Annotated in this window: 55 protein-coding genes and 1 pseudogene (1 of these 56 cut by a window edge); 29 read left to right on the top strand and 27 right to left on the bottom strand. The window is 61.0% G+C overall.

Features of this window, described 5'->3' with window-relative positions:
• On the top strand, window positions 1–742 hold the 3' portion of the coding sequence (locus EKH80_RS09500; protein WP_230473573.1) for a glycosyltransferase family 39 protein. 725 nt of this gene lie to the left of the window's left edge; the window shows 742 of its 1467 coding nt (coding positions 726–1467); its start codon lies off the left edge, out of view; the stop codon is at window positions 740–742.
• A gap of 63 nt (window positions 743–805) precedes the next feature.
• Here the strand turns inward: EKH80_RS09500 and EKH80_RS09495 are convergent, their stop codons facing one another.
• The 3 genes from EKH80_RS09495 to EKH80_RS09485 all read right to left on the bottom strand — a co-directional run bounded on the left by EKH80_RS09495 (window position 806) and on the right by EKH80_RS09485 (window position 3323).
• Window positions 806–1330 carry a hypothetical protein gene (locus tag EKH80_RS09495; RefSeq protein WP_425481140.1) on the bottom strand — a complete coding sequence of 175 codons (525 nt, stop codon included), beginning with the start codon at window positions 1328–1330 and terminating at the stop codon, window positions 806–808.
• Between the two features lie 269 nt (window positions 1331–1599).
• The gene (locus EKH80_RS09490; protein WP_126684514.1) at window positions 1600–2241 is read right to left on the bottom strand and encodes a DUF6348 family protein; all 642 of its coding nucleotides are present in this window, start codon (window positions 2239–2241) and stop codon (window positions 1600–1602) included.
• A 194-nt stretch (window positions 2242–2435) separates the two neighbouring features.
• On the bottom strand, window positions 2436–3323 hold the full coding sequence (locus EKH80_RS09485; RefSeq protein ID WP_126684513.1) for a LysR family transcriptional regulator: 888 nt from the start codon (window positions 3321–3323) through the stop codon (window positions 2436–2438).
• 197 nt (window positions 3324–3520) lie between these two features.
• Here EKH80_RS09485 and EKH80_RS09480 point away from each other — a divergent pair, with 197 nt between their 5' ends.
• Entirely contained in the window at window positions 3521–3916 is a 396-nt protein-coding gene (locus EKH80_RS09480) for a DOPA 4,5-dioxygenase family protein (RefSeq protein WP_126684512.1), read from the top strand.
• A 113-nt stretch (window positions 3917–4029) separates the two neighbouring features.
• On the opposite strand, the gene EKH80_RS09475 is transcribed toward EKH80_RS09480, so the two are convergent.
• The 3 genes from EKH80_RS09475 to EKH80_RS09465 form a co-directional block, all read right to left on the bottom strand.
• Window positions 4030–5388, bottom strand: coding sequence for a hypothetical protein (locus EKH80_RS09475; protein ID WP_126684511.1), 1359 nt, complete (start codon window positions 5386–5388; stop codon window positions 4030–4032).
• Between the two features lie 183 nt (window positions 5389–5571).
• Window positions 5572–6651: a hypothetical protein gene (locus tag EKH80_RS09470; protein WP_126684510.1), complete on the bottom strand. Its 1080-nt coding sequence runs from the start codon at window positions 6649–6651 to the stop codon at window positions 5572–5574.
• A gap of 152 nt (window positions 6652–6803) precedes the next feature.
• Entirely contained in the window at window positions 6804–7070 is a 267-nt protein-coding gene (locus tag EKH80_RS09465; protein ID WP_126684509.1) for a hypothetical protein, read from the bottom strand.
• Window positions 7071–7403: 333 nt separating this feature from the next.
• Between EKH80_RS09465 and EKH80_RS09460 the strand changes: the two genes are divergently transcribed.
• A complete protein-coding gene (locus tag EKH80_RS09460) occupies window positions 7404–8948 on the top strand; it encodes a glycoside hydrolase family 30 protein (protein WP_126684508.1) in 1545 nt (514 codons plus the stop codon).
• 153 nt (window positions 8949–9101) lie between these two features.
• Window positions 9102–10049, top strand: coding sequence for a CPBP family intramembrane glutamic endopeptidase (locus EKH80_RS09455; protein WP_126684507.1), 948 nt, complete (start codon window positions 9102–9104; stop codon window positions 10047–10049).
• Between the two features lie 191 nt (window positions 10050–10240).
• Here EKH80_RS09455 and EKH80_RS09450 read toward each other — a convergent pair whose 3' ends face one another.
• Window positions 10241–10429, bottom strand: a complete 189-nt coding sequence (locus EKH80_RS09450; RefSeq protein WP_126684506.1) for a hypothetical protein — start codon at window positions 10427–10429, stop codon at window positions 10241–10243.
• 254 nt (window positions 10430–10683) lie between these two features.
• On the opposite strand from EKH80_RS09450, the gene EKH80_RS09445 reads away from it, so the two are divergent.
• From EKH80_RS09445 to dbpA, 5 genes are all read left to right on the top strand, one after another.
• Window positions 10684–11037, top strand: a complete 354-nt coding sequence (locus tag EKH80_RS09445; protein ID WP_126684505.1) for a YkgJ family cysteine cluster protein — start codon at window positions 10684–10686, stop codon at window positions 11035–11037.
• A 12-nt stretch (window positions 11038–11049) separates the two neighbouring features.
• Complete coding sequence (locus EKH80_RS09440) at window positions 11050–11280, top strand: hypothetical protein (protein WP_126684504.1); 231 nt, start codon at window positions 11050–11052, stop codon at window positions 11278–11280.
• A gap of 71 nt (window positions 11281–11351) precedes the next feature.
• The gene (locus EKH80_RS23975; protein ID WP_196240362.1) at window positions 11352–11501 is read left to right on the top strand and encodes a hypothetical protein; all 150 of its coding nucleotides are present in this window, start codon (window positions 11352–11354) and stop codon (window positions 11499–11501) included.
• Entirely contained in the window at window positions 11498–11992 is a 495-nt protein-coding gene (locus EKH80_RS09435; protein ID WP_230473571.1) for a YaiI/YqxD family protein, read from the top strand. Before EKH80_RS23975 ends, EKH80_RS09435 begins: the two co-directional genes overlap by 4 nt.
• A gap of 46 nt (window positions 11993–12038) precedes the next feature.
• Entirely contained in the window at window positions 12039–13418 is a 1380-nt protein-coding gene (dbpA, locus tag EKH80_RS09430; protein ID WP_126684503.1) for an ATP-dependent RNA helicase DbpA, read from the top strand.
• A gap of 458 nt (window positions 13419–13876) precedes the next feature.
• Here the strand turns inward: dbpA and EKH80_RS09425 are convergent, their stop codons facing one another.
• Together EKH80_RS09425 and EKH80_RS09420 are read right to left on the bottom strand one after the other, a co-directional pair.
• Complete coding sequence (locus EKH80_RS09425; RefSeq protein ID WP_230473612.1) at window positions 13877–14626, bottom strand: hypothetical protein; 750 nt, start codon at window positions 14624–14626, stop codon at window positions 13877–13879.
• A 115-nt stretch (window positions 14627–14741) separates the two neighbouring features.
• Window positions 14742–15950 (bottom strand): FAD-dependent oxidoreductase, encoded by a 1209-nt coding sequence (locus EKH80_RS09420; RefSeq protein ID WP_126684501.1) that lies wholly within the window; start codon window positions 15948–15950, stop codon window positions 14742–14744.
• Between the two features lie 99 nt (window positions 15951–16049).
• Here EKH80_RS09420 and EKH80_RS09415 point away from each other — a divergent pair, with 99 nt between their 5' ends.
• Complete coding sequence (locus EKH80_RS09415; protein ID WP_230473569.1) at window positions 16050–16673, top strand: PadR family transcriptional regulator; 624 nt, start codon at window positions 16050–16052, stop codon at window positions 16671–16673.
• Window positions 16674–16704: 31 nt separating this feature from the next.
• Here the strand turns inward: EKH80_RS09415 and EKH80_RS09410 are convergent, their stop codons facing one another.
• Window positions 16705–17226, bottom strand: coding sequence for a hypothetical protein (locus tag EKH80_RS09410; protein ID WP_126684500.1), 522 nt, complete (start codon window positions 17224–17226; stop codon window positions 16705–16707).
• Between the two features lie 141 nt (window positions 17227–17367).
• Between EKH80_RS09410 and EKH80_RS09405 the strand changes: the two genes are divergently transcribed.
• The gene (locus EKH80_RS09405; RefSeq protein ID WP_126684499.1) at window positions 17368–18309 is read left to right on the top strand and encodes a helix-turn-helix transcriptional regulator; all 942 of its coding nucleotides are present in this window, start codon (window positions 17368–17370) and stop codon (window positions 18307–18309) included.
• Window positions 18310–18381: 72 nt separating this feature from the next.
• Here EKH80_RS09405 and EKH80_RS09400 read toward each other — a convergent pair whose 3' ends face one another.
• The 3 genes from EKH80_RS09400 to EKH80_RS09390 all read right to left on the bottom strand — a co-directional run bounded on the left by EKH80_RS09400 (window position 18382) and on the right by EKH80_RS09390 (window position 20315).
• A complete protein-coding gene (locus tag EKH80_RS09400) occupies window positions 18382–18840 on the bottom strand; it encodes a hypothetical protein (RefSeq protein ID WP_126684498.1) in 459 nt (152 codons plus the stop codon).
• A 174-nt stretch (window positions 18841–19014) separates the two neighbouring features.
• Window positions 19015–19530: a hypothetical protein gene (locus EKH80_RS09395; RefSeq protein WP_126684497.1), complete on the bottom strand. Its 516-nt coding sequence runs from the start codon at window positions 19528–19530 to the stop codon at window positions 19015–19017.
• Window positions 19531–19979: 449 nt separating this feature from the next.
• A complete protein-coding gene (locus EKH80_RS09390; protein ID WP_126684496.1) occupies window positions 19980–20315 on the bottom strand; it encodes a hypothetical protein in 336 nt (111 codons plus the stop codon).
• Window positions 20316–21037: 722 nt separating this feature from the next.
• On the opposite strand from EKH80_RS09390, the gene EKH80_RS09385 reads away from it, so the two are divergent.
• A complete protein-coding gene (locus EKH80_RS09385; protein WP_126684495.1) occupies window positions 21038–22642 on the top strand; it encodes an MFS transporter in 1605 nt (534 codons plus the stop codon).
• An 82-nt stretch (window positions 22643–22724) separates the two neighbouring features.
• Here EKH80_RS09385 and EKH80_RS09380 read toward each other — a convergent pair whose 3' ends face one another.
• The 5 genes from EKH80_RS09380 to EKH80_RS09360 all read right to left on the bottom strand — a co-directional run bounded on the left by EKH80_RS09380 (window position 22725) and on the right by EKH80_RS09360 (window position 26982).
• Window positions 22725–23285 carry a hypothetical protein gene (locus tag EKH80_RS09380; RefSeq protein WP_126684494.1) on the bottom strand — a complete coding sequence of 187 codons (561 nt, stop codon included), beginning with the start codon at window positions 23283–23285 and terminating at the stop codon, window positions 22725–22727.
• Window positions 23286–23404: 119 nt separating this feature from the next.
• Window positions 23405–24592 carry a CapA family protein gene (locus tag EKH80_RS09375; RefSeq protein ID WP_126684493.1) on the bottom strand — a complete coding sequence of 396 codons (1188 nt, stop codon included), beginning with the start codon at window positions 24590–24592 and terminating at the stop codon, window positions 23405–23407.
• A gap of 166 nt (window positions 24593–24758) precedes the next feature.
• Window positions 24759–25502, bottom strand: a complete 744-nt coding sequence (locus EKH80_RS09370; protein WP_230473568.1) for an alpha/beta hydrolase family protein — start codon at window positions 25500–25502, stop codon at window positions 24759–24761.
• Between the two features lie 587 nt (window positions 25503–26089).
• Window positions 26090–26638: a GNAT family N-acetyltransferase gene (locus EKH80_RS09365; RefSeq protein ID WP_126684491.1), complete on the bottom strand. Its 549-nt coding sequence runs from the start codon at window positions 26636–26638 to the stop codon at window positions 26090–26092.
• Window positions 26639–26709: 71 nt separating this feature from the next.
• The gene (locus EKH80_RS09360; protein WP_126684490.1) at window positions 26710–26982 is read right to left on the bottom strand and encodes a hypothetical protein; all 273 of its coding nucleotides are present in this window, start codon (window positions 26980–26982) and stop codon (window positions 26710–26712) included.
• Between the two features lie 745 nt (window positions 26983–27727).
• Between EKH80_RS09360 and folE the strand changes: the two genes are divergently transcribed.
• Window positions 27728–28360, top strand: coding sequence for a GTP cyclohydrolase I FolE (gene folE / locus EKH80_RS09355; protein ID WP_126684489.1), 633 nt, complete (start codon window positions 27728–27730; stop codon window positions 28358–28360).
• Window positions 28361–28873: 513 nt separating this feature from the next.
• Window positions 28874–29674 carry an AIM24 family protein gene (locus tag EKH80_RS09350; RefSeq protein ID WP_126684488.1) on the top strand — a complete coding sequence of 267 codons (801 nt, stop codon included), beginning with the start codon at window positions 28874–28876 and terminating at the stop codon, window positions 29672–29674.
• 76 nt (window positions 29675–29750) lie between these two features.
• Here the strand turns inward: EKH80_RS09350 and rtcA are convergent, their stop codons facing one another.
• Both rtcA and EKH80_RS09340 read right to left on the bottom strand, forming a co-directional pair.
• Complete coding sequence (gene rtcA, locus EKH80_RS09345; protein WP_126684487.1) at window positions 29751–30764, bottom strand: RNA 3'-terminal phosphate cyclase; 1014 nt, start codon at window positions 30762–30764, stop codon at window positions 29751–29753.
• A gap of 30 nt (window positions 30765–30794) precedes the next feature.
• Window positions 30795–31065, bottom strand: a pseudogene (locus EKH80_RS09340) (RtcB family protein); the annotation flags it as partial.
• A gap of 70 nt (window positions 31066–31135) precedes the next feature.
• Between EKH80_RS09340 and EKH80_RS09335 the strand changes: the two are divergent.
• The 3 genes from EKH80_RS09335 (at window position 31136) to fic (ending at window position 34266) form a co-directional block, all read left to right on the top strand.
• Entirely contained in the window at window positions 31136–32236 is a 1101-nt protein-coding gene (locus tag EKH80_RS09335) for a DNA polymerase beta superfamily protein (RefSeq protein ID WP_126684486.1), read from the top strand.
• On the top strand, window positions 32233–32997 hold the full coding sequence (locus EKH80_RS09330; RefSeq protein ID WP_126684485.1) for a nucleotidyltransferase domain-containing protein: 765 nt from the start codon (window positions 32233–32235) through the stop codon (window positions 32995–32997). The genes EKH80_RS09335 and EKH80_RS09330 overlap by 4 nt, the downstream gene beginning before the upstream one ends.
• A gap of 162 nt (window positions 32998–33159) precedes the next feature.
• Window positions 33160–34266 (top strand): protein adenylyltransferase Fic, encoded by a 1107-nt coding sequence (gene fic, locus EKH80_RS09325; protein WP_126684484.1) that lies wholly within the window; start codon window positions 33160–33162, stop codon window positions 34264–34266.
• Between the two features lie 33 nt (window positions 34267–34299).
• Here fic and EKH80_RS09320 read toward each other — a convergent pair whose 3' ends face one another.
• A complete protein-coding gene (locus EKH80_RS09320) occupies window positions 34300–34590 on the bottom strand; it encodes a hypothetical protein (protein WP_126684483.1) in 291 nt (96 codons plus the stop codon).
• 163 nt (window positions 34591–34753) lie between these two features.
• Here EKH80_RS09320 and EKH80_RS09315 point away from each other — a divergent pair, with 163 nt between their 5' ends.
• The 8 genes from EKH80_RS09315 (at window position 34754) to EKH80_RS09280 (ending at window position 45499) form a co-directional block, all read left to right on the top strand.
• Window positions 34754–35596 (top strand): SAM-dependent methyltransferase, encoded by an 843-nt coding sequence (locus EKH80_RS09315; protein WP_126684482.1) that lies wholly within the window; start codon window positions 34754–34756, stop codon window positions 35594–35596.
• A 188-nt stretch (window positions 35597–35784) separates the two neighbouring features.
• Window positions 35785–36069, top strand: coding sequence for a hypothetical protein (locus EKH80_RS09310; protein ID WP_126684481.1), 285 nt, complete (start codon window positions 35785–35787; stop codon window positions 36067–36069).
• A gap of 11 nt (window positions 36070–36080) precedes the next feature.
• Entirely contained in the window at window positions 36081–37886 is a 1806-nt protein-coding gene (locus EKH80_RS09305) for a tetratricopeptide repeat-containing diguanylate cyclase (protein WP_230473560.1), read from the top strand.
• Window positions 37887–38021: 135 nt separating this feature from the next.
• A complete protein-coding gene (locus tag EKH80_RS09300) occupies window positions 38022–39374 on the top strand; it encodes an SWIM zinc finger family protein (RefSeq protein WP_126684480.1) in 1353 nt (450 codons plus the stop codon).
• The gene (locus EKH80_RS09295) at window positions 39371–40876 is read left to right on the top strand and encodes a DUF5691 domain-containing protein (protein WP_126684479.1); all 1506 of its coding nucleotides are present in this window, start codon (window positions 39371–39373) and stop codon (window positions 40874–40876) included. Before EKH80_RS09300 ends, EKH80_RS09295 begins: the two co-directional genes overlap by 4 nt.
• A gap of 22 nt (window positions 40877–40898) precedes the next feature.
• The gene (locus EKH80_RS09290; protein ID WP_126684478.1) at window positions 40899–41981 is read left to right on the top strand and encodes an ATP-binding protein; all 1083 of its coding nucleotides are present in this window, start codon (window positions 40899–40901) and stop codon (window positions 41979–41981) included.
• A gap of 10 nt (window positions 41982–41991) precedes the next feature.
• Window positions 41992–44319 carry a DUF5682 family protein gene (locus tag EKH80_RS09285; RefSeq protein ID WP_126684477.1) on the top strand — a complete coding sequence of 776 codons (2328 nt, stop codon included), beginning with the start codon at window positions 41992–41994 and terminating at the stop codon, window positions 44317–44319.
• Complete coding sequence (locus tag EKH80_RS09280; protein ID WP_126684476.1) at window positions 44306–45499, top strand: vWA domain-containing protein; 1194 nt, start codon at window positions 44306–44308, stop codon at window positions 45497–45499. Before EKH80_RS09285 ends, EKH80_RS09280 begins: the two co-directional genes overlap by 14 nt.
• Window positions 45500–45586: 87 nt before the next feature.
• Here the strand turns inward: EKH80_RS09280 and EKH80_RS09275 are convergent, their stop codons facing one another.
• A complete protein-coding gene (locus tag EKH80_RS09275; protein WP_126684475.1) occupies window positions 45587–47686 on the bottom strand; it encodes a choice-of-anchor D domain-containing protein in 2100 nt (699 codons plus the stop codon).
• Window positions 47687–48086: 400 nt separating this feature from the next.
• Here EKH80_RS09275 and EKH80_RS09270 point away from each other — a divergent pair, with 400 nt between their 5' ends.
• Both EKH80_RS09270 and EKH80_RS09265 read left to right on the top strand, forming a co-directional pair.
• On the top strand, window positions 48087–48680 hold the full coding sequence (locus tag EKH80_RS09270; protein ID WP_126684474.1) for a GNAT family N-acetyltransferase: 594 nt from the start codon (window positions 48087–48089) through the stop codon (window positions 48678–48680).
• 112 nt (window positions 48681–48792) lie between these two features.
• Window positions 48793–49683 carry a carbon-nitrogen hydrolase family protein gene (locus tag EKH80_RS09265; RefSeq protein ID WP_196240370.1) on the top strand — a complete coding sequence of 297 codons (891 nt, stop codon included), beginning with the start codon at window positions 48793–48795 and terminating at the stop codon, window positions 49681–49683.
• Window positions 49684–49892: 209 nt separating this feature from the next.
• Here the strand turns inward: EKH80_RS09265 and EKH80_RS09260 are convergent, their stop codons facing one another.
• The 3 genes from EKH80_RS09260 to EKH80_RS09250 all read right to left on the bottom strand — a co-directional run bounded on the left by EKH80_RS09260 (window position 49893) and on the right by EKH80_RS09250 (window position 51124).
• On the bottom strand, window positions 49893–50084 hold the full coding sequence (locus tag EKH80_RS09260; protein WP_126684472.1) for a DUF1737 domain-containing protein: 192 nt from the start codon (window positions 50082–50084) through the stop codon (window positions 49893–49895).
• Window positions 50085–50154: 70 nt separating this feature from the next.
• Window positions 50155–50514 carry a hypothetical protein gene (locus tag EKH80_RS09255; RefSeq protein WP_126684471.1) on the bottom strand — a complete coding sequence of 120 codons (360 nt, stop codon included), beginning with the start codon at window positions 50512–50514 and terminating at the stop codon, window positions 50155–50157.
• 319 nt (window positions 50515–50833) lie between these two features.
• On the bottom strand, window positions 50834–51124 hold the full coding sequence (locus EKH80_RS09250) for a hypothetical protein (RefSeq protein ID WP_126684470.1): 291 nt from the start codon (window positions 51122–51124) through the stop codon (window positions 50834–50836).
• A 235-nt stretch (window positions 51125–51359) separates the two neighbouring features.
• Here EKH80_RS09250 and EKH80_RS23795 point away from each other — a divergent pair, with 235 nt between their 5' ends.
• Window positions 51360–51506 carry a hypothetical protein gene (locus EKH80_RS23795; protein WP_158628798.1) on the top strand — a complete coding sequence of 49 codons (147 nt, stop codon included), beginning with the start codon at window positions 51360–51362 and terminating at the stop codon, window positions 51504–51506.
• A 71-nt stretch (window positions 51507–51577) separates the two neighbouring features.
• Here EKH80_RS23795 and EKH80_RS09245 read toward each other — a convergent pair whose 3' ends face one another.
• Window positions 51578–53593: an SPFH domain-containing protein gene (locus tag EKH80_RS09245; RefSeq protein ID WP_126684469.1), complete on the bottom strand. Its 2016-nt coding sequence runs from the start codon at window positions 53591–53593 to the stop codon at window positions 51578–51580.
• A gap of 471 nt (window positions 53594–54064) precedes the next feature.
• Complete coding sequence (locus tag EKH80_RS09240; protein ID WP_230473559.1) at window positions 54065–54880, bottom strand: M15 family metallopeptidase; 816 nt, start codon at window positions 54878–54880, stop codon at window positions 54065–54067.
• 97 nt (window positions 54881–54977) lie between these two features.
• Here EKH80_RS09240 and EKH80_RS09235 point away from each other — a divergent pair, with 97 nt between their 5' ends.
• Window positions 54978–55871, top strand: coding sequence for a LysR family transcriptional regulator (locus EKH80_RS09235; protein ID WP_126684468.1), 894 nt, complete (start codon window positions 54978–54980; stop codon window positions 55869–55871).
• Window positions 55872–56104: the final 233 nt, after the last annotated feature.

Genomic DNA, 56104 nt, shown 5'->3' with positions numbered 1-56104 from the left:
GTTCGCCGCGCCTGTGTGGCTGGCGGGGTTGTTCGCCTATTTCAAGAACCGCCGCTATCGCATGCTTGCCTGGATGTATGTGGTGCCGCTGCTGCTGTTCCTGTTTGCCAAGGGGCGCGGCTATTACACCTGCGGCGCTTACCCTATGCTTTTGGCCATGGGATCCGTGGTGGGCGAGCAATGGTTGCGCAGCTTGCGTCCCGCATGGCGTGTTGGGATAGCCACCCTGGTATTTGCCGGTGTCTTCGCCATCGGCTTCTATGCAACGCTTCGCATCGTACCCATCGCGTCAAGCGGTCCGTTGCGGGATTTCGTGCTCCAAAACAACGGCGATCTCCGCGAAGAAATCGGCTGGAACGAACTCGTCGCGCAAGTGGCCGCCATCCGTGACGCCTTGCCTGCCGAACAACAAGCCAACCTTCGCATCGCCGTGGGCAACTATGGCGAATACGGCGCTATCGCCTTGCTCGGCCAGCAGTATCACCTGCCTGCACCCATCACCACTGTCAACTCAGGGTGGCTGCGCGGCTATCCACAAACGCCACCCACCACCTATATCGTGCTGGGAAATTCGCACGAGGCCGCCGACGAGCTTTTCACCGACTGCCGCCTTGCCGGCCACACGGCCAACGCTTTGGGTGTGGTCAATGAGGAAAGCCAGTATCACCCCGATATCTTTGTGTGCGGCCCTACGCGCAAGTCATTGAGCGAGCTCTGGAAGCACGGCCCGGATTTTGGGTGAGTGGTTGCACGAACTGGCGGATGCCCCGAAGGGACGGCGCCAGCGTATTTATCGGGTATCAAATCAACCGGTGGATTGGGCTGCTGACGCCCAATTCAGTTCTCTACGTGTAGCAAGCACAGAGGCCACCCACAGTCCGGCCCCAGCAATAAGACCTGAGAGTGCCGCGCCGATTGGCTGAGGGAGCATCATGCCGATGATCGATCCCGCCACCAGGACCGCACCGAGTGCGTAGAACGCCTTGAATGGGATGGCAAAAGCCATCGGGATGAAATGCAGGCCGACGACCAAGGCAATGGCAGGAAGCACCCACTCTGGATGGCCGAAGTTTTTAACCACGTTTATCGCTACCGGGATGCCGACCCCTTCTCCAATGGTGCTCCACATAACTACTTTGCCAGCCTGTTCGGTGCGTTGACGGATCGCAGACAGGCTGCGGCGAACTCGAAAAAGATTGGCAAGAAATGCAGCTAGTACCAAGACCGGCAGAATAAGGAGAGCGCTGTGTGAAGTTGTCAGCAAACCGACGGCAACCATCATGAAGATGGTCCCGAAAATACTCATGATAATCGCGCCCCGGTAACCCATTTTCCCGTCCCCGTCTTTAGGTAAGAGCAAACAATGCACATATCGTGCTTGCGGTGACACCCCGACACCGATCGCAATTATGAATGCAGGCATTTCTGTAGCTAGTGACAGGTGTCAGACCTTTTGGGTGCCAGGCTCTGACCCTCAGGTAACCCCAATTTTTTTGGCTTGTGTCCCGCAAAAAATCGGCATTTCAGGCATGCCATTTCAGAACGAATCGTCATTCCGGCCTTCGCCGAAATGACGAGCAAATGCGTAGTTGCCTTACGTCAATAATCGCGAATATCCAACGCGATAAAGCAACGCGCGCTATACCCCTTCTCCGTCGACGGCCAGGCCAACTGGCCCAGCAGGCGATCGCCAGCCGGCCATGGCTGGTTGTCCAGCAGCGCCTCATTGACCACGGAGCCGTCATCGGCACGGCGATGGAACAGGCGTATCCAGTGCAATTCGCCACTGAGCGATTCGCTCTGCAGCGCAGAGTGCAGCCCCGGCAACAAGCCTTCGGGCGCAGCCACATCGTCACGGGTGAAGCTTAGCGGGCTGGCAAATACGTCCCAGCTGCGCATGCCCAGCTCCCAGCTTTGCAGTTGAATGCGCCGATCGTCGGTGACATACCAGCATGCCGCCAACAGCACATGCAAGACGTCACGTTCAAACGCCTTCAATGCATCCCGTGCACTGGCGTCACCCCGGCCATGGCCGGCGAAGCTCTCCTCGATGTGGCGCTCTTCGCTGATTACCACATCCACGTCCAACCGACCCGGCGAGCCTTCTGCGCCCTCATGCCAGCTGCCGCGCACGGCGGGGAAATCCCCATCCGTGGTGAGCCATTCTTCGTCCCGTTCCAGCTCCACGCCGTGGCGCTCAAAGAGTCGAAGCAATTCAGTTTGCACGGCGTTGTCGTTCATCGAAGATTCCTGGGCTGTCAGCCGCGACAGCCTCTCATAAATACGTAGCTGCTCCCAGCCTGCCTGCTGTCGGCCGCCTTCCATCGAAAACAACGTAGGCTGGGATGCTAATCCCAGCTTTGCACGCGGCATCCCGGTGCTGGGATTGCCATCCCAGCCTACGCGCTACGCGCCATCGAAAATATTGGCGGACGCTAGGCGTCCAATCGGGCCAGCAGAAAATCGATCGCGCTGCGGAGCTTGGCCGTTGGGCGTGCATCTTGCGCGTAGATCAGATACATCGGCGAGGGTAACAGCGACCATTCGGGCAGTACGGGGAGCAGCCGGCCAGCGTCGAGATCATCAGCCAGTACGGCTTCGGGTTGCAGCACGATGCCGGCACCACTCAATGCAGCGATGCGCAGCGCGTTGCCCTGATTGGCGGTGAAGCGACTTCGCACCGTGACCTGACAGGTGGCGCCATTCGGCCCAACGAACAGCCATTGGTCAAATCGTCGCCAATACGAGGGACCAAGACAGTCATGGGCACTCAATTGCTGCGGGTGCTCGGGCTGGCCATGACGATCCAGATAGCTGGCCGATGCTGCGAGCAGGCGACGATAAGGGCGCAACGGGCGCGCGACAATCCCGGGCTCGTTGATTTCACCGATGTGGATGCCCAGCTCAAAGCCCCCGTCGACGAACTGGGGGCGGCGATTGTCCAGGGTGAGTTCGATGCTGATGTCCGGATATTGGGCCATGTAGTCACTCAGCACCGGCACGAGGATGTGACTGCCGAAGCTGACCGGAGCAATCACGCGCAGTTGGCCGCGCGGGGTCGCATGCAGTTCCAATGCACTGGCTTCGGCGAGTTCAACGTCCGCAAGCACTTGCTTGCAGCGCTCGTAGTACAGCCGCCCCACGTCCGAAAGCTGCTGGCGTCGCGTGGTGCGATGGAGCAGCCGCGCTCCCAGCCTTTGCTCGATGTCGTTGATATGCTTGGCGACCATCGTTGCCGAGACCCGGCTTGCCTCCGCGGCAGCGGCGAAACTGCCGCTTTCGACCACGCGGACGAACATTTCCATGCCGGCCAGCTTGTTCATGATTACCAACCCATAGGTTCGGAATGGGTCAAGTTATCTCATGTTTATCAACCAGGCCAAGTCGCGCACCATCGTGCGCTGCCCTCCCCCGGGCGCGCCTATCCCAGGGACTCACTGTGCCAAGCTTTCATCTCGATCTACCCTGCGTTGATCTCGGGAAGTTCTACAAGCGGCAAAGCCACAGAGGAGCAAAAGCCATGAGCGACGACAGCGCGCCGTACCACGCGCATATCTATTACGAACCGTCGCAACGGGACCTGGCCGCTACGGCGCAGACGCTCCTGCGCGATTTCATGGCGTCGAAAAAAATTCCTGCGCTGCTGTTCGTCGGCCAGCTTACGGACCGCAAGGCGGGACCGCATCCCATCCCGCAGTTTGAAATTCATTTCCTGAAAGCGGCGCTGCCAGCCATTCTCGACTTCATCAAGGCATCGGGATTCAGGGCGCTGGTTCATCCGCTTACCGATGACGACCTCGCTGATCACACGACCTTGGGTCATTGGATTGGAGAACCGCTGGAACTCGACCTGACAACGCTGGACCCGCCAGGTAAGAACCAGGGCATTGCGCGCTTCGGGAAAGCGGATTTCTGACGCTTGAAGTGCGCGCGTATTCAAGTCGTCGCGTTGATGAATGAAGAGAAGCAGGCACCCAGGCTTTCTATCCGGGTGCCTCGTGATGTCAACGCGCCCCTGTTTGCTCAGGGCTAACTCGCGTGCCCGCCGAGATTTACGTTGAGGCTCTGCTGCAGGTTGAGCAATTCGGCCGAGTAGGCGGAGTCGAAGGCCATCCTTGGGTCCTCGCTGTGGACCTGATTGCTCAGGGATTCGGCTTGCGCGGCGCCATAGTCGTAGAGCGTGCGAGCCATTGCGATACTGGGGCGATCGGGATTCTGGGTCAGGGCGTCGTACAGTGCCCCGGCCAGATTTTGGACCAGCTGATCGCCTTCGCCCAGGGGAATCTTGCCGACGATCGGTCCGAGCGGAGTTATGCCGACAATCTTGCTGACCATGTCGGTAAAGTCTTTCTTGGAGGCCTGGCTGGCGTTGATCTCAGCGTCGTATTGGGTCAATGCCATGGCGGTAGCGCCGGAGACGGCTGAGGTGAAGCGGCCGAGCTGCTGCATGGCGCGCTCCTGGTCCTGCGTACTGACTCCAGGTTGTTGCGCACGATCAGTAAAGGTTTGCTCGGCACGGTTCATGGTGGTGCGGATAGCTGGCACAAGGTCGCGCGAGCGGTCGAGCCAGAGTCCCTTGGCGTCTGGATTGAGCACTGTCTGACTCATGAATTTGGCCAACACATCGGTGTGCATCGGCGTGCCGTCGGCACCGACACCCGTGTATCGATCAACCAGTTCCTGTCCATAGCCGGTAAACAATCTACCCTCGGCGACCAGGGCCTGGTCGCGCCACGCCGTAGCGGTCGGAGTGTCCGGCAGCTTGCTGTAGGGGTTTTTGTCGCTGAGGCTGACCAGGGCCTCGAACGCCTGGGCACGCGCATCGGGCGTAGCCAGATTGCGTGACATCATGCTGGGATCGGAAGTAAAGAACATCGCTGCGCTCGCCCGATCCATGCCGCTGTTGCCATTGCGCGCCCACAATTCGTCGGCCAGCACTTCGCACACTCCGTTGGGCTCACGCGTGCTGGTGCCCCACTGCAGAATGGCCATGAAGCGCTGCCCGCCGTTTCCCGCGCCATTGGCATCGGCGATGTGCAGCAAATCGTCCTTATCGATCGCACCATCGCTGTACGCCTGTTGCACGGCATCGGCAATGGTCTGCTGGTCGGTCTCAAGCGAGGCTTGATCGCCGGCAGCGGAGCGCACCGCGTCATTGGCAAAGAAACGGACCTGCTGGCCGTTCTCTCGCGCCAGGGTCTGGATGATCTGGTCGCGCTCGGCCTGGTTCAGGTTCGGATTGCGCATGAAATTGGCCAGCTGCGACTGGTTGATCGGCATATCCGGGCGGATCATGCGCAGCGCGGTATCAACCTTGGTTTGATCGACCTGGTTGTCGGTCGCCGAAACTTCGTAGCGCGGGGCGATGGAATCGACAGGGTAAGACATGGCGTCAAAACCTCCTTCAATCTTCGCGATCAAGAAGGTAGGCCGACGAAGCAGGGGGTGAAACTAGGGCTTTCCCCAGGGGCCTTCGGCAAGGATAAATAGCGTGTAGGCTGGGATGATAATCCCAGCTTCCAGTTGGTATCCTGGTGCTGGGATGGCCATCCCAGCCTACGCCTTTGAAAATCAGCGCCCCCCGAACACTTGCATCGCGCATTTGCGCCGTTCATCGTCCTCTAGGTCGCCGGAATGCAGCGTGTGCTCAAGCAACCTCGCTTTGAGCTGGGTCGGAATCAATTTGAAGTCTTGCGGATGGTGTCGACTGAAATTCCACCCGCAGAGGTACCGCGCGGCGCCTTCAAGCAATGCGTCGTTTGCGTCCGGCGCCTGCGCGACCGCAACGATGTCTTCAGTTGCATAGTCCTGTAACAGGTCGTCTGAGATCAGCTCATAGGCGCCAAATCCGCTCCATGGCCCCTCGCCCGAACCGTACAAGACCAGAAGCCGCCGAATCCGCTCACGGCGATCAGGTATTTCGGCTTTCAGTGCGTCGTTCAGATCGCTCAACGCTTTGCCATACGGATTCATGCCCATGCGAAACTGCGCGTTGACGTCCCAGACGTGACGGATCGACGCAGGCATCTGGGGGAGCCATCGCTTCAGCGCCTCTGCCGTTTTTTTCTGTTCCTCCCGTTCACTGGCCTGCAGGGCTTCCAGCGAATGCGATAGCGGGATGTGGAGGCTGGCCAGAAGCTCGTTGAGCTTCTTCGGCGAACCGGCGGCGCCCGCCCCTCCCAGTGCTTTGTCGTCGCGGTACACCTCGAGCTGGTGACAGGAATAGCAGAGCAGGAAATCATAAGTGTGCCCGTTCGCCTGAATCCGAATCGCATGGCGAGGGTCGAAACACGCTGCTATCACATTGTCGAAGCCCCTAATCGCGACGTCAAAGGCAGCGACAGCCGAGGATGCCTGCGCCGGATTAAGTGTCGCCTGGCCCAGTATCTCGAAGCCATGCAATCGCGGTACTTTCTTCTCGGGATCATCCCAGGGCTCAAGCGAATAGATGACAGCCTGTCCTCCCGAATGGAGGGCCAGTTGCGCCTCGGGTGGCAATGCATTGGAGGCAGCGTGCGCGCATGAGGCCGTAAGGGCCAGAATCAACATTCGGGTAACCCAAGACAGCTTATTCGTCGCATTAGAAAAGTAGCTCCCGCCGAGTCCCCATGCGCGGATCGCTTGCCATCGATCTTTGTAGGTAACGGTCATAGCTTCCCCTGCCAGACTGACCTGGACGACATGGCCAGCTTACTCCGGACCGTGCGTAGGCTGGGATGATAATCCCAGCTTCCACTCGGCTTCCTGATGCTGGGATTGCCATCCCAGCCTACGCGCTAACGCAGGTTTGGGGACAGCGCCGACTACGCTTCCTCCGGAGGCGGCTGCAGCGTCGCCGCCAGTTTCTCAAGCTCGGCGATTTCCTTGTCCAGCGCGTCGTGCAACTCGCCTTGACGTGTCATCAACGTCTCGATCGATCCGCTCTGCTTGAGCTTCTTCAGCTCGCCGTCGAACAGCAGCCACTGCGCCGTCAGGGTTTCGACGTTGTTCTTCGCGTAGTGGCGCATCTCTTTGAGTTGCGCAAGGGCGTCGTTGACGTGTTCGAGCGGAGTCTTCGTGTTCTCGGACATGGCGGCATCTCCAGTCTCGTCCGCTTTTGAGGATAGTCGCGCCAAGCTGGCTGGCGCCGAAACGGGGAACGCATGGTCAGATTCCCCTGCCGCTCGCCTCGTTCGTCCACTGAGTCCAGCCCGTCGTGCGCCTCGCCGCTTGTGACAGCGAGCGTGAACGCCACCGACCTCCTTACCTCCCCTTAAAAAAGATAAGGCGCTGCCGGCTTTTCAATTTTTGACCAACGGGAAACCCTTTGCGTGTACGATCCTTCCACGCCAAGTCAGCCCGTCGTGACATTCGAAGGATCGGCACGGCTTTCAGACCAACGTGAGCACGAGTGATTTGCGTACATGAATGAGCGCGGACCGGATTCCCATCGTACCGTCATCGCCCTCATCGCTTCGCTCATTCTGCTCACGCTGGCGGCTGTTTATGCGCCACGCTTCGAGCAGCCCAGGGCAAAACTCAAAGCCGTCCCTTCGGCGCGGCCGGTCATCCCGACTGTCCAGCTGTGGCTGAGCACGGCGGATCGCCGGCTCAAGCTGCAGCAACGGCCCGATATTGCCATGAGCGCGCGCGGTTCGTTGCCCGCCGATATCGTCATCGACGTGCAGAAGAAATATCAAACCATCGTCGGTTTCGGCGCGGCGATGACGGACTCGTCGGCGTGGCTGCTGCGGAACAAGCTGAATTTCTTCCAGCGCAGGGCCTTGCTGCGCGAGCTGTATGGCCCGCCACCCGCTCTTGGCCTGAACATGATGCGCCTGACCATTGGCGCCTCGGATTTCTCGTTGAAGCCGTATACCCTGGATGATGTTCCCTTCGGCCAGGTCGATCCGCAGCTGCAGCATTTCAATATCACGCCCAATCTGCACGACGTCATACCGACGGTACGCCAGATCCTGGCTATTGATCCGGGATTGCAAATCATCGCATCGCCATGGAGCGCGCCGGCGTGGATGAAAACCAGCGCAAACCTCATCGGCGGGGAGCTGCTGGAGCAGTACGAAAGCACCTATACGGACTACCTCGTCAAATATCTCGACGCCTACCTCGGCTACGGCATCCCCATCTTCGCCCTGACCTTGCAGAATGAGCCCGGCTTCGTGCCCATTACGTATCCGGGTATGGAAATGCCTGCGGCCACGCGAGCACGCATCGTCGCGCAATATCTCGGCCCGAAGCTGGCCAGCCGCAAGCAAAAAACCCAGATCCTGGAATGGGATCACAACTGGAGCCAGCCGGATCAGGTGCTGAGCGTGCTGGCAAACCCCGATGCCGCGCGCTATATCGATGGCGTTGCCTGGCATTGCTACGAGGGCAGCCAGTATGCGCAAGGCCGCGTCCATCGTGCGTATCCCCAAAAGGACACCTACATCACCGAGTGCTCCGGAGGCGATTGGGCATCGAGCAAGAACGGTGAGCTGCTCTGGTTTACCCAGGAGCTGCTGGTCGCCGGCACCAGGCAGTGGGCTCGTGGCGTCGTGTACTGGAACCTGGTGCTCGACAAGCAGCACGGTCCCCATTTCGGCGGTTGTGACGCCTGCAAGGGTGTGGTCACGATCGACTCAGGCACAGGCGATGTGAGCCGCAACGACGAATACTACGCATTGGCCCACTTCAGCAAATTCGTCCTGCCCGGTGCCGTTAGAGTGGATTCCACGCTGACCGACAAGGGCTTCGTCAATGTGGCATTCCAGAACGTTACCGACGGGTCGATCGTGCTGGTGATGGTGAACAGCAACGCGGCTGCGCGTCCCGTCTCGGTCGCACAGGGCCCGACTCGCTTCGAATACACGATGCCGCCGCAAAGCGTGGCGACCTTCGTATGGAACCCGGGCCGGGCCGAAGCATGGATGCGACGCGCCCTGGATTGGTTGAAGAGCGCCCGGTGAGGCGTCGGCATGGCACGATCCAGGCGCACCGCAGTCCTTCGCAAGCGCCGATTCGTCATCCTACAATGACCTCCGGCAGGGGATTACCAACGTCACTGGGTGCGCCCTTGCGTTAGCCGCCAGACTTCAATCACGTCTATAGGGGAATCAGCGATGTTCGTTTCTGGCCAGAGGGTTGCATTTGCCGTGCCTGTCGGAGTGCCGACTTGGCAGCGTTGGTTGTTGTATTCGTCGATCGCCCGGCTGGTGATATTTGTCGCCATCTTCATGCCAAGCGTCATGGTGGTGTCCAAAGCGTTACATGCTTTGGGATGGACACATACCGCCCCTCCGCTGCAGCACGGGCTGGGTGAATTTTTCGGACGCACGATACCGGAATTGACGGCCTTCCTGCTGTTGGCTCGTTTCATCGAACGTCGCACGCCCACCGAACTGCTGTCGCGCACGATGTTTTCCCGGGCGTTGATCGGGCTGGCGATAGGCACGGCGTTGTTCAGCGCCGTGGTAGGCGTGATGTGGCTACTCGGTAGCTACCAAGTTGTAGGTTTCAATCCGCATGCCAACTGGGTGACTCCGCTGCTGATGGTGGGCCTCGGCGCTGGCATTGGCGAAGAGATCCTGTTCCGCGGCGCGCTTTTTCGCATCGTGGAGGAAGGCTTGGGCAGTTGGGCGGCTTTGCTCGTCTCGGCGGCGTTCTTTGGCTTGGCGCACCATGGCAACCCGGGCGCCACGCTATGGAGTTCGGCCGCCATCGCGATCGAGGCCGGCTTCCTGTTCGGCCTGCTCTATATGGTCACGCGCTCCTTGCCAATATGCATGGGCCTGCACCTCGCGTGGAATTTCTGCCAAGGTACGGTCTATGGCATTCCGGTATCGGGCACGGCGGCGGACGGTTGGCTGGTATCCACCCGCACCGGCCCGGATTGGCTCACTGGCGCCTCATTCGGCGCCGAGGCATCGGTGGTCGCCCTGACTACGTGCACGCTGCTGTCGCTGGTGCTGCTCATCATCGCGCTGAAACGCGGCTGCATCGTTTCGCCTGCATGGATACGCCGCAAGCAAGTCGTTGCACCGGTGGATGGTGCGGAAGCGGCAGCGTAACGGCCGGGCATTGGAAGCGTCGTCTTCGGCCATCCATTCCATCAGGGCGCGCTTGCATCGTTGATGGCAAGCGCGAGGATCATCCTGGCCGAGCTCGTTTACTTTTTTTCTTTGACGTCGGTGCACGTTAGCCTGGAGCATGCCCGGTCAAGGCACGCTCCAATCGTCTGATGCGGCAAAACCCGCGAACCTCACGGGCGCTCGGGCCGTTTCTTTTCCACCTTGGCTTTTTCGGGGGCCTGACCCGAATGGGAAGCATCGCGCGCAAAGCTGTTGGTCGACTTGAAATTTTTTGCCTGCTCGACGACCGAAGTGATCTTTGCGCCGGAATAAACCGAATGAATGGTCGCTACCGACAGGGGTTTGGGTGTGTCGTTCATTCGGGCACCTGAATGGAGGGCGGCGGGACCATCCACCATACTCCTAAACGCCAGTCGGCGCAGACCCCTTGTTTTCCATATTGATTAGGCGCCGGCAGTACACAAATTCAGCCGGCCGGCATGGTGTACTATGCTTTAGCAGGTATTTCCTGCCTTTTTGCGGCCCGCGCTGCCATTCAGCAGCGGCGCGCTTCGCTCCCCCAGCCCACGCGTGAACCACCTCGATTGGGAGGTGACGCCCCACGGGAGCACCCATGCCAGACCATTCCAATCGCCGCGCGGACCGGACCCCGTCCGGAAAGAAAGCGAAAAGCACCGCAAATTGCGCGACTTGCGCTGCGGTTTGCTGTCGCCTGATCGTTGTCCTGGCGCCCGAAGACAACGTCCCCACCCACCTCACCAGTTATCTTCCCAATGGCGTCCACGTGATGGCCCACGGCGAAGACGGGTGGTGTGTGGCACTGGATCGCACCCACATGAACTGCGGAATTTATGCCGATCGCCCAAGCACCTGCCGGCGATTCGTGATGGGCGGCCCGTACTGCCGCGCCGTTCGCTCCGACTATGCAAAACAACCTTCCCGCAGCATCGATATCACCCTGAAATGAGAGGACTTCGTCATGTCCAACCCCCGCCAAGCCGGTCCCCACGGCCCGTCCACCGGTTCCGCCTCCCCCAAAACCCTGACCAGCGAACGCATTGCTGCAGATATCGCAGCCTTCAACAAGGCCGGCGGCCGGATTGAAGTGTTGGGCAACACCCCGCTTCATCACAAATCCGCGGAGGCTGAAACTCCCGCCAAGGCAAACAGCGCTGCCAAGGCTGGCGCGCGGCCTTCCGGCCAGGAATAAGCTTCCCTGTGCGGTCATGCCAAATGGCACGGACCGACGTCACTTCCATTACATCGAACGAGGCACCTCCCTTGGCCAAGACCAACTACTCTTTTGAAAAGCGTCAGCGCGAACTGGCCAAGAAGAAGCAACAGGACGCCAAGCAGGCCAAGAAGAAGGCAGAGCGCGAAAACCCGAAGTCAAACGATACGGGAAGAGATCCCTCCGGGGGCGTTGCGTGAATGCGCCTGAAGCCGACGGGCCGCAGATATGGGTGGATGGCGACGCTTGTCCTGGCGTGATCAAGGAGATCCTGTTCCGCGCCGCCGAACGAGCCAAGATTCACGTGACATTGATCGCCAATCACGCGCTGTCGCGCCCTCCATCGCGTTATATCCGTGCAGTCACGGTAAGCGGTGGGTTTGACGAGGCCGACAACGAAATCGTCAGGCGCTTGCAGGCCGACGACCTTGTGGTCACGCAAGACATTCCGCTTGCCGCGCGCGTCATCGAGAAGGGCGGTGTGGCCGTCCATCCGCGTGGAGAACGCTACACGCCCGACAACATGGCTGAACGCTTGTCGATGCGCAACTTCATGGAGGAACTACGGGGAGCCGGCGTTCAAACCGGCGGTCCGCCCGCCTTTCATATGCGTGACCGGCAGGCCTTTGCCAATCAGCTTGATCGCTGGTTGGCGCAGCACACCCAACACAACGCATCTACGAAGGGTTAGCCGAAGCTTTCAGCGGGCAAAAGGCCCGATTGTGCGATCATGTCGCATGACTGCCTTTAGTACGCTTCCCCTCAAACCTGCCTTGCTCGCCAGTGTCGAAACACTGGGCTACAGCGAGATGACGCCCATCCAGGCGCAAAGCCTTCCGGCCATGCTGGAAGGTCGCGACGTGATCGCCCAGGCCCAGACTGGCAGCGGCAAGACCGCGGCATTCGGGCTAAGCCTGCTGCAATCGCTGCGCGTGGAAACGATCCGCTTGCAGGCGCTGGTGCTGTGTCCGACGCGCGAGCTGGCCGACCAGGTGAGCAAGGCCCTTCGCAAGCTCGCAGCGAACATCCCCAACGTCAAGCTGCTGACCCTGTGCGGCGGCATGCCTTTGGGCCCGCAGCTGGCCTCGCTGACCCACGATCCGCATATCGTGGTTGGCACGCCTGGCCGCGTGCAAGAGCACCTCAAGCGCGGCAGCCTGCATGGCGGCGGCATCAAGGTGCTGGTGCTGGACGAGGCGGATCGCATGCTGGACATGGGCTTCAGCGAAGCGATCGACGACATAGTCGGGCGTATCGCCAAGCATCACCAGACCCTGCTGTTCTCGGCCACTTATCCGGACGATATCCGCGAGGTGAGCCGGCGCGTGCAGCGCAACCCCGTCGAGGTCATCGTAGAAGCACCTGCCGACGGCAAACCCGCGATCGAGCAGCAGTTCATTGACGTTGAACCTGCTCGCAAGCTCGACGCGCTGGCCCAACTGCTTACCGGCGAACGTGGCCAGCATGCGCTGGTGTTCTGCAATATGCGACGCGACGTGGATGCCGTGGCGGAAGAGTTGGATGCCCGTGGGTATTCCGCGCTGGCCTTGCATGGCGACATGGAACAACGCGATCGCGACGAAGTGCTGGTGCAGTTCGCCAATCGCAGCTGCGCCGTGCTGATAGCCACCGATGTCGCGGCGCGCGGGCTCGACATCACTGCACTGCCGCTGGTAATCAGCTACGACGTCGCCCACGATCCCGATACGCATACCCATCGCATCGGTCGCACCGGTCGCGCCGGGCAAACAGGCCTGGCGATAACCCTTTGTACGCCGCGCGAACTGCCCAAGGCCGAAAACATCGAGCAGGTGCTCGGCCGACCGCTGCCCTGGCGTCCACTGAAGCTTTCGCCGCCGCGCGGCAAGACACTGAATCTGGCGCCGATGAAGACCCTGGTCATCGACGCCGGACGCCAGGACAAGCTACGCCCCGGCGACATCCTCGGCGCACTGACCGGCGACGCAGGGCTCAAGGCGGACGACGTCGGCAAGATCGATGTTTTCGCCACGCGCGCTTACGTAGCAATCACTCGATCGCTGGCGAACAGGGCATTGGAACGCTTGCGTGCCGGCAAGATCAAAGGGCGCAATCTACGAGTCCGGACTCTGGCTTGACGCCCGTGGTGGGCGACCGGCGTGTCGAGGGCCCGGATCCACACTGATGTTGGTTCAGAGCAATCGGTCATTCCGGGCAAAGCCCACTGCTGTCCGGGGCAAAATCGCATGGCTCAATCCGTGCCTGAAGCAGGCTCTTCCCCTGCTTGCATCTGATTAGCGCCATGTCTCTGCTGGCGGGCATCGGCTCCCTCCCCTACGTGTAGTAGGGGAGGGCTGGGGTGGGGTGAAGCAAGCTCGCGATGAAGTCAAACAGTGCGGCAAGCTCGTACAACCCCACCCCAACCCTCCCCTGCATACAGGGGAGGGAGCCGTTTCCGGTTAACTCTTCCATCGCGCCTTGAACTTACTATTGAGTCGCTTGTTACCTGGATGCACGCGAAGGCATCGAAAAACCCTCAGGGTCAGATTCACATCCGAGCAGGGAGTGAATCTGATCCTGTTCTATGCGAGTTTTCTTACTTGCCGGCCGTGTACGTCAATTCGGCGCTGTAGCTATCTACATGCGACGACACGCTTTGCAAAGCATCATTGACGGATTTGCGAATCGCCTGGCCGCTTTCTTTCCCATACACGTTTTCGACCATCTTCCATACCGTGGGATCGGGCTCCTTGCCAAGCTCCGCCCAGCTTTTGGCTGGCTCCACCAGGATGAAGTCAGGCGCGCCTTCATCGCCCTCGCGAACTCTGCCGATCATGTAATTGACGGCCCAATTGGATTTTTCGGCGGCCGCCGCGATTTTCTTTGCCGCAGCCATGAACGCTTCCGCGTTTTCATGACCGGGCTTGAGCTTGAAGAAGGTAACTTCAATCAGGGCCGATGCAGGATCGGAGTTCTTGGGCATATGACTCCATTCCGGCATCATTTCGACAAATGCGCTGGTCTCGCTTTTCAGATGAGGATTTACCGCCGATCTGAGGGTTGCGTCGCATGCCTTGCCCGCCGTGTCCATGGCATCGAAACTTTCCCATGGAACCGGGTCCGAGACGTACGAATAGGCATAGGTGTTTCCCGTCTCGTGCACCCACGCCTTCCACGTGAACTTGAAACCATGTTGATGCAGGCATTGATTGAAGTTCTTGACGCCCGTTTCATAAGCCTGCTGATCGGCAGGAGCCACGATATCGGTGTAGTCCCGAATGATGGTTGAAGTGCTCTTGTCCGCCGCTTGAACGGCGGCGGCGGATAACAGCGTGAACGACAACACTAGCCAGGATGGGATGGTGTTCATGAGAACCTCGCTTGGGGCTGTTGCCCCGCATGGATGAGTTGAGGCCCCTGATCACTTCGGGCGGACGAAGTGCATCCAGTATGCGCGCAATTCATGGCGCCGCGGCAAGCACAGGGGCGTCCCAATCGATGCGGTAGCCATGCTGCGCCCCGAACAGCTTGGCCGGATTGAAGAACGTCTTCAGCGCGATCGGCATGATGATATGCATCAGAGCCTTGGCCAACGGCCCCGAGGCTTTTTGGCCATTGGTCCTGGCGGCATGAGCTGTCACTTCTTCCACACGTCCTCGACGCAGCTGCTCATAAGCGGTAAACGCCGCAGAGGGCTTCGGCAGGTCGCGCACACAGCGTGCGAGCTCAACCGCGCTTTCTATCGCCAGCGATGCACCCTGCCCCGAGCTGGATGAGGGCGCATGCACGGCGTCGCCGACCAACACCATTCTTTCACTGTGCCAGCGAGGAACCGGCGGCATCCACTCGCTTGCGCCCGTGGCGAGGAGCTGCTCCGGATCAGTGTGCCTCAGGAAGGTTTGCGCAGGCTGGTCGTCGCGATAAAGCTCGCGCAAGCGACTGATCCAATGCGATGCAGGTATCTTGCGCACGTCCGTCATCGATATTGGTACATCGTGTGGAAGGCTGCCGAACCAGCAGACTCCCCGGTCCGCATCCGGCCAGTAGCCGAGAAAGGCGTGTTTGCCGAAGACAAAGGTCATGCTATCGGGAGCTACGTTGACCGTCCCATGCGGCACGCAGCCGCCAAACCCCAAATGCCCCGCATACTGCGGCGATGGCGCGTTCGGATCGATCAGTTCGCGCACGGTCGAGCGGATACCGTCCGCTCCGATCAGGATGTCGCCCTTGGCATGGCTGCCATCGGCAAACTGCGCACGTACGTCGTGAGACGTCTCGCTCGCCGCAATCAGCCGCTTCCCGTACACCACCGGTATGCCGGCATCCTTCACCGCCTGGTTGAGTACCTTGTAGAGATCGGCGCGCTCTATCACACGACTGGCTTGCATCCCTTTCAGTCCATGGAAACGGATGAGTACCTTTCCGCGGCTGTTCGCCAGGACCATCTGCGCCATAGGCCGGCTGGCTACCCTTAGCTCAGCGTCAACGCCGATGACTTTCAGTGCCTCCAGCCCGTTGGGAGCCAGCATCAGGCTGGCTCCCACGCCGTCCGCCGCAGCCGGATGGGACTCGTAAATCGTTGCACGGATGCCGGCCTTGGCCAGCGCCAGCGCTACCGCGGAACCGGCGATACCACCCCCGATGATGAGTGCGTGTCTTACGGCGGCCATGCGTTTACCCTCGGTTTCATAAGTCATAATATGACTATATAGACATATTATGACTATAAACGCAAGATAGCCCCTATTCCCGTCCTTGAGGATGCACTCGTGAAAACCCGCCCCCGGCAACGGTCGCCGCTGGCGATGGTGATCCTCTCCTTTGTCGTGGAGGCCCCCTCGCACGCCTATCGCATGCATGAGTTGATCAAGCAGCGCGGCAAGGACAACGTCGTCAACGTGGCACAACGCAACAGCGTCTATCAGACCATCGCGCAGCTGCAGGCGGCCGAACTGATACGCGTGCGCGAAACGCAACAGGAAGAGGGCCGGCCGGAGCGGGTGATCTACGAGATCACGCCCCTGGGCAAGAAGACCTTCCATGCCTGGCTGGAAGGCATGCTGGGCGAGCCGCGGCGCGAGTTCAATGAATTCCCCGCAGCGCTCGCCACGGTGATGGCGCTTTCGCCGGACGTGGTGCTCGCGCAATTGCTGCGGCGACGTGAAGCGCAAAAGCAGCAGTTGACCCATTCGTCCGCCATCATGAAGGAGCTGCAGGGCAAAGGGCTGCCACGGCTATGCATGCTGGACGACGAATACAAGCAGGTGCTGCTGAAAGCCGAGATCAAATGGCTGGACGGCCTGATCGCGCAGCTCGAATCAGGCGAGATCAGCTGGAACGAGAAGTGGCTGCGCAAGCTGGCCGCCCAGTTTGAAGGCGGCCAGCACGATTGATGCGAATGGGCAAGGCGCGACGCGCACTTCCTCAGCGCGGTGCTTTGGCCGGCCGCAGATAGCCGTCATAGTTGACGATCCAGGTCTGGCCCCCGTCGAGCGAGTAGTCCCAGACTTGATGCACGCCGTCCGGCATGGGCGTCCAGATATTGCGATGCAGGGCGACGCGTCCATCTTCCTCCACGTGCGTGCCGATCATCACCATCTGCTGCCCTCGCATGCCGCCTTCCATGGTCAGCAGCGTGCCGTGACTACTTGCCCAGGTCTCGTTCCAGACCTTGCGGTTCGCGTCATAGATGTTGAGGCTGGTGCCGCTCTCCCCTTCCACCCCGCTCCAGTGCTCGATCAGCACGCAGCCGTCATGCGCCTTTTCAACGCGGTTGTGGCCAAGCAGCTTGCCTGCGCTGTCATAAGCGTCCCAGTTGCCGGCAAAGAAATCGAATTGCCGATGGGCGGCGTCGGTGCAATGCGGACCGTCGACGGAAGCCATGGCGGCCGGGGAAGCCAGGCTGCAGGCCAACAATGCTGCATAGACATAAGCGATCGTTTTCACAGGGCGTTCCTTCCATTGGCGTAAGACGAAAGTGGCCACCAGCGCTCACTGCACTGCTCGCTTGCGGTACCCACGGGACGCCTGCATGCTAGGCAACCATTAGGACAGTTTGCGTCCTAATTCCTTCCCCAGGGGCTCTTCATGTACCACCCAACCAGCCGGGCATTGGCCGTCCTGGAGTTGCTGCAGGCGCACCGCCGAATCAGCGGCAGCGAACTGGCGCGCCGGCTGGCTATCCACCCGCGCACCCTGCGTCGGTATATCACCATTCTTGAGGAAATCGGCATTCCGATCACGGCCGAGCGCGGGCGCCACGGCGCCTACATGCTGGTGCCCGGCTTCAAGCTACCGCCCATGATGTTCAGCGATGACGAAGCGCTGGCGCTTTCGGTAGGCCTGCTGGCCGCCCAGCGGTTGGGCATGACCCATGCCGGCGCGGTGGCGGCCAGCGCGCAAGCCAAGCTGGAGCGCGTGATGCCGGAGCGACTGCAACAGCAAGTGCGCGCATTGACCGAGACCGTCAGCCTGGAGAGTGGGCGCCCTGCTCCCAACGTGAACGGCGCCCTGCTCATGCAGCTGAGCAAGGCTGCCCAGGAACGGCAGCAGATACGCTTGAGTTATCGCTCGCCTCAGGATGAGCACACCGAGCGAGCGGTCGATCCGTTCGGACTCGGTTACCGCAATAGCTATTGGTACCTCGTGGGCCGTTGCCATCTCCGTCAGGACCTGCGTTCGTTCCGACTGGATCGCATCACCGCTGCACAGCCGCTTGGCACCGGCTTTGAACGACCCGCCCACTTCGACACCCTGGCTCATCTCGCCGACAGCCTCGCCACCCAACCACGCACTTATCTAGCCGAGGTGGAACTGTTTACCGACTTGCCGCACGCCATGAACAACCTTGGCAATGCCATCGGCGTGTTTGAACCCATTGAGCGCGGCGTATTGATGCGCAGCCAGGTGGATGATCTGGATTGGCTCGCACGCGAGCTGGCTCGCTTGCCGTTCGGATTTCGCGTAAACAGCCCCGCGCTGCTGCGCCACGCCCTGCAAAACCTGGCTAACCGCCTGGCTATGGCTTGAGCGTAGGCTGGGATGACAATCCCAGCTTCCATACGTCATCCCGGCGCTGGGATTGCCATCCCAGCCTACACTCTAAGCAGATGAATTCGATCCGGCTCCTGGCGGGCACTCACGTCGCGGATTGCTCTTTATCGCCTCGACCAACGACGTGACGCCATACGCAAATGCGCTGCCGTAAGCCAGATACGCGCCATATCGTATTGATGCACCGAAATTCAAATGCCAGGTCAGGACGAGCCAGGAAATTCCCGCAAAGCTTAGTACGCTCAGGCCGACTTCCGTCCAAGATGCTTTTCGACTTGGCGGATGCAACCCTTTCATCATTCGCCAAAGCTCAATCGCCAAAGGCCAGAAGAAAAGAAGCAAAGCGACGGTTGAGAATAGGCCAGGCCAGTCGAAAGCATTGCTTGCCGATAGAGTCGCCGGCGGCGATGAATCTCCCTGTTTCTGTGAGCACTGGGTCAAAGGCAAGAAGAAGCTTGCGGCGAGCACCCATGCGGAAATGCGCTTGATCAGCAGCGTCATGTTCATCCGATTGAGAATCCTGGTTTGCGGGCTCGGCGTCGGAAGCGACGGTGGTTAACTTGGCTGACCGCTTCGGCTCGGGAGAAACAGCTCATCGCGGCCATGTGCTTCTTTGCTCGTCATTCCGATTTTTGCTCGAATCAAGGGAAAAACTCGGCCTTGGCCACGCCCCAAACACCTTCAACCGCGCGGCGGTTCGCAGTACACGATCACGTAGTAGAAGAGGCGGCCCTGCACGTTCTGACGCCGGAAGCTAGCAAACACAAATTTGTCCGAGGGTTGCTTGATGGGCGCCATTTGCGACCGCCCTGCGACATCTACATTGGCTCCGCCGGCGGCAGCGACGGCATCCGGTGCCAGCTCGCTACTGCTGCCGGAAACATGGATATCCGGCAACTCGATCCGGCCATACATCGATTTCAAGCTGGCGTAGGCCCGGCCCCAAGTGGCAGCCGCGGCCTTGATGTCCTGACCCTCATAGAGATAGATGCCGATTCGCGCCAGCTTCCCCTCCTTGAAGAAAAACTGCACGTTCTCCTTGTGGCCATTGAATACCCCGGCATAGGTTTCCAAGTCGCCATTGCTGAAGGATTTATACGGACCATAATCCTGAAACGCGACAACTTCCTGCGGGGTCATTTCAAAACGCCAAGGCGCAAGCCCGCCGGCGTTCGTTTGCGCGGCGGCCGATGCCACGCCGGAAACCGCAGCAAGAACAAGCCCAACCAGCCAAGAAGTACGACGCATCCATCTCTCCCTATAAATGGTTTACCACGGGTCGAAAGTGAGCATTCACGGTCATTCCTCTGCATCGCGTTTAAGACCACAGTGCACACATGTCTTGCGCGGTACGCGTTCACCACCGTAAAAGCTGGAGGCGCACCTTGGACACTTGAAGGTGCCAAGCCAAACCCTCAGTAGCAAAGCGCCACTCCCCCAAAGACCGAAGTAGATATATCCAACCGCGTCGTGGACTGCTGCCCTTCGAAAATTAATCAGCTGCGGCAACGCAAGCGTTACAGCGAGAAGTAATGCTGGACAAACACAAATCCAACCGAAGAAGCACCATTCAAGGCGCCTCAAGGTCTTCCATTGCTCTGTATATGAAGTCATGTTCCTTCGCGCTCAGTTGAAAGCAGTAAGCGTCACCTTTCCCGGGTGCTTTCGCGTCTTCCAAGGAACCATCGCACCGCCATTCCCACGGCCATCACCGCTGCAAAGGCACCGTAGCCGTAGAGGGCCGGCATGACCTGTTTCCAGATACCTCCGCTCTCTCGCCCAAAGCTGCCCACGTTTTGAATGGCGATATCGTCAAACGCCACCAGTGCACCCCCGTAGGCAACGCCAAGGGCAATCAAAATGACCGTGATGTCATAGAGCTTGAGCTGCCAAGTACGGCGAAAACGCTTTCCCACTGCCCAATAGGCCCAGGCGAGGATGACGAGCCATGGACCAAGCAGCAGCAGAGGCAGGTAGCGCATAGGGTTCCGTACTGGGCAGGTCTGTGGACGACTTCAAGCCGTGGTGTCGACAAACATCCCGCGCAGGCCGGTGATGCCGCTTTCACTGAAGTGGCGCGCCAACGTCTCAAGAAAGGATGGCAAGCTTGGCATTGCTTCGGCTGAAGCGGCGATTGCCCCATCGGGTGACGAGCCAAGTGATGTCCAGAGGCTTTGAAACACGGGCGTCAAACTGCCAGCTCCGCTTGAAGTTGATGGGGTACTGCTCGGGCCGGCACTTAATGCCTGAGCCAAACTGGAGTACGTCGACGCGACGTTTCTATATTGCCGTATCGGCGCCGACACTCTCTGCTGCGACGAAGCGGACGTGAGCGGGACGCCGCTGGTTGCGGTCGTGCTATCGGAGCGGGATGCGTTGGCCCCTGAGGTAAGCCCTAGTTGTGCCAATGCGGCGGCAATAGCGGCGGCCAGCCGTTCCGCGGCCGCGACCTGGGAGTCCGTCGATACGGCGGATATCGGCCGAAGCGAATGATTGGGTTCTGCCTTGTAACGCGTGTAGTGAACGGCAAAACGACCACTCACCGATGGCGGCTGCGTACTGCTGATGCTTGGCGTACTCATATCAGGCAGCCCCTTTTAACAGCGCGGTTTTAACATACTGTTTCGCCCGTGCCTATCGGGGAGTCGAACGCTGCAGCCGATAGCGGAGTAAGCTCCGCCAGGTCTCGATGTCGGCAGCGGACATGAGCCAGATAGGCAAGCCTCCTTGTGAAGAAGGTGTCATCCTTGGCGGTGCACAGGCATTGCCTTGCTCCGCGCCGTCGCGGCACTGGACGCTGGTGGCGGCGATACTTGGGTCCAGTCTTGCCTTCATCGACGGCACGGTGGTCAACGTGGCGCTGCCGGCCATCCAGCGGGAGCTGGGCGCCTCCACTTCAGACGCCCAATGGGTGATGGAGTCTTATGCGCTGTTTCTCGCTTCGCTGCTGCTGGTAGGCGGAACACTCGGAGATCGGTTCGGACGCAAGCGCATTTTCATGCTTGGCGCGGGCCTGTTCATGCTGGCCTCCATCGGCTGCTCCCTGTCCTCGGGCGTGCTGCAGCTGATTGCCGCTCGCGCCTTCCAGGGCATCGGCGCCGCGCTGCTGGTGCCGGGCAGCCTGGCGTTGATCAGCGCGACATTTCCGCAGTCGGAACGAGGCGCCGCCATCGGCACGTGGTCCGCATTCAGTGGCATCACGGCTGCCATAGGGCCGGTCATCGGAGGCTTTCTCGTAGAACACTATTCGTGGACCTGGGCCTTCCTGATCAATGCGCCAGTGGGCGTCGTGTTGTTGGCCATTTGTGCGGCGAAAGTGCCTGAGAGCAAGGGGCGCATGGAGGGTCCCGTCGATGTGCTTGGCGCCAGTCTGGTGACGATCGGCTTGGCAGGGCTGGTGTTCGCCTTCATCGAAGCCCCTGCTCGCGGCTGGACGGCGGCGCCGATCTGGTTGGCCGCGGTTATCGGCATCCTCGCGCTTCTGCTATTCGTACGCGTCGAGGCGCACGCAGCATCGCCCATGCTGCCGTTGGCGCTTTTTCGCGAGCGCAACTTTGCCGGCGCCAATCTGCTGACCTTGCTGCTCTATGCGGCGCTGGGCGGCAGCCTGTTCTTTCTGCCATTGAACCTGATCCAGGTGCAGGGTTATGGCGCGACGGCAGCCGGTGCCGCCTTGCTGCCGTTCATTGCGATCATGTTCCTGTTGTCGCGCTGGACAGGAAGTCTGGTGGACCGGTTCGGATCGAGGCTGCCGCTGGTGATTGGGCCGACGATCGCGGCGGCCGGGTTCGCGATGTTCGCGCTGCCTGCCACCGAAAGCAGCTATTGGACGGCGTTTTTCCCTGCCATTTGCATCCTTGGCCTTGGCATGAGCGTTACGGTGGCGCCATTGACCACGACGGTCATGAACTTGGCGGGTAGGGACCTGGCCGGCACGGCGTCAGGCATCAACAATGCGGTATCGCGCGCCGCAGCTCTACTCGCCATAGCACTGTTCGGGTTCGTGCTCACCTTGGTCTTCAATATCGTGCTGGACAGCGAACTGCGCAGTCTTCGTGCACCAACAGGGCTGGTTGCCGCAGTTGTCGGGCAACGCCAGAAACTTGCAGGCATCGTCATGCCCGCCGGCTATCCTGACGCAACCTTGGCTGCGCTGAAGCATGCGGTGAACCTGTCGTTTCTCTCAGGCTTTCGGTGCGTGATGCTGGTTTCCGCCGCGCTGGCGCTACTGAGTGCGGCCAGTGCGTGGATATTCATTGAGGGGAGGCAAGCGGCGCATGGAGTGCCCGTTTCCGGGAGAAACGGATGAAATCCAGGCTGGTCACTCCTGTCGCGCCATCACGCCAAACAGGGACTGGATGGATCAACCTTTCTTGTTGGCTCCCCTAGCCTCAAGTTTTCCCGCGTTTTTTCGCCATTCCCGCAATCATCGAGCCGATACGCCACAACATGGGCCGGACATAGCGATGGATCACCAGGGTGATGATCCCCATCACCGAGCCAACGATGCTCGGCAGGACACCTCCGAATGTAAAAGCCATGCCCAGCACGAAACCTAACAGGTATTCGGCGCGATAAATCGGCGCCACCAGCGCGACCAGAAACAGCGATTCGAACATGGCGCCGGGAACCAGGTCGTTGCCCAGCGTGAAAAACACAGATAGCAGCACGCCAAAAAGCAGGGCGCTGCCGAAGCCGACCAGGGCATAGGCTTTCGAAACATCGTCTTGCGACGCGATACGCCGCTGCACGCGACCAAGCAGAACCCATGTCACCAACGGGAGCAGCAAACCTCCCCACCCGTTGGAAATCACCGGCATGTCGGCACGGTTCAGGAAATGGTGACCAAGCACGCCGCCATGAAAATGCTGCCAAGCAAGCTGCATCCATTCGGCGAGAGCGACCACTGCTGTCGCTGCGCTACGCATCCACGGAAAGCGTCGGTCGCTCATCTTTTTCCCCAAGGAAACCGCGTTGATGCAGCCCAGGCCGGGCCGTGCAAACTACGCGCAGCAGTACCGCATTGCGAGGAATCTTCATGATCGACCATGACCGGTTACAGTGCCATTCGTCACTCGTTGCCACCAGGCATTGCGTCCGAAATCCGGTTCAGAGAGAAGTGGGCCAGCAATGCCCCACTCACGGGAGGCCATGGCAAAGTCTGCTCCAGGATCCGAACCCCGAACGGCCTACTCTCGCCGTCCAGCGTCCGCTGCAAGCTCCTTCGCTCGGCCTCGCTCGCGCTTTGCAGACGGAACTTTCGTATTCGGTACGGTAGCAATGCGAGGTTCGGGATGTCCTCGTTGCCGGCGGGACATCGCACCAGATAGGCGACAGCAAGATCGCTGCGGAAGGGCTCCTGTCCTTCGATGCCCTCGTAATCATTGAGAAAGTCTCCGCAGCCATACAGGATCAGTTTGCCCCGATACATCTCGATGGCCTTCGGGTGATGACTGGAATGGCCGTGGATGACATCGAAGCCGGCGGTGTCGATCAAGTCGTGCGCTAGCTGACGCTGTTCGGCCGAAATGTCATACCCCCAGTTACTCCCCCAGTGGATGGAGGCGACCAAAAGATCCCCCGGTTGTCGCCACGCCCGGACCCGGTCCGCGATCCGGGTGATGGATGGATTGGAGAAATCCTTCAGCAGATGGATGCCAGGGTTCGATTCGCTGGCCGCCCAGGTAGCGGGAATGCCGCTGCTGGGCAGGCCGAAGCCGAACACCAGCACCCTGCGTCCGTCCGCAACCGGCAGGATGGCTGGTGCAGCCGCTTGATCAAGAGTCCGGCCAGCACCCGCGTGGGCGATGCCGGCCTTGTCCAGGTGCACGAGCGTTTCCAGCAATCCCTCACGCGACCAGTCGAGCACGTGATTGTTGGCAAGCGCGCAGCAATTGATGTGCATAGCCTGCAAGCAACCGATGTTGGCCGGATGCATGCGGTAGTTGATCTGCTTGGGTTCGGGCCGGTCGTTGGTGGTAATGGCGGTTTCGAGATTGACGATGCGCACGTCGGGCGCACAGCGCCCGATCTCAGCCGCCGCATTTCCCCACACGTACTCGCCATCGACCGGCATGGGGATCGTACCGTTCACGCGTTCGGCCAGCGCCACGTAGTCCCTCGCCGAGCTCATGTGTGACTCATACAAGCGAGGCTCCGAAGGATGCGGAAGGATCTGGTCGATGCCCCGCCCCAGCATCACGTCGCCGCACAGCAACAACGAGATCTCTTTGCCGTCCGGAAAGACAGGGGCTGCCATCGCGCTGGCTCGCTGGATGTGCCTACGATCTCATCATGATAACTCTACAGGTGTATGCCGCTAGGTAGCGCGCCGCACGCACTTACTGAATCCGCAAATGAAAGTTGATTTTCCCGCTCAGCATCCGGGAGGTCCGAGCACAATCTCGTTACCAGGCAGGAGGACGCTAATGCGCCAGCGGCGCAAGCCATTGCAGCACGGCATGCGAAAGCTCGATGCGCTGGTCGGAGAAGGCATGGTCGGTCGCCAGGTGCACGCTGGTCACCTGGTTATTGCCGCCCTTGCGAAGCTCCGTGGCGAAAGCTTCGTCGTCGCTTGCCAAACCGTCGTCCGATGTGACAACCAGCATGGGTCGCCGCTTGAACGCATCGACCTTGGACTGGAAGGCCCAGGCTGACGCATGCTCCGCCAGCTCGTTGGCAAGTCCGTCCGGCGTGCAACCGCTGAGCGGCGCCATGCCCTCCCCTGCAAAGCCTGCGCTGGCCTCATGCAAAGCAGCTTGTTTGGGCTCCTGCCCCAACATCTGTTCAAGCATGCCGCCCATGTCGGCCGCCGAGATCATCACGATCCCTTTTACGGAGGGATCTGCGGCACTCGCCTGGACCGCCATGAAGCCACCCATGCTGTGCCCTATCAGGACGATACGCGCCGGATCCAGCCGCAGTCGCGTGGCATTCGCCGGCTGTCGTAGATAGGCAAGCACCGCAGCGGTGTCTTCGATGCCATGCGAGAACGAAAAATTCCCAGGCGAACCCCAGGAGCCCCGGTAGTCGAAGTAGACGACATCCCATCCCGCGCGCCGGATATCCTGCGCCAGGTCCAAGTTGCGCTCATTGCCCGGAAAGCCGTGCAGAAGGACCACGACCGGATGAGGCCTGGCACCTGCCGCGACGTAGACCAGCGCGTTCATTTGCGCCCCGTGGCTGGGAATCCGCATGACTTCCATCGAAGCCCGAGGCTCGGCCTGGGGTTTCTCGTGGAGGCTCGCTTGGGCACCGTCGCCGTCTGTTGCGGTTCGTCCAAGCGCACAGGGAGGAGCCAGGACAAGGCAGGAGTACAAACAGACTGACAGCAACAGAGATGTCACGCAGGTCTTCATCTCGTCCCCACTAGGTGAATGGCCAGGCTTCGGTGGAATTGGGCAAGAACGCGTTAGCGTAGCCTGAAGCTTCGTCCTGGCCATAGGGTTGCTAGCGTCCGCACCAGGTCGAATGCGGGCACGGAGACTGAAGTATCTCCACGTTTTTTTGCAATCATTCCCGCAAAATAAGCGTTACGTTGATGCTGTTTCAAAGCGACTCGTCATTCCGGCGAAGGCCGGAATCCATGGCACGTCCGAAGCATGGATTCCGGCCTTCGCCGGAATGACAAGCAAAAACACGCATGGCATCGATACGCTATCTCGCTGATTTGGCGAGGGTTCGAAGCCGTAAAACGTGGGGAAATCTCAGACATGGAAACCTCCCATCGAAAGCTCAAGGATTCGCGTAACCTGGATCAGGCTTGATAACGATCGCTATGGATCAGTCCGTACAGGACGGTATCCGCAACCTCTCCACCTATCATCCATCGTTCACGCAAGTACCCTTCGCGTTTGAACCCAAGGCGTTCGACCAATTGGATCGACGGCAGGTTGCGCGGATCGATGTCTGCTTCGATTCGACGCAGTCCTGCCTGCTTGAACCCATGCTCGATGAGGGCGTCTGCCGCCTCAACCATGTAGCCTTTTCCCCAGTATTTGCGTCCGAGGCAGTATCCGATCTCGGCGCGCCGGGAATGCGAAACTCCATTGAACAGCGCACAGTCACCAAGCACCTCACCTGTATCCTTCGATTCAATGACGCAAATCACGCTATTGCCGTCGCTCGAGGACTGCAGCTTGTCGGCAACGCGAGCATGCGCCTGCTCGACATCCTGCATAGGCGGAAACGAAAAGTAGCGCACCGCCTCAGGATCAGACCACACTTCGAAAAAGATGGACGCATCCTCCTTCCGAAGAGGGCGGAGGAGGAGGCGCCTGGTGTCGAGAATGACAGGTTCAAACATGCGCGTACCTGGTTTTGAATCGGTTTGACACCCCGAGCCTGCTGCGGCTCTCAACGAATGCGGACGTGCTGTCAGCCATCCAGGCCACGACCAAGCAGGCGCACCAGTGGCTTTGCCACCAATACGAGCAGCAAGCCCAGACCCACGTAGGCCAAGTTGCCGATGACGGTGTGAGCGGGATAGTGCTGCACAGCAAGGCCCATCGCCAGTTCAACTCCATACAAAGCCCACATGACTGCAAGAGCACTGGACCAGATAGCTCCACCGAGCCGAAGAATCAGCACCGCAATCCGTTGGTAGTCAGGCACACTTCCCCCTTTGATGGGTGTCAGTCGAGTGTTCATTATCTTCTCGATATCGCTGCAGGATAGCTTTCACAGTCAGTGTCAGCTGACCTTCGCAGCGTGCCAACGCCGGATATCCGATAGAAAGGCCTCGCGCGAAGACTCGCTTTGAAACGCCCGCCTGGGTATCAGCAAGGCATTACCCGAATCGCTTACGAGGGCAATGATCTCGTGGTTGCTCTGGATCGACGCAACCATTTTCCATGCTCGGGAGCCGACTTTTCCGGCGATCCGCGAAGACCAGCCCTCCGGTCCCACCTCCAGGACAGGTTCCTGGCTCTTGAATGCCAGCTGCGGCCAGGCAGCCATCAGGGCGATGACCAATGGCGCTATCCACACAAACCGGAGCGAGTATTCAGCGGGCCCAAATCGTGCGCCCGAGTTGGCCAATGTCAGCCAAGTTACGGCTGCTGCAATCAGCAGATGCCACCACCCATACCTGGCTAGCCAGGCACGCCAGTACCACCTCCAGACTTCCATGCGGCTTGAGCGATAACGAAGCGAATAGCGCTTTTCGTCCATAGTCTCCGTATCCATTTCCTGGCTTTGGCTCTGCACCGGGAAGTCTTTCTGGGGTTGAAAGCGAACCTTAGCATTGCCTGGCCCGGTCTTCGCGAAGCGATGCGTTTGAATGGGATCTGTAGTCTTAGTCCTGCAGATGTTCGCGCTGCCGACTGATTTGCAGGGTTGATCCTCCGGCGCATTCTGGCGCTATGGGGCGGCCATCCCTCAAAAGAGAGAATGTATGCAGCAAACCCACAGCGAGCATGCGTGCGATGCACATGACCTGCCGCTTGCAACCATTCCGCGCAAGCGCCCGTTCAATCCTGCCGCCTTCGAGATGGCAGTCAGCAATCTGCTCAGGGCAAGCGGTATCGACATCGATGCCGCCCATACGGCCCGCACGGCGCAACGTGTGCGCAAGCTCTGGCAGGGCCGCCTGCTCGACGGCTATGACGTTGATCCTGCCGAGGCACTGGGCGTGGGCTTCGATGATCGCAGGGAAGACATGGTGATCATTCGCAGCATCGCTGTGCATGGGGTTTGTCCGCATCACCTGCTTCCGTTTCGCGGTGTGGCCCATGTGGCTTACCTGCCCGGAGGGCGCCTGCATGGCTTCGGGCGTATCGCCAGGATGATCGATGCGATCGCTCATCGCTTCACGTATCAGGAGTGGATCACCAACGAGGTCGCGGCAGCGCTGGTTGCCCATGGCAAAGCACGGGGCGCGGCTTGCCTGATCGAAGCCGAGCAGCTCTGCTTGCTGATGGGCGAGAACCGCCGCGGGGACGAACGTGTTGTCACGCAATGCTACATGGGCGAGTTTGATCATTGCGCCCAGACTCGCAACGAGTTTCTGCGCGCGATCCACCGCTAGCATGTTGAGGCCGCACCGCTTGCGCGTCTGACGGACCGTAGGCTGGGTTGCTAAACCCAATCGCGTGACTTGCATGCATGGCAATGCTGGGTTTAGCAACCCAGCCTACGGTCCGCCGGCGCCGCATGCAGCGCGCGAAGGTGGCCGCTTGGTTTGGATCTTGTAGTCCTAGGCCTACAAGAAGTCGGGCCACCCTCTGATTTGCTTGACGGGACTTCCGGTGCATCCTACTGCAGCCGGACAGCCCTTCCTCTGCGCGCCCGGCGGTTAGCACCCCAAGCTTCATCACCCCCCTAGGGATGGAGCTACAGGCCCCCGCAAGGGGGCCTTTCTATTTGTAGGCGCACGTTTAGAGCGCACTGGTCCAGCGATGAATGGGAGCTGTGCGCGGTGGCCGGATGGATATCTGCAGCAAGGCACTCCCCTCCAGGGAGCCTGTTCGGCCAGAATGGACGCATACCAGGACCATGCCAGCATGCCTGGCAGATACATTCCATGTAGGGGAACAATGCAATGAAGACTCGTATGGTGGGAACGACCTTGCCGGTCCTGGAAGTGGGCCTGGAACAAGGTGACAAAATCATTTCAGAGCCGGGCCGGTTCTCCTGGATGACCCGCAGCATCGTGCTGCAGACTTCGGCTCGGACAGCCGGTGCCAAAGGCTTTCTCGGCGTGGTCGGGCGCGCCCTGTCGGGCGGCGGGCTGTTCATGAACGAATACGAGACTTCGGGCTCGCCGGGCATGGTCGCCTTCGCGGCGAAAGTGCCGGGAACTATTGTCGAAGTCCAGGTGAATGCCGGCCAGACCTACTTCATTCATCGCCACGGCTTTCTGTGCGGCACGGAAGGCGTGGAGCTGGCGATCGGTTTTCAGCGTTCGCTCGGCGCCGGCATCTTTGGCGGCGAAGGTTTCGTGCTGCAAAAACTCACCGGCAACGCCCGGGCCTGGGTAGAGCTGGGCGGCGAAATCGTCAACTACACGCTGGCCCCCGGCGAAACGCTGCAGGTGCATCCCGGACACATCGGCATGTTCGAAGGCTCGGTGAACTTCGAGATCACCCTGCTTCCCGGCCTGAAGAACAAGCTATTCGGCGGCGATGGCCTGTTCATCGCCAATCTCACCGGGCCGGGCCAGGTCTGGCTGCAGACCCTTACCATGCCGAATCTGGCGCATTCGCTGGAGCCCTACCTGGCCCGTGAGGCCGGGAGCAGTTCGTCCGTGCTGGGCGGCGACTCGGGCAGTTCGGTCGGTGGCGCGATCGCCGGTGGCGTGATCGGTTCGGTGCTCGGCGGGTTGTTCGGCAAGGACGACTAGCCGCTCGCCCAGGCCTCAAAGGCACAAAGAGCCCGGCGCACGCCGGGCTCGGCATGAGCGTTGGCCAAGGTGAGGCTCAGCGAGTCACGCTGACCCACCACTGATCACTCCCCTTCTGTTCGAATTCAATCTCCACCGGCAGGAACTTCTCAATCAGCGCGGCATTGCTGCGTGCATGCGCCGTAGGTGTCTGCGTGCTAAAGCTGCCACCCCCTGCCAGCGCGAGAGGCAACAACAGCTGATCGGCAAGATGCGGCCCCACCGCTGCGCCGCTTTCCAGGTAGCGCGACACCTCGGAGCTGACCAGCTCCGCCACACGCTCGGCGGAGACACCGCGCTCGCCGAACGCGGTGAAGAGTTCCACGATCTCCGCGTTTTGCACGCGCACCATCAGCGTGTTGCCGGGCCCCGGTGAGCCAATCGCCTGGCGGATATGCCGGTGCTCGGCGGCGATAGGCAAGCGACGTGCGATGACATCCAGTTCGCGCTCGCCCACGCGGCCTGGGATCGACGACATCAGTGCCGTCGCGGACATTTCCAGCAGTTCGCCGCGAGCTGCCAGATGCAGAGGCGCCGGTGCCGTGCTTTCGACGATGCCCATCGTCAGGGCACCACCGCCGGCCGGATAAAAGCCATGACGCTCGATGCTCAACTGCGCGTTCAGCCCCATGCGCCGCATCAGCGGAAGAAAACTGTCGGCAAGGAAATCCGCGCTGGGCGCGAGCGGGTTGTGCGTGCCACCCTCCAGGTGCAGTCGTGCGCTGACGCCTGCCAGCCACAGCGCAGGCAGGATCGTCTGCAATACCAGGGTGGTCGAACCGGCGGTGCCGATGGACCAGCGGTATTCGCCCCCGCGCACGGTGCGCGGGGTGAATTGAAGCGTCATGGAACCGGGTACGGCGCCACTCACCAACGCGTCGCCTACTTCGCGGGCCGCCTGCACTGCCGTCAAATGCTGGCGCATCAAGCCCGGACGCGAGCGCTTCGCGCGGATTTGCTCCATGCGAAACGCCTGGCCTGTGCACAGGCTGAGCGAGAGTGCAGTGCGCAAGAGCTGCCCGCCGCCTTCTTTTCCATCGATTTCCAACATAGTCACTTTCCTTGAAACGTTGCTTTTCGCTCAACCCTTGACGCACACCACCTGACTCAAGGTGTGGACAATTTCCACCAGGTCCTGCTGTGCCGCCATCACTGCGTCGATGGACTTGTACGCCGCGAGCGACTCGTCGATCACATTGGCATCCTTGCTGCACTCGACGTGGGCGGCGGCTGCAGCGATGGAAACTGTCCGCATTGCCCAGGCCACGCACGATGAAGCTCTTTGCGCCCATGCTTCCCGGAATGATGCCGAGTTCGCTGCCTCGCGCCAACGACACCGACCGCCTGCGCAAATACGTCGCCCGTTTCGGCCTGGACTGGGATGTGATAAGGAATGCCACCCTTGGTTGAGATGGACCTCGCATGCCCACCCTCGAACATCTGCTTGATCATTCCGATCTCGCATTGCTGTTTGAATGCGTTAGCGGCAGCCACGCCTATGGCACAGCAACAGCGGAGAGCGATCTGGACCTGCGCGGGATCTTTGCCGTGCCGGCCGCGGATTACATGAACCTGCAGGCGCCCGGGAATCAGGTCTCTGATCTGCGCAACGACATCGTCTTCTACAGCTTGCGGCGGGTCATTGAACTTCTCTCTACGGCAAACCCGAACGTGCTCGAATTGCTGTACATGCCCGAAGACTGCATCCGTTGGCGCACGGACGCCTTCGACCAGCTACTGAGGTCTCGCGATGAATTCATTTCCCAACAGTGCGTGCAAACCCATATCGGCTACGCACTGAGCCAGATCAAGAAAGCGCGCGGCCAGAACAAGTGGATTAACCAGCCGAAAGGGGAGCAACCGCCGGCGAAGGAGGACTATTGCCATGTGATCCCGGCGCAGGGCCTGCTGCCGCCCGATGCCGCTCCTTGCCGCCCGGTGCCGCTTAACCGGCTGGGCTGGAACCTCGACCATTTCCACGCGTCACGACTGGAGCATGCCCGCGACGGCTACCGGCTGTACCGCTATGGCGAAGACGCACGAGGCGTGTTCCGTGATGGCATGCTGGCCTGCGAATCGATTCCGCTGGAGCATGAAGCCAGCCATTTCGCCGGCCTGCTCTTCTACAACGAATCCGCCTGGAAGCAGGCACTCGCGGACCATCAGAACTACTGGACCTGGCGGCGCGAGCGCAACGAGGGACGCTGGCGCCAACAGGAAAGCGGCGAATTGGACTACGACGCCAAAAACATCATGCACACGGTGCGCCTGTTGTTATCCGGCGAATCCATCCTTCAGCATGGCCGCCCCCTGATCCGCTTCGAGGGCGAGCAGCGGGAGCTGCTGTTGTCGATCCGCAAGGGCCGTTACAGCTATAACGAACTGATCGACATGACTGAGGCAATCGTGGCGCGCTGCGCGGACAAGGCAGCCCTGTCGCACTTGCGACCGGCGGCCGATGTTTCGATGGCGGAACGCCTCTTAAGCGACATCACCACGTGTTGGGAGACCACTCGCCCATGAACGAAGCTATTCAACAGGCCATCGACGCCATCGAAAATGACTATGGCGTGCACGTGTTGTATGCCGCCGAGTCGGGCAGTCGCGCGTGGGGTTTTGCGTCGCCCGATAGTGACTACGACGTGCGCTTCGTGTACGTGCATCCGCAGGACTGGTATCTGTCGGTGTTCGAATCGCGGGACGTCATCGAGCGCATGCTGCCCGGCGACTTGGATGTCAGCGGCTGGGACTTGCGCAAGGCGCTTCGGCTGATGTCCAAATGCAATCTTGCCTTCAACGAGTGGTTCGATTCTCCAATCGTCTACCGCGAGGAGGCGGCGTTCGTCTCGGCCATACGCCGCCTGATCCCGCAGTTCTTCCAGCCGGCGCGAGCCCTGTTCCATTACCTGAGCATGGCCTCGTCCACTCACGCTGAACATCTTTGCGGCGACTCGGTGCGCCTGAAGAAAGTGTTCTATTTTCTGCGTTCCGTGCAGGCCTGCCGCTGGATCGAACACACACGCACCCAGCCGCCTACGGAGTTTTCCCGCTTGATCGCCGCGCCCTGGGTCAGTGACGAAGAACGCGGCTGGATCGGCGAACTGGAAGCGCGCAAGACCGTCCAGCGGGAAGGCGACAGCGCCGCCTTACCGCCGTTCCTCCGTCGTTGGATGCAAGCTCAATTGGAGCATCTGGCCCTTGTAGGCCCCGCCCTCGCCCGCAAGAGCGACGTCGATCAGGCCTTGCTCGACGAAGTCCTTCGGGCCTGGGTCATTGGGGCCTAGGCAGGGGAGCGCCCTAGGGACGCCCTGTCGTCATGTCGATCCGGTCGACACGCTCTTGGCATATGTCGATTTTTATCACTAAAATCGACATATGTATCAAACATGTCGATCCGATCGACATGATCCCTAGGATATGTCGAAATCGGCCATGGAAATGAACATATGGACTTCGACCCTAAGCAGCCGTTCAACACTCTCCCCCCCCTGCCCCCCAAGCAGGACATCGAGACCAAGCTCTTGCTCAAAGCCTGCATCGAGGCGCGATCCGCCTTGGCCGGACTCAAGGGCGCGGGCGACCTGATCCCCAACCAGGCTGTCCTGATCAATACCATCCCGCTGCTGGAAGCCCAGGCCAGTAGCGAGATCGAGAACATAGTCACCACCACGGATGCCCTTTTTCGTGCAGCCCAACTGCACGAAGAGTCGGCAGACCCGGCCACGAAGGAGGCCCTGCGGTATCGCGGCGCGCTGTACCGAGGCTTCCAGTCCCTGCGCGACCGGCCGCTCAGTACGAACACGGCTATTGAGGTCTGCAGTCAGATCAAAGGCGTCCGCATGGGCATTCGCAGCGTACCAGGCACGTCGCTGGCCAACGCCGCCACCAGAGAGGTGATCTACACGCCACCGGTCGGCGAGGCTGTGCTGCGGGAGAAGCTGGCCGACTGGGAGCGCTTCATTCACAACCATACCGAGATCGACCCGGTCATTCGCATGGCCGTGGCGCACTACCAGTTCGAGGCCATCCATCCCTTCCTCGACGGCAATGGCCGCACCGGCCGGGTGCTCAACCTGCTGATCCTGGTGGAGCAGGGCCTGTTGGCCCAACCGGTGCTATACCTCTCCCGATACATCCTGCGTAACCGCGCCAACTACTATCGTCTACTGATGGCAGTAACGCGCGATGGCGCGTGGGAGCCATGGGTGGACTTCATGCTTACGGCGATCAAGGAAACAGCCCTGTGGACGACCGCCAAGATCCAGGCCATCCAACAATTGCAGGCTGACGCGACGGCGTTCGTCAAGGCACGTGCCAGCGCGATCTATAGCCACGAGCTGATCGACGTGCTGTTTGTCCAACCCTACTGCCGCATCCAGAACCTGGTGGATGCCGGCGTCGCCAAGCGTCAAACCGCGTCGGCATACCTCAAGGAACTGACCGCGATCGGCATGCTGAGCGAAGTGAAGGCGGGGCGGGAGAAGCTGTTCATCCATCCGACTTTCATGCGCCTGCTGACCAGCGATGAGCATGACGTGGGCCGCTACGAATGAGGCCCGCTATACCGTCACACGCCAAGTGACGCACTACAAATGGAAGTACCAAACCGGGGCACATGCTGCCAAGCCAGCGAGCAGCTGTGTGGCTAGAACAGCCAGCGCCAACCTGGGCATGCGCGGCAGCCCATGGATGGCGAAGTACGCAACAATGGGGATTTGCCCGACCATAAGCAGCTGGAATAGATGAGCAGCAGCGCCTTCATCGGCCTGGCGTACCGTGCCAAACAGGGCGATATGACCGAGCACCATCGCAAGGGCGGCCAAGGACATCAGGATGGGCGCCACTGCGCTCGGCCGTGTAAAGAGGTGGGTGCTCATCCGCGCTACTCGCTTCAGGCCTCATGGCCTGTATACACCCACAAGCGGGCGAAGTGATTCCCAAGCAACGGCAAAAGCACGCTTCTCTCGCTTTGGGCATGCAAGTTGCTTTGCTCTTGGTTTGTCGACCATGCCACACTGCAAACAGCGAACACATCACACCATGCAAACATCCTCGTTGACAGCTTCGAACTCTACTTGCCACGGGAGCTTGGCCTGCGTCGGCTTCGGCATGACCCTGGGTTCCCACCTCACCCCGCTGGCGCGCAGCCATATCGAGCGCGCGGACGTGGTGTTCGCGGCGCTTTCCGATGGCATCGTGGAAAAGTGGTTGCAACGCCTGCGTCCGGACGTGCGCAGCCTCCAGCCCTATTACCGGGAAGGCAAGTCCCGATTGAAAACCTATCGGGAATGGGTGGCGCTGATCATGACCGAGGTGCGCGCCGGCAAGCGGGTTTGCGGCGTTTTTTACGGTCACCCCGGCATTTTTGCCTGGTCGCCGCACAAGGCGATCGAGGTGGCGCGCGCGGAAGGCTTCGAAGCGTATATGGAGCCGGGCATTTCCGCCGAGGATTGCCTTTATGCCGACCTGGGGATCGATCCCGGGCGCTTGGGCTGCCAGCACTTCGAGGCCAGCCAGCTGCTTTTTTATGAGCGACGCATTGATAACGCCGGCTACCTGGTGCTTTGGCAAGTAGGGCTGGTTGGCGATTGGTCGCTGACGCGATTCCAGACCGGGTCGGCGTATCGACAGGTGCTGGTGGATCGGTTGAGTCAGGACTACCCGCCGGATCACGAGGTGATCGTCTACCGAGGCGCGACGCTCCCGATTGAGAAGCCGCGCATCCGCCGCGTCGCCCTGCGTGATCTGCCCAACATCCCGTTGACTACCGAGGAAACGGTCGTCCTGCCCCCGGCGCAACCCTTGAAGTTGAACCTCGCGATGAAGGAGCGGCTGGACGCGTTGGATGCCCTGGAGAAAGCCGGCAAGGCAGTCCAAGTCTAGGTGACCTGCCAAGGAACAATCTTTGCTTAGGCCGCCGTGCATCGGGAAAATGCAGCACCCGATGTACGCGTCGCCATAATCAGGCGCGATAATGGCCTGCGGGCGATGCCTGGACATAACAGCATGCACCTGCGTGGGCTGTCTGCTGCACCACAACTATCAAGCAGAAAAAACAGGGGAAAACTGACATGACAGACACGATTGATCTGCTGGAAGCCATCGGCCAGGATGCTTCCTTGCGCCATGCTTCAACGGAGGACTTGGGCAAGATGCTGGCACAGGCGCAGGCATCCGATGCCCTCACTGCGGCAGTGGCGTCCGGTGACAGCTCACTCTTATCCGAAGAATTCGGATTCATGGCGAACAAAACGGTGGAAACCATCCTGTCTCCAGCTCGAGAGGACGAACCGGAGGAAGATGACCCGCTGGAAGCACCTGTTCCCGATGCAGTCCCGTTGCCGTCCAAAAAATAGGCGACACGCACGTGTCCGGATTGTCGAGCCGCATCCGCTTCTGGCCTGCCGTGATGGCTGTGGTTTGCTGCGCGCTCGCGCAACCTGGATACGCCACCCCCCCGATAGCGAATCCCGCCAAGTTCCTTGACCAGGCTGAAAGCCTTCGCCTGCAAGACCACTCGCAGTTTGTTCGGATGCTGGAACAGATCCAGCCCGAAGCCGATGCTTTATCCGAGAGTGACCAATGGCATCTGCGTTACCTTGACGCGTGGGAGGCCATCTACGAGGGCGGTTCTGCCAAATCCGAGCCGCAGCTGCACCAGATCATCGACCGTTCGGGTGACCCTGCGCTGATCGCCAAGGCGTCCTCACTGCTCCTGAAAATCCTGTCGACCAACAGGCGATACGAGGAAGCCTTTGCACTGGCCAATCACCTGGCTTCGATCCTGCCCGAGATCAAGGACCCATCCATACGCTTCACCCTGCTGACTTATCTGTCGCAGACGGTGGATCTTGCCGACCAGACCGATTTGGCGGTCCAGTACGCGCGCATGGCGGAGGATGCCATTCCGCCTGGGGAGACGGCATGTCGCCCGCTCATGCTGCAAGCCGCAGCGCTCAACAACGGCAAACGGCTGAAGTCAGCCAGCCCGGAATTGCGCAAAGCCATTGACGTCTGTACGAACGCCCGGCAACCAGTCGTCACCAATGCCATGTGGCTCATCCTGATCGACCTCTATCTGGATGAAAACCAGTCTGGCAAAGCCATGGCCTTGCTCGACCAGATCAGCCCCGCTATCCAGACGGCTCATTATTACGATCACATGTTGTCATTCCAGGTACGGCGTGCGCAGGCCTACCTCCAGCTCGGCAACGATGACGAGGCCAAAAAGTCCGCCTTATCGGCCCTGGCCATGAGCCAGCCTGGCGACCTCAGCGAGCAGCTGATGGACGCCTATCAGGTGCTCTACCAGATCGAAAAAAAACAAGGCCATACAGCCGCCGCGCTCGCTTACTACGAACACTACGCAGCGCTGGACAAGAGCCATGTCGACGATGTCCGCGCCAGGGCTTTGGCCTATGACATGGCCGAACAGCAGTTGCTAGTGCAGAAAATGCAGGCGGATAGCCTGAGCAAGCAGAACAGGATCCTGAAATTGCGGGATGACCTGACCAGCAAGGCGGTCGAAACCAGCCGGCTGTATATTGCCCTGTTGCTGGTGGTGCTGGTGTCGGTGGTGTTCTGGCTGTTCCGTCTCAAGCGCTCGCAGTTGCGCTTCAAGCAGCTGTCCTGCCTGGACGGGCTTACCAGCATCTCCAACCATCAACACTTTCTCGGTGAAGCCGAACGCCTCCTGCAGTCACTGGTAAAAAGACAAGGCACGGCCTGCCTGATCGCCATCGACCTCGATCACTTCAAGCAGATCAACGATGCACACGGCCACGCGCTTGGCGACATCGTGCTGAAGCGTACGGTGGTCATCTGCCGACAGCATCTGCGTTCGACCGACTTGTTCGGCCGGCTCGGCGGCGAGGAATTCTGCATCCTGCTGATCGATTGCCAGCGCGAGCGGGGCATGGCCATAGCCGAGCGCATCCGCGTGGTCATCGAAGCGACACTGGTGGATGCCGAAGGGGCATCCATCTCGTTTTCCGCCAGCCTCGGGCTGGCCTGCACCGACGCATCCGGATATGACTTGCAGCGCTTGAGCAAGGATGCGGATACGGCGCTCTATAGCGCCAAACGGACGGGACGCAACCGGCTTGTGGCAAGTGGTGAACAGGTTGATCAAGCCGAAGCCCAGCAAACCGGAAAGCGCGCAAGCATGCTTTAAGTTGGCTCTCCGCAACCGCGCATGGCTTGCGATGGCTAAGAGGCGAATCTGTCTTGCCAGCAGGCGTTGCGGTCGCGTCATGAATTTCGGTTATGCTCGCGGGCCTTCAGGGGCAGTTGGGGGAGCCGAGGGCACATGGGAGTGTCGTTGACGACGGAGCAGGTCCTGGCGCTTGCGCCCGACGGTGCGTCGGCCAAGGCTGCATCGGGTTTGGTGGCCCAAAGCCATTGGTCGTCGCTCGGCACGGACGACGATGCCGTTTGGGGCGAATGCAAGGGCAGCGGCGCCAAGCCTTATCAGAGTCAAGTCGATCTTGCAGCGCTCGTCTCGCGCTGCTCTTGTCCCAGCCGCAAGTTTCCGTGCAAGCACGCTCTGGCGTTGTTGCTGCAGTACACGCAATTCAGGTCCCGCTTTGCGAAGGCCGCTCGTCCGGCCTGGGTCGACGAGTGGCTTGCTTCGCGCAAGGAAAAGGCCGTCAAAAAAGAACAGGCCGCCGCAGAGAAAGCGCCGGCCGACCCGATCGCTGCCGCCGCTGCAACAACCAAGCGCGAAGCAGCCAGATGGAAGCGCATTGAATCGGGAAGCGCCGATCTGCAACGCTGGATGGCCGATCAGTTCCGCCAGGGTCTGGCCGGATTCGGTGCCGAACAGCGTAAGAACTGGAGCACCATGGCGGCGCGCATGATCGATGCGCAAGCGCCCGGATTGGCGCAGCGCCTGGAGGAAGCGGGGCAAATGCTGAGTGCCGGGTCCAGCCGGCACGAGCAGGCCATCCAGGCGCTCGGCCTGATCCAGCTGATCAACGAGGGTGTTGCCCGGCGCGAGCAGCTTTCGCCGGCACGGCTTGCCGACCTGCGGGCCGCACTGGGTTGGCCGCATGACAAGGAGGAAGTGGCTGCATCGCCGGACACGGTCACCGACGACTGGCTGGCGCTCGGCCAGATCACGCTTTCGCGCGAAACCCATCTCACCGAACGCCGCATCTGGCTGCATGGCGGCCATAGCGGCCGGTATGCGCTGCTGCTCGACTTTGCGTACAACACGAACGCCTTGCCCATGCCCTGGCTGGACGGATCGAGTTATCGGGCTGGTCTGCATTTCTATCCGGGCAGCGCATCGCTGCGTGCCTTGGCTACGGAGCGTGTGGCGTCGGCAGCTTTTCCTTGGCCGAAGCTGGCGCCGGATGCGATGTTGGACCGGGTGTCTGCGTGGTATGCGCAAAACCCCTGGCTGCAGCAGGTACCGATGCTGCTGACGAATGCCACGCCGGTGATCTACGAGCAGACCTGGTTGCTGCAAACGGACGTCGGCGTGCTGACACTGAATATGCCCGAATCCTGCGCGTGGTCGCTGCTCGCTTTCAGTGGCGGTCATCCGATCGACGTCATGGGCGAATGGAACGGTCACAGCCTGCTTCCCCTTTCGGCGCGGCGCGCCGATAACGCTATGGCGCCGTGGAGCTTGAACAGCAAGGAGATGGCCGCGTGAAAGCCGACTGGTTCAAGCAGGCTTTGGTCGGTGTGGAGGGTGCAGTGGCGTTTTCCGCCGATACCGAAGTCGGCAAGCTGCTGGCGCAGATCGGCATGCAAGGGGACGATCCAGCGCTCACATTCAGTCGTGTGGCGGGCGTCATGGCGGCATGCCAGCGGGCAGGATTGACGTTGCCCTCCGGTTCGGCAGTGCTGCCACAGCCTTCGCCTGCCGACGACAACACCCTCGCCGACGCCCATCCATGGTCCGTGCTGCTCGCGCAGGTACTCACCGATGGGCCGGTGCGCTTGCAACACGAAATTTGCAGCCGGCTGGCAACGCTCGGCATCACCCTGCCTGCGCTGCAGCTGCCTGGCGCGCTGGACGCCGGCAAGCGCAGCGTCGCATTGCGGCCGCTGCTGCTGAAGATTCTCGGCCATCGAGGGCGCTGGCTCGCGGCATTCAACCCCGATTGGCGCTATGCCGCCGAGGGCACTGCGTCAGAACACGACCCCAATGTATGGGAAGAAGGCAACCTAGCACAGCGCATCGCCTATCTATGCGCATTGCGACAACGCGATCCAGCCAGGGCACGCCAACTTTTGCAGGCACAGCTGAGCGAGCTGCCGGCCAGGGAGCGCGTCGAACTGGTATCCACGCTCGAATACGGGCTGGAGGGCGACGATGAAGCCCTGCTCGATCCGCTGCTGAAAGATCGCAGCCGCGAAGTGCGCACGGTGGCGGCGATGTTGCTGGCCAAGCTGCCCCGATCCGTACATGCGCGGCGCATCACCGGATGGCTGGCGCCGCTGCTCACCCAGAAGCGCCATCTGCTCGGCAAAACATGGGCGATCGACGCCCCTGCGGCTGCCGATCCCGCATGGCAAACCGCGGTCATCGACAGCAACCGCCCCCAACACGAGCGCTTGGGGGAGCGCGCCTGGTGGCTTTATCAATTGGTGCGGCAAGCGTCACTGTCCTGGTGGGTCGACGACACCGGCATGACGCCGGCGCAGCTGATCGCCTGGGCGGCAAAAAGCGATTGGATGGACGCGCTGTACCGAGGCTGGCGCGACCGCGTGGGCGCTGCCGACCACGACTGGATCCACGCGATGCTCGCCTCGCGCGCGCAAGCCTTCGGCGATAGGGTCGGCCTGCTCGCCTGGCTGCCGGTCGCCGAACGCGAACCGTACTGGCCACGTTCGCTCGATCAGCTTCGCCAGGACGGCCGGCTGGGTGATGTGATCGCCTCATGCCCGCTGGGCGAGACCCTGTCGGCCGATTTCTCCAGCGCCTTGATGGCAGACATACGCCAGATAGCCGAAAGTCCGCGCCTGCGCGACGACTGCGGCTTACGGCCCTTGCTGCTCGAACTTGCCCTGATCGCGCATCCCAGCGCGCTGCTCGACTGGCGGTCGCCGGCTTGGACCGAGCAGACGACGCCCGCATTGATCGACTTCATCCGCGAGTTCGAGCGCATCGTCGCCATTCGGCGCAGCCTTCACTCGCCCCTTTCCTGAGCCACTGGATGCCAGCATCGCCATGAGCACAACCGTACTGCGCCAACACGCCGAAGAGCAGTTCGCCGAAGAACTCGATGCGTTGAAGAAAGTGGATGACCGCCAGCGTCCCACCCACTGGCAGCTTTCGCCCTGGGCCGTCGTCACCTACCTGATCGGCGGACGTCTGGACAACGGTTTTGAAGTCAGCGCGAAATACATCGGCAACCGCCGCCTGATGGAAATCGCCGTCGCCACGCTTGCCACGGACCGCGCGCTGCTGCTGTTCGGTGTGCCGGGCACGGCGAAATCCTGGGTATCGGAGCATCTGGCCGCGGCGATCAGCGGCGATTCCACCCTGCTGGTGCAAGGCACAGCCGGCACCAGCGAAGAACAGATCCGCTATGGCTGGAACTACGCCGAACTGCTTGCCAACGGCCCCAGCGAAAAAGCCCTGGTCGCCAGCCCGATGATGCGGGCGATGCGCGACGGCAAGCTCGCGCGCGTCGAAGAACTTACCCGTATTCCGGCCGATGTGCAGGATTCGTTGATCACCGTGCTTTCGGAGAAGACACTGCCGATTCCGGAGCTGGGCGCCGAAGTACAGGCCACGCGCGGTTTCAGCGTGATCGCCACGGCCAATAACCGCGACAAGGGCGTAAACGAGCTGTCCAGTGCGCTCAAGCGCCGTTTCAATACGGTGATCTTGCCGGTGCCAGCAAGCCAAGAGGAGGAGGTGTCGATCGTGGCCAAGCGCGTTGCGGAACTCGGCCGCGCCCTGGAACTTCCGAGCGAACCGCCCGCGTTGAAGGAAATCTCGCGTGTCGTGCATATCTTTCGCGAATTGCGCAATGGACAGACCGAAGACGGTAAAGCCAAGCTCAAATCACCCAGTGCCACGCTCTCCACCGCGGAGGCGATCTCGGTGATCAACAACGGCATGGCGCTGGCCGGACACTTCGGCGACGGCGTACTGCGCGCGGCCGATCTCGCCTCCAGCCTGATCGGGGCGGTGATCAAGGACCCGGTGCAAGACCAGGTGGTATGGAACGAGTACCTCGAAACCGTGGTAAAGGAGCGTGCCGAATGGAAAGATCTTTATCGGGCGCTGCGCGAGCACGCTTGATCCGCTGGCCATGTCCGACGACATTTCCTATTTCGGCATCCGCCACCACGGGCCGGGTTGCGCACGCAGCCTGCTCAAGGCTTTGGAAGCGCAACGGCCCGATTGCGTACTGATCGAGGGGCCGGCTGGCTGTGAAGCGTTATTGGCGCATCTTGCCGACGCGCAAATGCAGCCACCGGTGGCTTTGCTCTCGCACAGCGTCGACGAACCGCAATGGGCGGTATTCCATCCCTTTGCCGTGTTCTCGCCCGAATGGCAGGCGCTGCGCTGGGCGCTGCAGGCGAAGGTACCGGTGCGCTTCATCGACGTGTCCCCAGGTGTAAGCCTGGCGTGGCAACGGCAGGCTAGGCAAGCCGCTGCCGATCAAGCGCCGGCAGCGCCCGAGTCCACCGCTGTCGAAGCGTCGAACGACGATGCAGCCATACCCTGCACGGAGGCGGAACCGAGCGCCGCTGCACCGACCAAACCACAGCCCCCGCACGATCCGCTCGACTGGCTGGCCATGGCGGCGGGCTACGACGACGGCGAGAGCTGGTGGAACCAGATGGTCGAGGAGCGCTGTGACGGCAGCGACCTGTTCGCCGCCATCGCGCAGGCCATGACGGAACTGCGTGAAAACGCGCACTTCACCAACCATCTCGACGCACGGCACGAAGCGATTCGCGAAGCGCACATGCGCTGCATGGTGCGCGAGACGCGACAGCAGTATCAGCGCATTGCTGTGGTCTGCGGGGCATGGCACGTACCGGCACTTGCAGGAAAAAGCACGGCCTCCGCTGACCAGCGCCTGCTCAAGGGGCTGGAGAAACTCAAGGCGCAGACCACCTGGGTGCCCTGGACGTACCGGCATCTGAGCCTGCGCAGCGGCTATGGCGCAGGCATCGCCTCGCCCGGCTGGTACGAACACCTATGGCATAGCAGTGACGGCCGCGCTCGCTCGGTAGGCTGGTTTGCGCGCGTCGCGCATCTGCTGCGCGAGCACGAACTGGACTGTTCCTCCGCCCACCTGATCGAGGCAACGCGCCTGGCCGATACGCTGGCGTCGTTGCGCGGACGCCCTGCTCCGGGGCTCGACGAGCTCAACGAGGCGACTCGTTGCGTCATTTGCAACGGCGACGACATGCCCATGCGATTGGTCGCCGCGCAGTTGATGCTCGGCAATGCGCTAGGCACGGTGCCTGCCGATGTTCCGTCGGTTCCGCTGCAACGCGATCTGCAGGCTCAGCAAAAGCGCTTGCGAATGAAACCCGAGGCACTTTCGCGCCGGCTCGACCTGGATTTGCGCAACGACACCGATTTGCAGCGCAGCCATCTTCTGCATCGGCTCGGCCTGCTCGATATCGGCTGGGGCAGGCTCGCCACGCTTGGCCGCTCGGCACGTGGCACCTTCCACGAACTATGGGACCTGGCCTGGGAACCGCGTTTCGAGGTCGACCTGATCGTCGCCAGCCGTTTCGGCCACACGCTGGAACTGGCCGCCTCCACGTGCGCTGTCGAGCACGCCCACGATGCGGCAAAACTCGCCGATGTGGCGGCGCTGGTAGATCGCGTGCTGCTAGCCAATCTGCCGCACGCGATCGTGGCGGTCGCGCAGGAACTGGAAGAGCGCGCAGCTACCGACGGCGATCCGCTCTCCCTGCTCAGCGCCTTGCCGGCCTTGGCCAATATCTATCGCTATGGCAATGTGCGCCAGACGGACGGCACCCTCGTGGCGCATCTGTTCGACAGCATCCTGCTGCGCGCCGGCATTGGCGTAGCGGTCGCGGTAAACGGTCTGAACGGCGAAGCAGCCGAGCGGGCACGCGAGACATTGCTGGCGGTCGATCGCGCTGTCGGTTTGCGTCAGGGTGACGAACAGACCGCTGCCTGGCGGCACAGCTTGCGGATCATCGCCATGGCGGAAAACGGCACTCCGCTGCTACGAGGCTTGTGCACGCGCCTGCTGCTCGACGCCACGATTCTGTCCGGCGAAGAAGCGAGCCGGTTGCTGGGCTTGAATCTATCGCAAGGCCGAGACGCCCTGGAGGCAGCCCAGTGGCTGGACGGGTTCCTCAATCGCAATGCCACCGTCCTCCTGCACGACGATGCCCTGTGGTCGCTCATCGACCATTGGCTCAGCACCCTGCACGACGAACATTTCATGCGAGTAGTGCCGCTGGTGCGGCGCACCTTCGCGCAATTCGAAGCCGCCGATCGCCGTGATCTGGGCGAGCGCGTAAAACGTCACGGCGACGTCAGTGCCGAAGCTGCTGTCACCACGCCATGGAATGAATCACGCGCCGCACGTGCCTTGCCGATGTTGCGCGAATTGCTGGGGATGAACGATGGCCAGTGCTGATCAGGACGACGAAACACCGCTCGTCACCAACCGCGAGCAGCGCTGGCGGCTCGTGCTGGGCAGCGAGAGTGGGCAGCTGTGCGAACTGGACCGCGGCTTGCAGGAAGCGGATGCGGCCATGGCCGCCCTGTATGAGCCGGAAGGGGCGATGGGATTGAAGCGTCGCGGCGGGCGTGGCGGCTCGACGCCGAACGTCGCGCGCTGGCTGGGCGACATCCGCAAGTACTTTCCGTCGTCGGTGGTGCAGGTGATGCAGCGCGACGCGCTTGAACGACTGGACATGCGGCAGATGCTGCTCGAGCGCGAAATGCTCGAAAGCATCCAGCCGGACGTGCACTTCGTCGCCAACCTGATCGCGCTGGCCAGTGTGATCCCGTCGCAAACCAGGGACACGGCGCGGCAAGTCGTGCGCAAGGTGGTCGACCAATTGATGCGCAAACTTGAGGAGCCGATGCGCTCGGCCATCATCGGTGCGCTGGATCGCGCACGCCGCAACCGGCGGCCGCGCCATGCGGAGATCGACTGGCAGCGCACCATCCGCGCCAACCTCAAGCATTGGCAGGCAAGCCATCGCACCATCATTGCGCAGGAACTGGTGGGGTTCGGCCGCAAGGCACGGCGCCCGCAGCGCGACATCATCCTGTGCATCGACCAGAGCGGCTCGATGGCCGCTTCCGTGGTCTATTCGAGCATTTTCGGCGCGGTGATGGCATCGCTGCCGGCGGTATCCACCAAGCTGGTGGTTTTCGACACCAACGTGGTCGACATGAGCGAACAGCTGGATGACCCGGTTGACCTCCTGTTCGGCGTGCAGCTGGGCGGCGGCACCGACATCAGCCGCGCGGTGGGCTATTGCCAGGAATTGATCCGCGAACCGCGCAACACCGTGCTCGTGCTCATTTCCGACCTGTATGAAGGTGGTGTCGAAACCAAGTTGCTGGCGCGCGCCCAGCAACTAGTCGCAGCGGGAGTGCAATTCATCACGCTGCTGGCCCTCAGCGACGAGGGACGTCCGTCATACGATGCGGCGCTTGCGGCCAAGCTCGCCGCGTTGGGCGTGCCATCGTTTGCCTGCACACCCGACGCGTTTCCCGGCTTGATGGCGGCAGCCATACGGCGTGACGACATCAACCAATGGGCGGCGGCGCAGGGTATGGCGGCGACGCGTCCACAGGCTTGAGGCCGCCAGATCTATGTCGGACAGGTCCCTCCCCTGCTGCACGCAGGGGAGGGGTTGTTCAGGCGGATGGCCGCCCCGAATCGCCGTTCAAGGATGCGACCCCGCGATCGACCACGCTCCCGATCCTGCCGTGGCCTGCACGAAGAAGTTGTAGTTGTCGCCGGCTACCGCCGTGAACGTGACCGTCAGCGGCCCACTACCGTCTTGTTCCGCAACGGACTGGTTGGTGGTGGCGTCATCCGCCACGAATCGCCAGCTGGTGCCGGCAGGAACATTGAGGGTTGCCGTGACCGTTCCCGCGCCGCTCGTGAAGTTGGACGTAAAGACATAGTCGCCTTGCGACGCGATATTGCCCGAGAAATTGAGGTTGCCTCCGCTGATTCCAGCGGTACCTGTCAAGGTGGCGACTTGCGGACTGTTGGAGGCATCATCGGTCACGCTGACGGTGCCATTGAACGTACCGTTGGCCGCCGGGTGGAATGCCACGTAGATGACGCATTGCGCGCCCGGAGCGAGCGTGCCCGAGCAGTAGCTTTGATCGATATACGCTGCACCATTGAGGGCGACATTGCTGATCGACACCGGGGTGCTGCCCGTATTGCTCAAGGTCAGCGATTGCCAGCTGCTGTAGCCGTTGACGGCCACATTGCCGAAATCGATGCTGCCCGGGCTCAGAGTTGCCGCGCCACCCGAGCTGCCGCCACCCACGACGACTGCCACCGGATTCGAAGGTATGCCATTGGCGACCACATACAGTTCGCTGGCGCCGGTCTCGATGTTCGCGGGCACGTCGAAGTTGGTCGACACAATGGCATTGCCTGTCGCCACACCCATGCTGCTGTGGTCATGCGTGCGGGAGTAGAACACGTGGCCGGTAGCCGTGTTGACGATGCGCACCAGCGGATAGTTGGTCGCCATCTGCTGGTCGTCGCCATAAGCGGCGCCTTCCGACAGTCCGTTGAACTGCGTGCCGGAAATGGGGTACGTGCTACCCGGCATCAGTGTGGTAGCGACGGAGCTGACGGTGGGCTGCCACGCAGCTTGATACGTACCGGCCGGCGTCCACACTTGCAGGTTCTGGCTGAGGTCGGAGAACAGGATCTGGCCGTTCGGCAATTCCAGCATCGCGCCGTACCAGGAGGAATCGCCCGCTGCAGTCGAGGGGGCCGGCACCACCGTCAGTGTGCTGCCGTTCCACTCCAGAAAGGTCGAAGGCGTCTGGTAGGCGCCGGGGCTGGCCATCATCAGCACATTGCCGTTGGTTTCCACCGCCGCGGGGCCATCGGCGATATCCAGGCCGTTGGGGAAATCCGGACCGGCTGTCCATTTGCCGGTAGCCGTGTTGTAGATCGCCGTATGGCCGGCGCCGCACGAATTGGCGCCGGTGGCGAAGACCGTTCCGTCGGGGCGCAGCACCATCGGTCCGATTTCATAACTGGCGGAATTCGCGCCGCCGCAGCTGGCAGCCGAATCCCACAACTGCACGCCAGTGCTGCCGGCGTCGCTCCACTGTCCGGTGCTTGGATCATAGAGCTCCGATCCGGTGCCGGTGGGGTTGTACAGCGAGTAGGCGTAGATTTCGACGTTCAGCACCTTGCCGCCGGGCAGCAGCATCCAGTTTTCCTCGATGTTGTAGTCGGGCTTGTTGGTGCCGCTGATGCTCCAGCTGAGATGGGATTCGTTGAACAGCGCGCTGTTGAACAGCCCTTGCTGCCCCATCATGAACGTGCCGTTGGCCAGGATCACCCCGGACGCATCGCCGATCTGGCTCCAGCCGGAAGGCGGCGCAACCGAGGTCCAGGTATTGGCCACCGGGTCGTAGATGGCGCCCAGGTTCGACTCCACGTCCTGCGCATTGTTGTATTCGCCGCCCTCGACCAGGAGTTTGCCATCGGCCAGCACGCCACCCGCGAAGTCGATGGGTGCATAGCCGGTGGGCATCGAAGCAAGCTGGCTCCAGGTGCCGTTGACGTAGCTGCCGTTGATGTCGGGCGTGAGCTTGTACCACTGCGAATCGGCCGCCGAGTAGGTTCTGGCATGTGCCAGCACGCTACCGTCGGTAGCCAACGCCATGTAGCCGATGTCGATGGGCGGCGCATTCTTCAGCGGTGTCCACGTTTGACCTACGGCGGCGTTCGCCCACAACGCGAGCAATACAAGTCCGGGCAGGAATCTCGATAGTTTCATGGGTTTTCCCTCGTGATCTGTGAATGTTCAGGTGAAACGAGGAGGCGACACTTACCTGCGGAAGCGAAAGATGGAGGTAACGGGCTTCCCGCCATGCCGACCCGGTGGCCGCATGGTTTGCGATAAGCTGTCAGGTAGTCCCCGCTGGCGCTCTCGATGCTCTATCGGCAATCGGACATGAGCAGTCCCTCCCAGGCCTGCAGCAGTCACTCGAAAACGCCAGCGTTGCAAGCTAGTGCAAGGCCGGTGGTCGCGTCTTGAGCAATCGGGGCGGTTTGGGAGTGGAATCAGGCACAAATTCACGCGCTTCATGCAGTGCACGGTGTTTTAAGTTAGCCCAACTACTACAACCTCACTGACTGGATTGCCCAGGTCTGCGCCTGAATGCAGGAATGAAACGATGACGCTGCACATCATCCACTGCGCCGGCGAAGCGGTGGAGCCGTACCTGGAGGATCTGGCGCGGCTGCGCACCACGGTGTTCCGCGACTACCCCTATTTGTACGAAGGCAGCACGGACTACCAAAGCGACTACCTTGCCGCCTACGCACGCTCCCCGCGCAGCGTTTTCGTGCTGGCGCTGGAGGACGAGCAGGTCGTGGGCGTGGCCACCGGCATTCCGCTGCAGGATGATCAGATTGCCTTCCAGCTGCCCTTCCGCAAGAAGGGCCTGGCGCTGGAGCAGATCTTCTACTTTGGCGAATCGGTGCTGTTGCACGCGTACCGCGGAAAAGGCCTCGGCCATCGCTTTTTCGACGAGCGCGAGACGCACGCGCGCCGCCATGGCTTCAAGCTGGCCGCCTTCTGTGCGGTCGAGCGCGACGAACATGATCCGCGCCGCCCGGCCGACTATCGCTCTAACGACGCATTCTGGACCCAGCGCGGCTATCACCGCCAGCACGATCTGTTTTGCGAACTTTCCTGGCGGGAACTTGGGCAAGCCGAGCCCAGCCCTCATTTGTTGCGGTTCTGGCTGCGTTCGCTGGAACCGTAGGCTCGGATGAGAATCCCAGCATCGCGCGAGCTGCTGCATGGCTATGCTGGGTTTTGCAACCCAGCCTACGCAGACACTCAGGAATGGATCAGAGGCTTCTTACGCCATGCAAGTGAAAGTTGCCGTCGGCCAATGGCGGATCGGTGCCCCGCCGCATTTCGATGATTTCGCCGCGCGCGTCGAGCGCGAGTTGGCTGCGGTCGTAGCACAAGGTGCGCAGCTGGCCTTGCTGCCGGAATACCTGGCGATGGAATTGGCCTATACGTTCGGGCCGCAGGTCTACGGCGATCTGCATAGCTCGCTGGCTGCGGTGAATACGCTCTATCCACAGTGGCGGGCGTTGTTCGGCGAGATCGCGCAACGGCACGGCATCTATTTGCTGGCCGGCAGTTTTCTCCGTCGCCAGGACGACGGCAGCTACCGCAACCGCAGCCTGCTGTTCGACCCGCAAGGCCGCCACGCGTGGCAGGAAAAGCTGCGCCTGACCGGCTTTGAAAAAGACGCCAAGGCGATCACCCCCGGCAACGCGCTCAAGGTCTTCGACACCGAGTTCGGCCGCGTGGGCGTCAACATCTGCTACGACGTGGAATTCCCGCTGTTTGCGCGCGCCCAGAGCGAAGCCGGCGCCGTCTTGCTGCTGGTGCCCAGTTGCACAGATACACCAGCGGGCGCGGCGCGCGTGCGCATTGGCTGCCAGGCGCGCGCGCTCGAAAACCAGATTCCGGTGCTCTGCGCGGTAACTGCCGGAGACAGCGACTGGAGCGCGGCACTGGATACGAATACCGGGCGGGCGGCGATCTACGTGCAGCCCGATCGTGGCTTGCCCGATGGCGGTGTCCTGGCCGAACTGGACGCCGAGGCGGGCTGGCTGGTGGCTGAAGTGGACATTGCGGCGGTGAAGGCCGCGCGCTCGAATGGGCAGGTGGGCGTTGCAACCGACTGGCCGGGTCAGTTGCTGCCTGGCTTGCAACGGGCGCGGGTCACGAGCTTCGAGCGCACGTAGATTGAGGTACAGACCCTGACATATCCCTACGTTTTATGACTTGCATCCTGCAAAAATCAACGGTACAGGCAATGCCACTTCAGAGCGAATCGTCATTCCGGTGAAAGCCGAACAAAACCATGAGGCATCGCCGCGATGAGCTGTCTTCTTGATGTATCGAAGGTTCTTGATTGAAAAACGTGGGGATACCTCAGGGCACAAACCCCAACCTATCTTTTGCGATTCGGCCAGAGTATCGCCTGGGCGACCACCACATGATCGCCATTGAACGTCGCCGCGGGAGAACCGTACAGCTCATAGCCGAGCGCCAAGGCTTCCGAAACGCGATGGCAAAACGTTGCGTCATCCTTGCCGGTCAACAAGCGATAACGGGGAAGACCATCGGGCGGTAAATCGTGCATGTGCTGCTCCTTGAAGCGGACCCTCGACAGCGTAGGCCGGGATGGCCATCCCGGCAACAGGCTCGAAAAACTATCGGTCATCCTGCAGCGAAAGATGCTGTGCCCCTTCCAGGCGTGCGACGTCGAGCCGGCTGCACATCTCGGTGCTATCGACGCGGAACTTGAAGTAGGCGATGACCTCTTCACGATGGTCAAGATGCAACCATCCGCGTAGGCCACGGCCGTCACTGTCGATGTGCTCGATGGCGATGAAGTGCATCACGCCGACGCTGTCGCGCGAGAATTGATGGAAGTTGCCGCGCTTGCCGTTGTCGAACAGTTTGGCCGCGGCAGTGAAGCAAGTCAGCCACGCAAGTTTGTCCCCCCCTTGCAGGGCGGAGATCGCCCTGTGGACAGTCGGATGTAGGCCTGCCTCCAAATCGATGTTCATACAACACGCGCCCCCGAAGACGACTTGCTGCCAAGGGAAGGTCAACATGCCATGGCTTGGACGGTGTCCGGGATCGAAACGGGATCTTGCGGACGACGCTTGGGTTTTGCGATGAATACCTTTACCCGTGTCTTGTTGCAGTGACGCGATCGTTCGCCCATTGCTATTCACAAAAATCAAGCACGGCTTAGCCGATTCATTTACGTGAACCGTCTTTTACTCTTAATTCACCCGGTTAATCCGCGTGTAAAGCTCGTGACTGTATTCTCGACAGACCAACGACGTGGTGACGCGGGGTGCACGAGTGACAGTCACGCATTTAACAAACGTGCTGCGTTTCGATGATTTCCTCAACCAGGGTGGTCGCCACCTGTTTGAGATCACGGCGGATGAAATGCCGGAGTTGCAAGGCATCCAGGGACTTCGGCAAGGCATCAAGCTGGCCTGCAAGGTAACGGCTGCGTCGGCCAGGAGAGGAGGAACCTGGTACCGAATCGTGGAACAGCTGGCCGCACGAAACGGCAGTTGTGTGTACGAGCAGGTTACGACGAATACGTATCGCGTCGTCTGCACCATCCCGCATCAAACCGAGGCCGTCGAAAGTCGTCAAGTCGCCTCGCCTTAGCTTAAGGATGCTCTGATCCATTCCACGTGCCCGGTTCAGCTAGTTCATATGCGAGTCACGCGATTTTCACAAGGCTTCGATAAGCCCATTGCCAGAGTAAACGGCAGCTCACGCACTGAGTTGCAGCGCCTTGTCCAAGTTCTATCTCCCCTACTGCAGGGACAACGCCCCTGACAGCATTCTCGTGCATGGCACCAAGGCCATGCATTTTCCTTCCCGAATGGCCGCGCTGGCCTTCGTGATGAAGCATCTTCGTGACGAAAAGCCGGTGATGGAGTCGAGCAAGGCGATCATCAGCATCGAAGGGCAGGACGGTCGGTGGCGTTCGTTCGATACGCGGCTGCAGCCGGCAAAAGAAAACCGTTGAGCGGTCGTCATCCCTACCTATCATTCGTCTTCCCGGCATGAGGCCGGGAAGACGGGAACCACCTTAACCGGTCAAGCGTGATCCTCCGGCTGCCGGCCACTGATCTCGGTTTGACCCTTTTCGCCGGCCGATCCCTCCAGCTTCTCCGCCATGAATGCATTGGCCAGCTGCGCCAGCGTGGAGAGCGCGTTGCCGCCGTCCGTGCCCAAGGCAATCTTCGGCACGATGGCGATCTGGCCTTCGCGCAAGGCATCGGCAAACTGACGGCCGAGATCGTTGATCAACTGCATGCGGGCGCCTTCGCCGGTAAGTGCATCGGCCTTGGCGCGGATCGCGTTGGCTTCGGCCTTGCCCACCGCCTCCGTCGCGGCGGCCTTGCCTTCGCCCACCGCAATCTGGCGTTTGCGTTCCGCTTCGGCGTTGATGTTGATCACTTCCGCTTCCTTGAAGGCGGCGGCAATGGCAGCGTCGCCTTCGTTGGTCTTGATCTTCACGTTGATTTCGGACTTGGTCAGTTCAGCCTGGATCTGGTTTCTGGCCTGCGCTTCCCGCAGTGCACGTTCCTTGTTGGCGGCCTGCTGCTGCTGGTCGTAGGTATCCATCTGCTCCTTCGCCACCTGGCGATCGCGCAACTGGTTGAGGATGGTGTCGATGCGCTGACCGGAAGTGGCTTCGGGAGCGCCGTGGGGCGTGCCGATCAGCACCTCCTGCAGTTCCAGGTTGTACGCGGCGAAGCGTTCCTGCATGTCGATGCTCGATTTCTCCTGGATCGCGGAACGTTCCTGCAGCAGTTCGATCAGCGTCTTGGTCTGTCCGATGTTCTTGAAGTAGGCGGAAACCATCGGATCGAGCGTCTGGTCGACCAGGCGCTTGATGTCGCCGAAGCGTTGCACCACCAGCGGGGCCTTGCGGTAGTCGATATGCACGACCACCGACAGCGGCAGCAGCGGCTCGAACGCATCCTTGGTGATCAGAGCGACCTCGGAGAGGTTTTCGTCATACTTGTGCGAGTCGGTGACTTCCTTCGACCATTTCAGGATGAAGTTGGTGGTCGGCACCAGCAGGACCTTGCCGGCGTAAGTGTTGAAGGCATACTTGCCCGGCAACAGCGGCTCCTTCCATACGCCGCGGCAACCGCTGTCGACCAGTTCGCCGTGCGAATAACCGTCGCCCGAGCGGTCGGTACCGGCCTTGCCGAAATACGAAACCACCACGCCCACGCTGCCCACCGGCACCATCGTCTTGCGGATGAACTCCACCGTGGCGAACAAGCGGTTGAGGTAGTACGTGCCTTCCACCAGCACCTGATGCTGCCGGCCGCGGCGGCCGCCCGCGCGCAGAAAAGCGTTGATGTTCTGGAAGTTGTTGTGGAAGGTGGCCTTGTTGAGAGGATCGTCGCCCGCGCGCGGTGCCACGATTTCATCCGGCGGCAACACCGGGCCGTCATGCACGGTCACTACGCCGAGTACGTCGCGGGGATCACTGTCCGGCTGATCGGACTTATCGGCCGCTACGGTCGACGCCTGGCCGCCGATCACCACCGGCAAGAAGCCGTTGCGGTCGCGCAGGACCTTGCCCATCTGATCGACGGTGTCCTTTTCTTCGTCCGAAAGCAGCAAGCCATGCACGCGGGCGGCCGTGATGATGGCGAACTGCGCCACATTGATGGCATGCGTACCCTCACGCAGGATCGCGCGCTGCGGGCCCTTTTGCCCGCCGGCTTTCAAAAACGCCGCGGCATCTTCAATACCGGCGTCAACGATTCCGCCCAGCGCCTGGCCATCCGTCAGCTCATGGCCGTCACGCGCAAAGATGTAGCCGATCTCCCCTTGCGGAATGGTCACCAGATCGACCTTGTGCACGCGATACTGGAACGGAATGAAGTAATGCAGGCCACCACGCAAAACGTACGGCTGGAAGCCGACTTCGCCATCCAGGGCGATCAGGCCGCGGCTAAGCGAACGCGCGCCCCACAGCCGTTCCACAATACCGACACGGTCATTCGGGATGTAGACGATGACGTTGGAGGTGTAGGTCAAAAACGCCAATACAACTACGGTTACTGCCAAAGCAATCAGCATGGTCATTGCTGTATATCCTTGAGGAAAAAAACCTGACGCGCGGTCAGGGCCGTTTTCAGGTCGCAAAGGGCCGCAACCCGGCGGTACGGGTTGTTGGCGATAAGGTGTCCGGGGGCTTAGGGCGCGTGCGGGTTCAGTGTCGTCGTCGATCGGAAGGCCGGCCGGCCGAACGCTGTCCGCTCGGCAGTCGCCGAGCCGTCATGAGCCACAAGAGAAAAGGATTGAACATGGCTGTAACCACACGCGAGCGAACGCGCTGGAGTCGTACATGCTTCAAGGAGAGAAGTGGAAGTTTGCCCCTGTCGAACAGGCCGCTAACGCCTGGCGGTCTTTCGCGATGCGTCCGGATGGGCTGGGCATTGAAAGATGCGGATCATGTCGGCCAGTCGGTTGACCTTGGATGGCGCGCATTCTACTCCCGATTTTGGGGAGTAGTAGTGACGTTATAACAGTCGGTGTCCGTACCAACTTGCGCAACTACGGCGAAACAGGCCGCACCGGAAAATCGAAATACGTATCCGGATACGGTTCGTTCTTCAGGGTGAAATGCCACCACTCCGTTTCCAGCGGCACGAAGCCTGCGCTGCCCATCAGCGATTGCAACAACCGCCGATTGGCCTTTGCCTGCGCTGAAATCGCCTGATAGTCGGGATGGGATGCCGGGCTGAAGCAATCGAAGCCCGTGCCGAAATCCAGGCTGTTGTCCGGCACTCGCTTTTCCTGCGGCGCGGCGCAATCCGCCAGTCGCCCGTCGAAACCTGGAATGACGCTATTGACCGGAACAAGGGTGAGATCGATCGTGCTGCCGCGGCTATGACCGGAATGCGCGGCAATATAGCCCTGCTCGAACAGCCGATCCTTGCGAACGGAGGGATAGAACTCGGCCTGCATGCGATTGTCCTGCGTATCGGCGGCCCAGCTGACAAAATCGTCTACGGCGCTTTGCGGGCGATAGCAATCGTACGCCTTGAGGGTAAGCCCCATCGGCAGCAGCTGGTCCTCGACCTTTTTGAGTGCGGCAACGGCCGGCCCGGTGAGCAGGCACGCCGCTTGTTCATAGCCATGAACCCTGCGCCCGACGAAGTTGTGCGCCGAGTAGTAGCGGATATCGAATTGCATCTTTGGAATCGCCCGCGCGACGTCGACAAAATTGTCCGGCCGCCGCCTTTCAACTTTGAAGTCCTGACCGGCACCCGCCGAAGCGGAAGCAAGCATGCACATCATCATGCCGACCGCCACAATCAGTCGTTCGCCAATCATCTGCCTCACCTTGAGTTTCGTTGCTTTACTCATAGCACGGCGCACTCCCTTTTCGACACGGAAACTAACCCGGGCGTTATCATCCCCTACGTTTTGGAACTAGCGTCTCTTGGATTCGAGAGTGAGGCCTATGGACCGTTTCGCGTCGATGGAAACCTTTGTGTGCGTCGTGGAGGCCGGTTCATTCTCGGCGGCCGCGCGCCGGCTCAACGTGGGCCAGCCAGCCGTTTCCAAGTCGATTGCGCAGCTGGAAGAGCGCCTGGGCGTGCGTCTGCTGCTGCGCTCCACGCGCGGACTGGCTCCCACCGAGGCAGGACAGCATTACTACGAGCGCGCCAAGCGTTCCATCGAGGAAGCGAACGAGGCCGAGCTGATCGCGCGTGGCGCCGGCAAGGGACTGTCGGGACGGCTGCGTGTATGCGGCGCAGTCACCTTCGCCCGCCTGCACGTACTGCCGCGGCTGAAGCCGTTTCTGGACGCGCATCCTGAGTTGGCCATCGAAATCGTGCTGGACGATCGGCAGATCGACCTGCTGGAGCATGGCATCGACATCGCCTTGCGCATGGGCACGTTGAACGATTCCAGCATGACGGCACGACGGCTCGCGCGGTCGCACCGCTACGTGGTCGCCACTCCGGCTTATCTGCAGGCACAAGGCGAGCCCAAAACGCCCGCCGAGCTGGTGCAGCACCAGGCTGTGGTCTACAACCCAGGCGGCAACCAGACGGCCTGGAATTTCCGGCGCGGCGAGACCGAGGTTTCGGTGGCGGTTTCCGGGCGCATCCAGGTTACCGCCGCGGAGGGCGTGCGCGCCGCGGTATTGGCGGACATGGGCATCGCCATCGCTTCGGAATGGATGTTCGCGGACGAAATCCGCAGCGGCGCAGTGAAGGTGCTGCTCGAGGGCTGGGAGTTGCCGGTCATCGATCTGTGGGCGGTGTTCCCCACCGGGCGCATGGTGAGTGCCAAGGCGCGTGCGTTTGCGGATTTTGTCGAGGGGATATTGAAGGACACCGGCGCATAACTGACGCCAAATCCTAGCGGCGCGACATCCAGCTCCCTCCCCTACGTGTAGTAGGGGAGGGTTGGGGTGGGGTGAAGCAACCTCGCGACGAACTCAAACATTGCGACAAGCTCGTGCAACCCCACCCCAGCCCTCCCCTGCCAAGCACTTGATTAGCGTCGAGTCTCAGTAGGTGAGCAGAGGTAGGGCGAGCATGGCGGCATCCCTCAAGCGGAGGTGCCGCCATGCCGATG

Source organism: Dyella choica (assembly GCF_003977665.1).
GTDB classification, from domain to species: Bacteria; Pseudomonadota; Gammaproteobacteria; order Xanthomonadales; family Rhodanobacteraceae; genus Dyella_B; species Dyella_B choica.
The sequence above is the reverse complement of the archived record's forward strand: the minus strand, read 5'-3'. Positions and strand labels throughout refer to the sequence as shown.

Excerpts from the sequence above, each read along its gene's own strand:
- folE (WP_126684489.1), top strand. The coding sequence starts at position 27,728 with ATGCAGCAAACCCACAGCGAGCATGCGTGCGATGCACATGACCTGCCG.
- EKH80_RS09465 (WP_126684509.1), bottom strand. The coding sequence starts at position 7,070 with ATGTCCGAGAACACGAAGACTCCGCTCGAACACGTCAACGACGCCCTT.
- EKH80_RS09470 (WP_126684510.1), bottom strand. The coding sequence starts at position 6,651 with ATGACCGTTACCTACAAAGATCGATGGCAAGCGATCCGCGCATGGGGA.
- EKH80_RS09370 (WP_230473568.1), bottom strand. The coding sequence starts at position 25,502 with ATGAACGCGCTGGTCTACGTCGCGGCAGGTGCCAGGCCTCATCCGGTC.
- rtcA (WP_126684487.1), bottom strand. The coding sequence starts at position 30,764 with ATGTTGGAAATCGATGGAAAAGAAGGCGGCGGGCAGCTCTTGCGCACT.
- EKH80_RS09275 (WP_126684475.1), bottom strand. The coding sequence starts at position 47,686 with ATGAAACTATCGAGATTCCTGCCCGGACTTGTATTGCTCGCGTTGTGG.
- EKH80_RS09475 (WP_126684511.1), bottom strand. The coding sequence starts at position 5,388 with ATGTCTTACCCTGTCGATTCCATCGCCCCGCGCTACGAAGTTTCGGCG.
- EKH80_RS09270 (WP_126684474.1), top strand. The coding sequence starts at position 48,087 with ATGACGCTGCACATCATCCACTGCGCCGGCGAAGCGGTGGAGCCGTAC.
- EKH80_RS09310 (WP_126684481.1), top strand. The coding sequence starts at position 35,785 with ATGACAGACACGATTGATCTGCTGGAAGCCATCGGCCAGGATGCTTCC.
- EKH80_RS09300 (WP_126684480.1), top strand. The coding sequence starts at position 38,022 with ATGGGAGTGTCGTTGACGACGGAGCAGGTCCTGGCGCTTGCGCCCGAC.
- EKH80_RS09490 (WP_126684514.1), bottom strand. The coding sequence starts at position 2,241 with ATGAACGACAACGCCGTGCAAACTGAATTGCTTCGACTCTTTGAGCGC.
- EKH80_RS09385 (WP_126684495.1), top strand. The coding sequence starts at position 21,038 with ATGAGCCAGATAGGCAAGCCTCCTTGTGAAGAAGGTGTCATCCTTGGC.
- EKH80_RS23795 (WP_158628798.1), top strand. The coding sequence starts at position 51,360 with ATGGCCGCGCTGGCCTTCGTGATGAAGCATCTTCGTGACGAAAAGCCG.
- EKH80_RS09350 (WP_126684488.1), top strand. The coding sequence starts at position 28,874 with ATGAAGACTCGTATGGTGGGAACGACCTTGCCGGTCCTGGAAGTGGGC.
- EKH80_RS09245 (WP_126684469.1), bottom strand. The coding sequence starts at position 53,593 with ATGACCATGCTGATTGCTTTGGCAGTAACCGTAGTTGTATTGGCGTTT.
- EKH80_RS09240 (WP_230473559.1), bottom strand. The coding sequence starts at position 54,880 with ATGAGTAAAGCAACGAAACTCAAGGTGAGGCAGATGATTGGCGAACGA.
- EKH80_RS09360 (WP_126684490.1), bottom strand. The coding sequence starts at position 26,982 with ATGAACACTCGACTGACACCCATCAAAGGGGGAAGTGTGCCTGACTAC.
- EKH80_RS09455 (WP_126684507.1), top strand. The coding sequence starts at position 9,102 with ATGTTCGTTTCTGGCCAGAGGGTTGCATTTGCCGTGCCTGTCGGAGTG.
- EKH80_RS09480 (WP_126684512.1), top strand. The coding sequence starts at position 3,521 with ATGAGCGACGACAGCGCGCCGTACCACGCGCATATCTATTACGAACCG.
- EKH80_RS09440 (WP_126684504.1), top strand. The coding sequence starts at position 11,050 with ATGTCCAACCCCCGCCAAGCCGGTCCCCACGGCCCGTCCACCGGTTCC.
- EKH80_RS09445 (WP_126684505.1), top strand. The coding sequence starts at position 10,684 with ATGCCAGACCATTCCAATCGCCGCGCGGACCGGACCCCGTCCGGAAAG.
- EKH80_RS09235 (WP_126684468.1), top strand. The coding sequence starts at position 54,978 with ATGGACCGTTTCGCGTCGATGGAAACCTTTGTGTGCGTCGTGGAGGCC.
- EKH80_RS09420 (WP_126684501.1), bottom strand. The coding sequence starts at position 15,950 with ATGGCCGCCGTAAGACACGCACTCATCATCGGGGGTGGTATCGCCGGT.
- EKH80_RS09380 (WP_126684494.1), bottom strand. The coding sequence starts at position 23,285 with ATGAGCGACCGACGCTTTCCGTGGATGCGTAGCGCAGCGACAGCAGTG.
- EKH80_RS09320 (WP_126684483.1), bottom strand. The coding sequence starts at position 34,590 with ATGAGCACCCACCTCTTTACACGGCCGAGCGCAGTGGCGCCCATCCTG.
- EKH80_RS09485 (WP_126684513.1), bottom strand. The coding sequence starts at position 3,323 with ATGAACAAGCTGGCCGGCATGGAAATGTTCGTCCGCGTGGTCGAAAGC.
- EKH80_RS09290 (WP_126684478.1), top strand. The coding sequence starts at position 40,899 with ATGAGCACAACCGTACTGCGCCAACACGCCGAAGAGCAGTTCGCCGAA.
- EKH80_RS09390 (WP_126684496.1), bottom strand. The coding sequence starts at position 20,315 with ATGCGCTACCTGCCTCTGCTGCTGCTTGGTCCATGGCTCGTCATCCTC.
- EKH80_RS09330 (WP_126684485.1), top strand. The coding sequence starts at position 32,233 with ATGAACGAAGCTATTCAACAGGCCATCGACGCCATCGAAAATGACTAT.
- EKH80_RS09315 (WP_126684482.1), top strand. The coding sequence starts at position 34,754 with ATGCAAACATCCTCGTTGACAGCTTCGAACTCTACTTGCCACGGGAGC.
- EKH80_RS09495 (WP_425481140.1), bottom strand. The coding sequence starts at position 1,330 with ATGGGTTACCGGGGCGCGATTATCATGAGTATTTTCGGGACCATCTTC.
- EKH80_RS09450 (WP_126684506.1), bottom strand. The coding sequence starts at position 10,429 with ATGAACGACACACCCAAACCCCTGTCGGTAGCGACCATTCATTCGGTT.
- dbpA (WP_126684503.1), top strand. The coding sequence starts at position 12,039 with ATGACTGCCTTTAGTACGCTTCCCCTCAAACCTGCCTTGCTCGCCAGT.
- EKH80_RS09365 (WP_126684491.1), bottom strand. The coding sequence starts at position 26,638 with ATGTTTGAACCTGTCATTCTCGACACCAGGCGCCTCCTCCTCCGCCCT.
- EKH80_RS09280 (WP_126684476.1), top strand. The coding sequence starts at position 44,306 with ATGGCCAGTGCTGATCAGGACGACGAAACACCGCTCGTCACCAACCGC.
- EKH80_RS09400 (WP_126684498.1), bottom strand. The coding sequence starts at position 18,840 with ATGAACATGACGCTGCTGATCAAGCGCATTTCCGCATGGGTGCTCGCC.
- EKH80_RS09405 (WP_126684499.1), top strand. The coding sequence starts at position 17,368 with ATGTACCACCCAACCAGCCGGGCATTGGCCGTCCTGGAGTTGCTGCAG.
- EKH80_RS09335 (WP_126684486.1), top strand. The coding sequence starts at position 31,136 with ATGCCCACCCTCGAACATCTGCTTGATCATTCCGATCTCGCATTGCTG.
- EKH80_RS09260 (WP_126684472.1), bottom strand. The coding sequence starts at position 50,084 with ATGCACGATTTACCGCCCGATGGTCTTCCCCGTTATCGCTTGTTGACC.
- EKH80_RS09285 (WP_126684477.1), top strand. The coding sequence starts at position 41,992 with ATGTCCGACGACATTTCCTATTTCGGCATCCGCCACCACGGGCCGGGT.
- EKH80_RS09375 (WP_126684493.1), bottom strand. The coding sequence starts at position 24,592 with ATGGCAGCCCCTGTCTTTCCGGACGGCAAAGAGATCTCGTTGTTGCTG.
- EKH80_RS09460 (WP_126684508.1), top strand. The coding sequence starts at position 7,404 with ATGAATGAGCGCGGACCGGATTCCCATCGTACCGTCATCGCCCTCATC.
- fic (WP_126684484.1), top strand. The coding sequence starts at position 33,160 with ATGGACTTCGACCCTAAGCAGCCGTTCAACACTCTCCCCCCCCTGCCC.
- EKH80_RS09255 (WP_126684471.1), bottom strand. The coding sequence starts at position 50,514 with ATGAACATCGATTTGGAGGCAGGCCTACATCCGACTGTCCACAGGGCG.